Here is a 57,671-nt window from a genome sequence, read left to right as displayed (position 1 = left end):
CCGAGGAAGATGTTCTCGGCGATCGAGAGGTAGGGACTCAGCGCGAGCTCCTGGTGGATGATGACGATGCCGGCGGCCTCGCTGTCGCGGATGTCCTTGAACTCGACGGTCTTGCCGTCGAAGACGATCTCGCCGCGGTAATCGCCCGCGGGGTACACGCCGCTGAGCACCTTCATGAGGGTGGACTTGCCGGCGCCGTTCTCGCCGCAGATGGCGTGAACCGTCCCGCGCTCGACGGTCAGCGACACGTCGGCGAGCGCGATGACGCCGGGGAACTCCTTGGTGATCGAGCGCATCTCGAGGATGGTGCTCACGAGGTCCTCCTTGCAGAACCGGCTCGTGGCCGGTGGGGATGGTGGGGCGGGGCCGTCCGGTGCAGACCCGCGGGAGCCTCCGCCGCGACCCGGGGGCCGCGGCGGAGGCGAAGAGTGGCGGGGCCGAGGCCCCGCCGGGGATCAACCCAGGTCGGCCTCGGTGTAGTAGCCGCTGTCGACGAGGACCTCTTTGTAGTTGTCCTTCGTCACGATCGTCGACTCGAGCAGGTACGAGGGGACGACCTTCTCGCCGTTGTCGTACGTCTCGGTGTCGTTGACCTCGGGCTGCTCGCCCTTGCGGATGTCGTCGACCATGGTCACGGCCTGCTTGGCCAGCTCGCGCGTGTCCTTGAAGATCGTCGAGTACTGCTCACCGGCGATGATCGACTTGATCGAACCGACCTCGGCGTCCTGGCCGGTGATGACCGGCAGGTCGGTGGCGGAGTAGCCGCCGGAGGTCAGGGCCGAGATGATGCCGATCGACAGACCGTCGTAGGGCGAGAGAACACCGTTCAGCTTCGTTCCGCCGATGACGGTGAGGATGTTCTCCATGCGCTTCTGCGCCGTCTCCGGCAGCCAGCGGAGGATGGCAGCCTGGCCGAACTCGGTCTGGCCGGAGGGGACGACGAGCGTGCCCTTGTCCATGTAGGGCTTGAGGGTGTCGATCGCGCCCTGCCAGAAGAAGGTGGCGTTGTTGTCGTCGGGGCTTCCGGCGAACAGCTCGATGTTGAACGGGCCGGCGGCGCCGGTGTCCTTGCCCGAGGCGTCCAGGACGCCCAGACCGGTGAGGAGCGAGGTGGCCTGCTGGACGCCCACCTTGTAGTTGTCGAACGTCGTGTAATAGTCGACGTTCTCGGTGCCGTTGATGAGGCGGTCGTACGCGATGACGGGGATGTTCGCGTCCTTGGCCTGCTGGAGCACGTCGGTCAGCGTGGTGCCGTCGATCGAGGCGATGATCAGGGCCTTCGCGCCCGTGGTGATCATGTTCTCGATCTGCGAGACCTGCGTGGGGATGTCGTCGTTGGCGTACTGCAGGTCGACCTGGTAGCCGAGGTCTTCGAGCTGCGACTTGACGTTGTTTCCGTCGGCGATCCAGCGCTCCGACTGCTGCGTCGGCATGGCGACGCCGATGATGCCACCCGCCTCCTGGGACTCGCCTGCGGCGGCGCCACCGGTACGGTCACCGGCGCAACCGGCCAGACCGATGCCGAGCGCGAGGACGCCCGCTCCCGCGATCGCCTTGAGCATGCTGTGCTTCTTCACTCTGGTTCCCTCCATTGGGTTCATGTCACGGTCTCTCCACGTGGAGTCCACCGCGGTCAGTGCGGACGACGGCACGCTGCACGCACGAATCGGCGGGGCGAAACGAGAGACGGGCGAAGGCGAGTTCCCTGCGCGATCGAAACATCTTCGTCTCGACGGATCCGCTCCGCAGCGAGTCCCGTCGACCGTGTGACGCAGTCATGTGACCGTTCACATTGTGTGAGTGATGGTACCCCTCGGGCGGACCCGCATGTCAAGTGTTCGTGCGCACACCGTCCAGCCGTTGCTGAAATGTGACGAACTCAGCGGCTCGGCGGCGCCGTCGAGGAGCGCACGATGAGGCGCAGGTGATCGGGCTGGGGAGCGACATCGTCGCCCGCCTTCTCCCCCACGGCCCGGAGCAGATCCCACACGGCGCGACGGCCGATGCCGAGGAAGTCCTGACGAACCGTCGTGAGGGGCGGCCAGAGATGAGCGGCCTCGGGGACGTCGTCGAAACCGACGACCGCGATGTCGTCGGGAACCGATCGACCGATGTCGCGGACGGCATGCATGAAACCGAGCGCCATGTGATCGTTCCCGGCGAACACCGCCGTCGCATCCTCCATGCGCAGGAGTTCTCGCCCGGCCTCGTAGCCGAACTGCGCCGTCCAGTCGCCCAGCACCGGGGGACGCGGCGAGAGGTCGTGGGCGTCCATCTCGGCGAGATAGCCGCGCATGCGATGATCGGCCTCGATCCAGTCCCGAGGACCGGCGATGTGCAGGATGCGGGTGTGTCCGAGCTCGATCAGGTGTCGCACCGCCGCCCGGGCACCGGCGATCTGATCGTTGAACGACGCGGTCGAGCCGGTCGAGGAGACGATCTGCACCGGCACGGGGAGCTGTAGTTCGTCGAGGATGGGCACGACCCTCGTCTGCGGTGCCACCGCGATGAGCCCCTCGACGGACTGCTGCATGAGGTGATCGATCGAGGAACGGACGTCGTCGGGAGCGCTCGTGACGAGACTCGTGACGGTGAGCCGGTAGCCCGCGGCGCGTGCCGCCGACTCGACCGCCTGGATCATCGTCGCAACGCCGAACGTCGTGGCGCGCGGGCCGAGCACCCCGATGAGGCGCGAGCGGCTCGTCGCGAGCGCACGGGCGGCCTGATTCGGCACGAACTTCAGCTCGGCGATCGCGGAGCGCACCCGCGCCGCCGTCTCCGGGCGCAGCTGCGGACTGTTGTTGATCACGCGAGAGACGGTCTGGTACGACACCCCCGCGAGACGTGCGACGTCGCGGATGCTGGGGGCCCGGCCCGTGGCATCCGGAAGGTCGGTCTCGCTCATGGTTCGCCTCTTTGCGTCGACGGTCTCTGCGTGACCGGTCACACGAGAATACCCGCCGGTCTGCTCGGCGTGTGACGCGCCTCTCGCGCTCAGGACGCCAGCAGTGCGCGATAGAACCGGATGCCGCGGAGCCACGACTCCACGCGGATGCGTTCGTCGGGGGCGTGCAGGGCGTCGCGCTCCGACCGGGTGAGGTGGAACGGCGCGAAGCGATACACGTTCGACGAGATGCCGGTGTAGAAGCGACTGTCGCTCGCGCCCAGTTGGAGGTACGGAAGAGGGATCACGTCCTCACCCCACGTCGCGACCACGGCGGACGACAGCCGCTGCCACGCCTGCCCGCGCCACGGGGACACCGGCGACGGCTCGCTGCCGTGGCGCAGCTCGATCTCGACCATCGGGTCAGCCACGGCACGGCGGAGATGGATCGCCGCATCGGCGAGGGTGTCCCCCGTCAGGAGCCGGACGTTCACGCTCGCGCGCGCGGTGGTGGCCAGGACGTTCTCGCCCGGGGCCCCCTCCAGTCGGGTGACGACCGCGGTGGTGCGCACGAGCGCGTTCGTCTCGGGCCCCAGCCGGGCGAAGGCCGCGGTGACGAGCGGCGCGGACGCCGAGGTCCGGCGGAAGAGGGTGCGCAGCGGTTCCGCGGTGTGCGCTGCGGCGGTGCCGAGCATCGCCCGCACCGGCGAGGACAACCGGCGCGGGAACGGGCGGCGACGCAGGCGGTCGATCGCCCGCGCCAGGCGTGCCGTCGCGGGCAGAGGCGGCGGAGTCGAGGCGTGACCGCCGGCCTCCCGCGTGATGAGCTCGAAGGTCGCGACACCGCGCTCAGCGACACCGATCATCGCGGTCGGCGCGGCGACACCGGGTACGGCACCCTCGACGACGGCCCCACCCTCGTCGACGACGAGAGCGGGACGCACACCGCGCGCCTCCAGCAGAGCGGCGATGGCTTGCGCACCGGTTCCACGCGTCTCCTCGTCGTGACCGAACGCGAGCCAGACATCCGTTCGCGGGACGACGCCGTCCGCGAGCGCTTCCTCGACCGCCTCGAGGATCGCGACGAGAGCGCCCTTGTCGTCTATGGCGCCCCGGGCATATATCGCTTCCTCGGGGCCGTCTCCCTCCGTCACCGCGTCGAATGGAGGATGCCGCCACTCCTGCCCGTCCACCGGGACGACGTCCTGATGGGCGAGGAGCACCAGCGGGGGCGCGGTGGTCTCCCCCGCCCAGCGATAGAGGAGCGAGTGCCCGGCGACGACCTCGCGATCGAGGCGTTCGTGCGTGAGGGGATACAGACGCGCCAGTGCCGCGTGGAAGGCGTCGAAGGCGGCGGTGTCGACATCGGCGGGGTCGACGCGAGACACGGTGGGGATACGCAACAACTCACGGAATCGCTCGACGGCGGTCATGGTGCGAGCCTATGCCCGCGGCATCCGGGACTCCCGCGCACGACGCGGCCGCCCGACGCGCCCGCCCGACGCGCCCGACATCCGACGCCGCCGATACGGTGGACGTATGACTGGACTGCACTGGGGCATCCTCGCCACGGGCGGCATCGCCCACGCCTTCACCTCCGACCTCCGCACCGCGGGGCTCGATGTCGCCGCGGTGGGCTCCCGCCGTCTGGAGAGCGCGCGCGAGTTCGCGGCGAAGTACGACATCCCGCACGCGCACGGCTCGTACGACGAGCTCGTGGCCGACCCGACGGTCGACATCGTCTACATCGCCACTCCGCACCCGGGCCACGTCGACAATGCGCTGCTCGCCCTCGACCACGGCAAGCATGTGCTCGTCGAAAAGCCCTTCACGCTCAATGAGACCGAGGCCGCGATCATCCGCGATCGCGCGGCCGAGAAGGGGCTGCTCGCCATGGAGGCGATGTGGACCCGGTATCTCCCGCACATGGTGCGCATCCGCGAGATCATCGCGGAGGGGACGCTGGGCGACATCCGCGTGGTGTCGGCCGACCACACGCAGAAGATCTCGACAGACCCGACGCACCGCCTGAACGCGCTCGAACTCGGCGGGGGCGCGCTGCTCGACCTGGGCATCTACCCGGTGTCGTTCGCGATCGACGTGCTCGGACTCCCCGAGCAGGTGTCGGCCGTCGCGCGGATCTCGGACGCCGGCAGCGACGCCGAGGTCGCCACGATGTTCGTGCACCCCGGCGGCGCTCTGTCGACCACCGTCTCGTCGTCGCGCGGGGCGGGGGCGAACACCGCGCAGATCGTCGGCACCGAGGCCCGCATCGAGATCGACCGCGTCTGGTACACGCCGACGTCGTTCCGCGTGGTCACCCCCGACGGCGACGTCCTCGAGGAGTTCACGACCGAGATCGACGGGCGGGGAATGCAGTTCCAGGCCCAGGCGGCCGAGCGATTCGTCACCGCCGGCGTCACGTCGAGCGACGTGCTCCCCATCGACGAGACGGTCGCCATCATGGGTGTCCTCGACGAGGTGCGCCGACAGATCGGCGTGGTCTACCCCTCCGAGGGCTGACCCGGGACGGGTCGCCGGGCGGACGGGCCGTCGGGCGGGCTGCCGCGCGGGCGAATTGCCGCTGGGTGTGCGAGCGGGGGTCTCTTGTCGCCGCGGGCGGCCGCGCCGTCCCGCGGACTTCGCGCCCGACACGGTGGCATCCTGGGCCGCCGAACGGCGTGTCGCCCCCGAACTCCGCACGCCGGTCCGCCCCCGGCACGGCTCGACCGCGCGCTCGGCCGACCCGACGGGAGTACCCCTGGGCGTGCCGACAGGTCAGACTGGTTGTCATGCCCGATCCACAGAACGCCCGCGTCGCCGTCTACCTCGACTTCGACAACATCGTGATGTCGTGGTACGACCGCGTGCACGGGCGCAACGCCTACTCGCGCGATCGCCAGAAGATCGCCGACAACCCCACCGACCCCGAGATCGCCGAACGTCTGACGAAGGCGACGATCGACGTCGGCGCGGTCATCGACTACGCCGCGTCGTTCGGCACTCTCGTGCTCACGCGTGCCTACGCGGACTGGTCGTCGCCCGTGAACGCGGAGTACCGATCCCAGCTCGTCGCCCGAGCGGTCGACCTCGTGCAGCTGTTCCCGGCGGCCGCGTACGCGAAGAACGGTGCCGACATCCGTCTCGCCGTGGATGCCGTCGAGGACATGTTCCGCCTCCCCGACCTGTCGCACGTCGTCATCGTCGCCGGCGACAGCGACTACGTCCCCCTCGCGCAGCGATGCAAACGCCTCGGCCGGTACGTCGTCGGCGTCGGGGTCGCGGGATCGACCGCGAAATCGCTCGCCGCCGCGTGCGATCGGTTCGACAACTACGACGCCCTTCCCGGCATCCCGAAGCTCACCGAGACGAAGAAGGATGCCGCGCCCTCGCGCCCCCGAGCACGCAAGCGCTCGCAGGACCCGGCGGTCAACCTGCTCGAGCGCGCGATCCAGCTCGAGGGGGAACGGGCCGACGGAGAATGGCTGCACGCCTCCGCGGTGAAGGACCTGATGAAGCGGCTCGATCCCTCGTTCAGTGAGAAGGCCCTCGGCTTCCGCAGCTTCTCGGACTTCCTCAAGGCGCAGACCGACCACGTCGAGGTCGACGAGGAGTCGAACGTCGTGCAGGTGCGGGCGGCCGCGCGGGGCTGAGCGCGGGCAGGGGTCTGAGCGCGGGCACGGGTCTGCGCAGGCACGCGGCGTGCAGCGCGCACAGAGCGTGGGCAGCGCGCGTGCAGCGTGGGAGCAGAGCGCGGTCGACACGCGGCGCGCTGCGCAGCACGCACGTGGCGAACGGAGCGCGAGGCCGAGTGCGCGCGGCGGACGGAGCGCGTCACGGGCGCCGGCACGCGGCACCGGCACGCGGCACCGGCGCGAGTCCGCCCACACGATCAGGCGGTGGCGGCGTCGACGGTGCTCAGCGTCGCTCGGCGCCCGGCGCGACATGCGCGAGCACGTCGGGCCAGACCGACGTCAACGTGATGTCGCCGTTGACGGAGGCGATGTCGTCGTCGGCGACGACCTGCAGCCGAGCCGAGCGCATCCGCTCGACGTACCACTCGGCGTCAGCCGCGTCGGCAGGCCCTTCTCCGCCGACGATCACGAGAGCCTCGGCATCGAGGTGATCGAGCAGCGGGGTGCGCAGGTCGCGGCTGAGCGGATCGGACGGGCTCGCGACCCCGACGATCGCCAACCGGTCGACGACGGGCCCCATCGCCGCGGCCAGGTAGATGGCGATCGGACCCGCTTCCCTTTCGCCCACCAGCCCCACCGTCGCCCCGGGTGCCTCTCGCTCGAGCAACTCGCGCAGCGCGTCGACAGTGAGCCCGGCCGGTGTCTGACCGCCGAAGACGGGTGGATCTTCGAGTTCGGGCGCGTCGAGGCCCACAGCCACGATCCGCACGTCGAAGGCCGCCGTCACGCGCGTATCGGGGTCGGTGGTGGCCACGTCGCCGGTGCGCAGGACGAAGACGGCGCGGGGAGCGCCGGGCGTACCGAAGCTGCGGTATCCGAGCTCGCCATCGAGCCAAGGAGCCAGACTCATCGTGTCGTCCTTCCGTCGGGAACGTTCGAGGGGGTGGGTGCCGATCGCGCGATCACGACGTCGTCGCCTGCGTCGACTGCGCGTCGCCGGGGGCCTCGCCGACGTTCGGGAGCATCGCCCGCAACGTCGTGATCGTGTCGGCCTCGCGGGCCGGTTTGTCGGAGCGGTACGCCTTCACCCGGGCAAACCGCAGAGCGACACCACCGGGGTAGCGCACCGACCTCTGCACCCCGTCGATGGCGATCTCGACGACCGTGTCGGGGACGACGCGGATGCCACCGGGCACCTCCCCCGTCGCCCGTTCGGCGAAATGCGCGGTCTGCCAGCGGAGCACCTCGTCCGTCAGGCCCTTGAAGGTCTTGCCGACCATGACGAAGCCGCCCGGTTCGCCGAAGGCCCCGTCCGGGTCGCGCGCACCGAGGTGGAGGTTCGAGTACCACTCCGCGCGGCGACCGGACCCGCGCTCGACGCCGAGCACGACGAGGTCGAAAGTGTGCACGGGTTTGACCTTCAGCCAGCTCTTCCCGCGCCGCCCCGCGGAGTAGGCCGCATCGAGTCCCTTCACCATGACACCTTCGTGTCCGGCCTGCAGAGCGGCTCGGGCGAAGGCATCGGCCGCCTCGGCGTCGTCGGTGAGCAGGGCCGGGATGCGGTACTCCCCCGCCACGCGCTCCAGTTCGCTCAGGCGCGCCTCGAGCGGCTCGTCGATCAGATCGCGACCGTCGACGTGCAGGATGTCGAAGAACCACGGACGCAACGCGATCTCCCGGGCCGTCTCGGCACCGAACCGGGCCATCGTGTCTTGGAACGGCCTCGGCGCGCCGTCGTCGTCGAGCGAGAGCGTCTCGCCGTCGAGGATCACGTCGTCCACCGGGAGCGACAGCGCCACCTCGACGATCTCGGGAACCCGGTGCGTCACGTCCGCCAGGGTCCGGGTGAAGACGCGCACCTCGTCACCGTGCCGGTGCACCTGTACGCGGGCACCGTCGAGCTTGTACTCCACCGATGCGCGACCCGCGGCATCCAGAGCCTCGGCGACCGTCGCCGCGGTCGAGGCGAGCATGGGCTGCACGCCTCGCCCGACCACGAGGCCGACGGCGGCCAGGTCGTCGCCGGTGCCGGTCAGGGCGATGCGCGCCGTCGCCCCCAGATCGCCCGACAGCATGGCCGCCCGGCGTACCAGGGCGCCGTCGCGGTCGCCGGCCCGGGCGATGGCATCCAGGAGGACGCCCTCGAGCGCGCCCGTTCGCAGTTCCCCCGTCATGATCCGCACGAGCAGGTGCCATTCGCTCGCGGTGGCGCGGCCGGCGAGATCGTCGAGCAGCGCGGTGCGTACGGCCGCCGACCCCGCTCCCCCCACATCGACCAGCCGCGAGAACACCTCGTCGATCTGCCCCACGGTCAGCGTCGGTGTCTCCGCGTGAGCGCCGCCCCGCGTCGACAGGGTGCGCCAGCCGACGCCGAGGCGTCCCTGTCGGGGAGCTGCCGTCAACAGCCCCACGGCCGGTTCGATCTCGTCGGGCGCGAGGTCGTGCAACACCGCCGCGAGGGCATCGACCTTCGCCAGGCGCGAGCGCGTGTTAGTCACCGTCGCGAGGGCCGTCTCGATGTCGCCGAAGAGCATGTCGGCATCCTGGCATCCCCCTCCGACATCGCTCCGCCGCTTGCGTCGACAGCGCTCGCGTGCCACTTCGCGTGTGCCGTCTGTCGGCCCCGGTGTCGACCGCGGCCGCGTGGACCACACGCCGGCTCCGCCCGCAACCCCCGCACCGATGTCGGAGGTTCGGGGTGAGCTGGGAGCCTCCCCCAGAAATGAGGCACCGTGAACGCACCCGCCACCCTCGAACGATCCGCCCGCACCGCCCGGGAGGTGTTCGGCTGGGACGATCTGCTGCCGGGCCAAGCCGAGGCGATCGACGCGGTCGTCGGCGGGCGCGACACCCTCGTCGTCTTCCCCACGGGCGCGGGCAAGTCGGCGGTGTACCAGATCGCGGGGTGCGAGCTGGGCGGCACCACCGTGGTGATCTCCCCCCTCCTGGCCCTGCAGCGTGACCAGATCGACTCGATCGACGCCGCCCCCGACGCCCCCGCCGCCGTAGCGCTGAACTCCCGCACGAGCACCGCCGCGCGAAAGGCCGCGTGGGCGGCGATCGAGGGCGATGAGGCCGTCTACGCCTTCCTCGCGCCGGAGCAGCTGGCCAACCCCGAGGTCTTCGACCGGCTCGCGAAGGCAGACGTCCGCCTCCTCGTGATCGACGAGGCCCACTGCGTCTCCGCCTGGGGGCACGATTTCCGCCCCGACTACGCGCGCATCGGCGACGCCGTCGAGGCTCTCGGCCACCCACCGGTCCTGGCGCTGACGGCGACGGCATCCGCTCCCGTCCGCGACGACATCATCGCGAGCCTGGGGATGCGCGACCCCCATCTCGAAGTGCGCGGCATGGACCGGCCCGAGATCCACATGTCCGTCCGCCGGCACGAGCACGACAGCGACAAGCGCCGCGCGGTCCTGGCGGATGTCCAGGATGCCGACGGCCCCGCACTTCTGTACGTGGCCACCCGCAAAGAGACCGACGCGTACGCCGAGGAGTTGCGCGAACGCGGTCTGCGAGCGGCCGCGTATCACGGTGCGATGGCGCAGAAACGGCGCGATGAGGTGCACACGGCCTGGAGCGCCGGGGAACTCGACGTGGTCGTGGCGACCTCGGCGTTCGGCATGGGCGTCGACAAGAGCGATGTGCGCCTGGTCGTGCACGCCGACGTGACCGAGTCGCTCGACGCGTACGCGCAGGAGATCGGACGCGCCGCGCGCGACGGTCAGCCGGCGCGGGCGATCCTGCACTACCGGGCCGAAGACTTCTCGCTGCGGTCGTTCTTCGCCGGCGGACACACGAAGCGCGCCGACATCGCCGGCGTCTGGGACACGTTGCGGCGGGCGAAGAAGCCCCTGCGGGCGAAAGACATCGCCGAGAAGAGCGGTCGTCCCGCCCGCGCCATCGGTCGCGTGCTCAACCAGCTCGTCGCGAGCGACCTGGCCGTATCGGGCGCCGACGGCGTTGCGGTGCTGAAGAGGGTGTCGGCGGGCGACGCCGTGACCGCCGTTCGCGAGCGCGACGAGGCGGAGGAGCGCATCCGCTCCTCGCGTATCGAGATCATGCGCGGCTACGCCGAGACGACGCGTTGTCGGCGCCGCGCCCTTCTCGAGTACTTCGGGGTGGAAGCGGCGGAATGCTGCGACGCCTGCGACCGCTGCGACGCGGGAGCTCGGGCGGTCGCCCCCTCCGACGCGGCCGCCGCCGCCGACTCGGGCGGCCTCCGCATCGACTCCACCGTCGAACACGGCGAGTTCGGGACGGGCACGGTGATGGGGATCGAAGACGACCGGATCACCGTGTTCTTCCCTGAGCACGGGTACAAAGTGCTGGCTCGCGCGGCGTTGGGGAGCGGCATCATGGAGCTCGGCGAGGCCGCGTAAGCGCCGGTCAGTCGCGCCTGGCCCGGCCGGCGCCGATCACGCGGTTCGCGACGTCACCCGCTCGACCCGAGGGAGCAATCACTTCCCCCGGGCTCGCGCTCGTCAGTCGCGACGTGTCGCCCACCATGCCCCCACGACGAGGGGAAGTTGGAGGAACAGGCGCACGAAGCGGGCACGGTCGGTGTTCAACCCGGGTGCCGCCCGGCCGGTGCGCCACTGGTGCACGTTGCCCGGGAACACGGCGACGAAGAACGCCGCGATCGCCGCTCCGATGCGACCCCGTTCGCGCGGCAGGGCAACCAGCGCCGTGCCGAGGATCACCTCGACCGCACCGGAGGCCACCACGATGGCATCCTTGTCCGTGCGCAGCAGGCGCGTCGCCCACGGGGGCACCACGATGCGATATCCACGACGCCCCCAGGTCAGGTGACTGACCCCGGCACCGACCAAGAGCAGGGCGAGGATGCCGCGCGCGACGGAACGGATGGAGAGACCTCGACGGCGTGGCATCCGGTCAGTCTGCCACCCGTGTGCGCGTGCCGGGCCGATCGCTCAGCGAAGGTTGCGCAGATCGCTCAGCGAGCGCTCCGCGTAGGCGATCTCGTCGAACACGGCGGCGGCACCCTCGCCCATCGGCGCTTGGGCGAGGAAGCCGACCGAGATGGTCGACGGGTCGGCATCCACACGGAACACGCGCACGAAATGCCACGACAGTGCATCGAGGGAGTAGTGGAAGGCGAACGCCGGCCCGGTACGCGCGACGCGGAGATGCACGGCTTCGCCGGGGAAGAGCGGGCCGTTCGCGTCGTCCGAGAACTCGTTCGTCACCACGCTCACGACCATCGCGTCGCCCTGCGGGGAGTACTCGTTGCAGAGCTTGGCCCACCGGTCCTCGCGCGACCACAGCGCGAGGGCGCCGGCATCGAAGGTGGAGCGTGTACCGCTCATGCGAACACGCGCCGCGAGGACGAAGTCGCCGTGCGGTGCGGGGAAGGCGAGGGCGGTCGCGGCGTGCTGCGCGGGACCGCCGGTCGCGTCGTTGGTCCAGTCGACGCCGCCGGCCGCGCGCAGGGTGAGGGCGCGCGCCTCCTCGTCGTACTCGGCGTCGCCGTCGACGCCCGTCCAATGCAGGGCCGGCAGCCCGGGGAGCGAGATGGTCACGAACGCACCCTATCCACCGGAGCCGTGCCCGAACGGCGTCCGTCACCGGCCGCCGCCCGCCACAGCCATTCGACAGGTCCGGTCGTGAAGCGACGCAGCCAGAGGTGCGCCGAGGCGGCGACGACGGCCGTGATGACGACGAACGCCCCGACCGTCACGGGGATACGCCACGGCTGCAGAGACTGCGCGATGCCGAGACCCCAACCGAAGAAGATCGCACCGCCGAGCAGGTTCTGCAGCAGGTATGCACTGAGGGCCACCCGTCCGATCTCCGTCGCGCGCTGCGCCCACCAGCCGGTCGTCCCCCTGCGCAGGCACATCTCGACGACGATGCTGAGGATGCCGAGGGCCACCACGGGCGCCGCGACGTACCGCTCGAGAAGAAGCCCCGCGGGCGAGCCGGTCAGCCCGAGGAGGAGATCGATCGGCGCCGCGCACGCGCCGACGATCATCAACCGGCGCCGAAGACGCACACCCTCGGCACCGAACACACCGGCCCGCCACAAGGCCGCCCCACCCAGGAACATGGCCAGCGAGAGGAAGCCGATGAGCACGGGCTCAGCGCGGAAGACCGCGACGTTGTCGAGGCGGAACACGGCAAGTCCCCAGAACGACGCCGTCGCGTAGGGGCTGGGCTCGTGCGGCAGGGCCGCGTTCGCGTTCGCACCCGGGATGAGGGTGAGAGCGACCACGATGGACGTGATGAGGAGGTGATGGATGCCGCCGAACACGAGGATCAGGCGGCGTTGCACCCGCGGGCGGGTGAGGAGCAGGAACGACACCACCGCCGCGGTGACGGCGTAGCCCATGAGGACGTCGAACTCCGCGATGAGGATGTAGTTGACGGCCCCGTCGACGAACAGCAGGGCCGCGCGCCACACGTAGCGCCCCGGCCAGCGGCGATGATGGCGAACGGCGGACCGGTGCTGGAGCGCGAGTCCGACACCGAAGGTCAGTGACAGCAGAGCGAGGAACTTCCCCTGAGCCAGGGCCATGAGCGCAAGCTGGGCGGCGGCAGCGGCCTTCGACTCGCCGGGCAGCACCGGGGCGCTGAGCATCCCGAGGAGCCCCCAGGGGTGGGAGAACACCCAGATGTTCGTGGCGAGGGTACCCACGATGGCGAGGCCCCGCACGACGTCGAGGGCGGACAAACGACTTGCAATACGTTCGTATTGTTCACGGCTTCACCGTAGCCTACGACGGTGGACACGCACGCCCCCTCCCCGTCGCCCAGCTCGTCGCACCGCAGCCGTGAAGCCATCACCGAGGCGGTCCTGCGCGTGCTCTCGACCGGCGGCACCGACGATCTCAGCGTGCGCAAGGTCGCCGCTGAAGCGGGGGTCTCGGTCGGCGCGGTACAGCATCACTTCCCCACGCGCGCCGCGCTCATCATCGGAGCGATGGATGCCGTCACCGCCCACTTCCGCGATCGCATCGGCGCCGCGCTGGACAGCGCGGATTCGCAGGTCGCGCGACTCGAGACCTTCTGCGAGGAGCTCGCCGCCCTCGGTGACGCGGGTCGACGCGACGCGGTCGTCTGGACCGCGTTCGCCGCACGCGCGGGAACGGACGGGGAGATCCGCGCGATCCACGAACGGGAGTGGACGCGCACCGAGGAAGCGCTGCGTGGACTCCTGACCGCCGCGTACCCCTCGGCGCGCGTCACCCCCGACGACGCCGCGTTGCTTCTCGCCGCGCTCGACGGCATCGCCGTCGCCCGCGGAGCCGAGGGCGACGCACGCATGCCGGCCGCGCGCGGACGCGCGCTCATCGCGGCTCTCCTGGCCACATTCGCCGCCCGGACGTAGCCGCACCCGGCGCGCGTCTCGGACGCAGCGGCATCCGGCTTCCTAGACTCGCGGCATGGCCACCTCGGATTACATCGCCGCACTTCGTTCGCGGATCGGCACCGACCTGCTGCTTCTCCCCGGGGTGACGGCGGTGATCCGCGACGCGGATCGCTTCCTCCTCGCGCGGCACCGCCACTCGGGGCTGTGGAGCCTCATCGGCGGGGCCGTCGAGCCCGGGGAAGAGCCCTCGGAAGCCCTGCACCGTGAAGTGCGGGAAGAGACCGGGGCCGACGTGCGCATCCGCGGGATCGTCGGCGTCTACGGCGGCGCACCGATGATGGTGACCTACCCCAACGGCGATCGGGTCGGCTACGTCACCACGGCGTACGACTGCGAACTCCTCAGCGACGCCGCCGCCGACCAGGAGGAGCTGCTCGAAGTGGGCTGGTTCTCGCGCGGCGAGATCGCCACACTCCCCCGCCGCGACTGGATCGACCGGGTGCTCGCCGACGTCCCCGGGCGCGCGCGGTTCACGGCCGTCCGACCCGGAACGGTGGCGGATGCCGAGGCCATCGCCCGCGTCCACGCGCAGTCGTGGCGCGAGACATACGGGAAGTTCGTCGACGACCCCGACACGAACCCCTGGTTCGCGGCCGAACGACGCATCGACATGTGGACGGCGACCCTGCGCGACGGTGCCGCACCCGTGATGGTCGCGGTCGTCGATGGCGAGATCATCGGATTCGCGGCCACGGAGCGGACACCCGGCCTCGAGGCGGTGCGGCCCGAGGAGCTGACGACGCTGTACGTCGTCGCCTCCTCGCACGGCACGGGTGCGGGACAAGCGCTCCTCGACGCGGTGCTGGCGGATCGACCGGCGTCACTGTGGGTGGCGGCGGACAACCCTCGTGCGGAGGCGTTCTACCGGCGCAACGGGTTCCGCTCCGACGGCACCGAATCGGCGTTCGGCCCGATCCCGCGGACCGTGCGGATGGTGCGGTGACGGACGTACCGCGCGTTCACGGGGTCTCCGGTTCCTGGGCCGAATCAGCACCCCGGAGCCGAATCGGCCGCGTGCGGGCAGGAAAGCGCCGGACGCACCGGCCCGCGAGTGCCGACTCAGGTCGGAGAAGGCGCCGTGCGCCGAACGAAGTCGATGTAGGCCTCCGCCGTGTCCTCGGGAACGATCGCGCGGAGCACCACCTCGTCGGCGGCAGCCGTGTAGGCCTCGAGCGCGCCCCCCAGTTCGGTGACGTCACGAATGGTCGTGTCGATGGCATCCACCCCCATCCGCTCGAAGTTCGCGGCGTAGTTGGGGAACGAGGCGTAGCGGGCCGTCTCGGCCTCGAGGCGCTCCCGCGCAGCGGGGACGATCGCGGTACGGACGTACACGGCGACGTGCGCGGTGGCGGCGATCTGGTGGAACGCCTCGGCTTGCGCGTGCGCTTCGGTGGGCGGAACCCAGTTCAACAGCACGCCGTCTGCGCGTTCGGCGCCGATCCGACGCATCTTCGGACCCAGCGCACCCACGAGGACGCGAGGCACGCCCGCGTCGTGGAGCACGTCGATCGCGTCACGGACGCGTGCAAGCGCTCCCTCTTTCGCGATGCCCGAGCCGATGCCCAGTGTCAGTCGATCCAGCGGAAGGGCGAGGGACGCCACCTCGGCGGCGATCGTGCCGGCCGGTCGACGGTCGACGGGCACCACGCCGGTCGCGAGGTGCAGCCGATGGGTCACGCGCGCCGCCGCGGCCAGGGCGGCGAGCGCGTCACCGTCGGGGGTGTCGTTGATCCACAGTGTGTGAAAGCCCGCGCTCTCGACCTCGGGCGCGATCAACGCGATCGCCTCCGGTCCGAGCGAGCCCGCAAGACCGAGCGAGACGACGCCGCGGGTCACGAGACGCCCCCGGCGTTCGGCAGGGCCACGGCGACCTGTCCCGCGGCCGAGAAGAAGGCGGCCAGATCGACGTCGTCGGTCGGCAGCAGCACGACGTCGTCGACTCCCGCGGCCTGGAAGCGCGCCACGCCCTCGGCGACCTCCGAGACCGAGCCGGCCAGCACCCGATCCGCGGCGTCCGCGCGGTCCTTCAGCACCGCGGTCGCGCGCTCACGCGCGTCGGGACCGAAAGCCGTGAGCACGTACGCCACGACGTCGGCGCGGCCGGGGCGACCGGCATCCGCCCGTCCCTGCTGGACGACGCGAACGGCCTCGGCGATCTCGTCGACCGTGTGGCGACTGTCGAGGATCACCCCGTCGGCGACGGCGCCGGCGAGCGCGAGCGTCTTCGGCCCCTCGGCCGCGGCGTAGACCAGCGGAGCGGCGGCGGGCGGCCAGTCGAGAGTGACCTCGCGCAGGCGGGCATAGCGTCCCTCGGCGCTGACGGTGTCACCGGCGAGCAGAGACCGCAGGGCGGGGAGCTGCTCCTGCATGAGGGTCAGGGGCGAGGCCGCCTTGGCGCCGACCTGACGCATCCAGTCCTGCACCCCATGGCCGAAGCCGGGCAGCAACCGGCCGGGGAACATCCGCTCGATCGTGGCGACCTCCATCGCCGAAGCGGCGACGTTGCGCAGCGGGAGGGGCGCGATGCCGACGCCGATGCGCAGGTGGTCGGTGACCGCGAGGGCGGCGGCGGCCGCGGCCCAGGCCGAGGAGCGGAAGCAGTCTTCCCACAGCCACAGCTCTTCGATGCCGGCGTCTTCCGCGGCACGCGCGGCGTCGCGCAGCTGCTCGGGCGGGTGGGGGTAGGGGCTGAAGATCGTGCCGATACGACTCATGTCTCTACTCTGCCGCGAACCGCCGACATCGGGGCTCCGGTGGCGGCATTCTTCGGTCCCTCCACCGGCTCCGGCGGACCGTCCCGCGGAGCCCCGCCCCGACACGCCGCCCCGACACCAGCTCAGCCGGCGTGCCGCCCTCGGCATCCGCACGACGGCCCACCCCAGACCCCCGGCGGACCGTCCCGCGGAGCCCCGCCCCGACACGCCGCCCCGACACCAACCCACCCGGCGTGCCGCCCTCGGCATCCGCACGACGGCCCGGTCCGCCCGCGCCGACCCGCACAGCAGAAGGCCCCCGGAACCGTGAAGGGTTCCGGGGGCCTGGGGTGCTCACGCCGCGAGGACGCTCACGCCGGCGCGAACGGCGAAGCCCGCGCCGTCGGCATCCACCGTCACCGTGCCTCCGTCGCCGAGCTCGCCCGAGACGAACAGGTCGGCGATCCGGTCGTCGACCTCCCGCTGGATGACCCGCCGCAGTGGCCGTGCACCGTACTCGGGCTCGTAGCCGACCTCGACGAGGCGGTCCACCGCGGCGTCCGTGACCTCGAGCGTCACGCCGCGAGACGACAACCGCCGCGAGGTCGCGCCCAGCAGCAGCCGCACGATCTCGCGCAGTTGCGCCTTCTCGAGCTTCTGGAACAGCACGATGTCGTCGATGCGGTTGAGGAACTCGGGTCGCATCGCCTCGCGGAGCTTGCCCATGACCCGATCGCGCAGGTCGGCGGCCGCGAACTCGCGTCCCGTCGTGCTGAAACCGATCGCACCGGAGCGGGATGCCAGGATCTCGGCGCCCAGGTTCGAGGTCATCACGATGACGGTGTTGCGGAAATCGACCGTGCGCCCCTGGCCGTCGGTCAGACGGCCGTCGTCGAGCACCTGCAGGAGCAGGGTGAACACGTCGGGGTGGGCCTTCTCGATCTCGTCGAACAGCACCACCGAGTACGGGTTTCGACGCACGCGCTCGGTCAGCTGACCGGCCTCGTCGTAGCCCACGTATCCGGGAGGGGCACCGACCAGACGCGAGACGGTGTGCCGTTCGCCGAACTCGCTCATGTCGAAGCGGATCACGGCGCCGTCGTCGTCGAACAGGGATCCGGCGAGAGCCTTGGCCAGCTCCGTCTTTCCGACACCGGTCGGGCCGAGGAAGAGGAACGAGCCCACGGGGCGCTGCTCGTCTCCCATGCCGGTCCGGTTGCGACGGACGGCCTTCGCCACGGCTGTCACCGCGTCGTCCTGCCCGATGACCCGGGCGTGCAGCTCGTCCTCCAGCTGCGAGAGGCGTCCGCGTTCAGTGGCGGTGAGGCGCGCCACCGGGATCCCGGTGGCACGGCTGATCACCGCGGCGATCTCGGGCTCGTCGACCACGGCCTCCGCGCGCGGCGCGCTGGTCGCGTGATCGAGGCGCGTCTGGACGGCGGCGATCTCGTCGCGCAGGCGCGACGCCTCCTCGTAGTGCTCCGCCGAGACGGCCGCGTTCTTCTCGGCCTCCAGGACGGCGAGCTGCTCGACCAACGCCGTCGTGTCGACCGAGACGCCCAGCCGCAGCCGCAGACGCGCGCCGGCCTGGTCGATGAGGTCGATCGCCTTGTCGGGGAGCACGCGGTCCGGCAGGTAGCGGTCGCTGAGCTCCACGGCGGCGCGCAGCGCGTCGTCGGTGTAGCTGACGGCGTGGTGCTCCTCGTACGCCGAGCGCAGCCCGCGGAGGATCTCCACGGCATCCGGGATCGACGGCTCGCCGACGCGCACGGGCTGCAGGCGTCGTTCGAGCGCCGGGTCCTTCTCGATCGTGCGGTACTCGCGCAGGGTGGTGGCACCGATCAGGTGCACGTCGCCGCGTGCGAGGCGCGGCTTCAGGATGTTGCCGGCATCCATCGATCCGTCGCCACTTCCGCCCGCACCGACGAGGGTGTGCACCTCGTCGACGAAGACGACGAGCTTCTCGGATGCCGCGATCTCGTCCATCGTCTGGGTCAGACGCTCCTCGAAGTCGCCGCGGTAGCGGGCGCCGGCGAGCATCGCGGCCAGATCGATCGACACCACGCGGGTGTCGCGCAGTTGCTCGGGGACCTCGTTCGCGACGATCGCGCGGGCCAGCCCCTCGACGACCGCGGTCTTGCCCACGCCGGCTTCGCCGATGAGCACGGGGTTGTTCTTCGTGCGCCGGCTGAGGATCTCGATGGTCTGCTCGATCTCGTCGGCGCGACCGATCACGGGGTCGAGTTCGCCGGCCGCGGCCCGCGCCGTGAGGTCGGTGCCGAAACGGTCGAGGTTCGGGGTGACGGATGCCGCCTCGGTCGGTGCCGCATCCTCACCCCCGCCGACGACCGTCTCGCGCACACCCTGGGTCAGGGCCTCTGCGGTGACCCCGGCCTGGGCGAGGATCTGCCCGGCGGGAGCGTCCTGCGCGAGGACCAGGGCGAAGAAGAGGTGGTCGGGGTCGACGTAGGTCGATCCCGCAGCGCGGGCCACCTGGAAGGCATGGAAGAGCGCGCGCTGGACGGATCCCGCGACGACGGCCCCGTCGACGTCGGCCGCATCGCTCGCGGCCGGCAATCGACTCTCGGCGGCGCGCGCGATCGCGACGGGGTCGGCACCGAGTCGGGTGACCGCCTCGCGCGCGGGCGATTGCCCGACGAGCACGTGCAGAACGTGGAGCGCGTCGAGTTCGCGTTGACCGCGACCCAGCGCGTAGCGGCCGGCGGCCTGCAGCGCTTCCTGCGTGCGGGCGCTCAGGAACCGGCTGAGATCGATGGATCGTTCGGCGCGAGCGCGCTCTCCCGCGAGGTAGCGGGCGAGGAACTCGTCGAACGACTGAGCGCCGTTGTCCCCGGCGCCGGGGGTGACATCTTCGGACACGTGGTCTCCTGTGATACATGAGTCAGGTTCACTCAAGTTTGAGACTTGAGTGACTGTGTATCAACTTCAACGGCCAGCCTCAGAGGATATTCCCGGCGATCTCCCGAGGTGCCGCACAGCCCCGAGCCGGGCGCCCCTGCCCCGCATCACGAGGCCCAGGTGAACCACGCGGCGCTGCGTCCGTCGACCTCGACAACACCACCGCCCACCGAGTGGCGGGCCGACATCGCATCATCCCCATCGCTCCACCAGATACCGGTCGTCCCGGCGAGGGAGTCGCTCGCCTCGCCCTGCCACCCCGCGGCCGCGAAGGCTTCGTCGGCGCGACGGATCGCCCCGTCGGGGTCGTCGAAGAACAGGGCGGACTCGCGCGACGCTCCCTGGCCGTCGTCCTCCGAGACGAAGCACGTCGGCGTCACCGCCGGGTCGACTCCCTCGGGGAACGTGAAGCTCGCCGGATCGGCCGCGGGCACGTCCCCGAAACCGTTGTCGGCGAGATACGCGAGCATCCCGTCGGTGCAGCCGAAGCGGGCGCCGACTGCCGGCACCTCGCCCGGATCGGCCGCGGGCGCCTCGCTCGCGGCATCCGGGGTCGAGGCGCTCTGTGCCGGCGCACAGCCCGTCAGGATGGCGGCGACGAGCGCCAGCGGGAAGAGGATGCGGGGACTGAGCGCGGACATGGCGTCAGCGTCGCACCGCCCCACCCGGCCGTCGATAGGGGATCCGGCGGACTCGCACCTCCGGGATCGGGCGCGCCGGGTCCGCGGGCCGGCTCACGCGCCCCGGCTCGCCCCGCGATACATGCGCACCGGTTCACGCGCGCAAAGCGGGATCCGGCGCATCCCAGAGCTCGACCGTCTGCACCAGCCAGAAAACGAGGAACAGGGCGAGCACCACCGACTCACCGACGAAGAGAACCGGCACCCCGCCGATCTCTCGCGCACCGCCCTCGCCCGTCACGAGGGCGGCGACCAACGCCAGGAGCGACCCGAGGATGCCGATCGCGACGATCCCGTAGAGGACGCGGAACCGCCGGCCAGAGCGCTGCGGCCGCCAAGCCGCCACCGCGGCGACGAGTCCGATCACCGTGAAGAAGCCGATCGCCCCCACGTTGTGCGCCGCGCGGAGGAAAGCCTCGAGGTCGATGACGGCCCAGCCGACGAGGGCGGCCACGGTGAGAGCGACGGCGGCGAGCGTCACGACCGTGCCCACCCCGGCCGCTCCCTGGGTGCGCGCGAGCACCGCCGCGGCGATGAGCACGAGAACGGCGACGGATGCCACGGCGGCACCGTTCACGATGACTCCAGGGACCGCCACGGCGGGCACGCACACCGTCTCATCGGGACACGAGGCATCGGAGATCGGGGTCGGCACGAAGGCGATGACCAGCGCGAACACCGCCGCGACGTCGAGCAATCCCTGTTCGATGCTGTGTCCCGACAAGACGAGCAGGGCGAGGGCGACCGCGCACAGACCGCCGACGAACAGATCGCCCGCCGGGGTGTAGAAGGCGGCGCTGAGCGACGAGAGCACTCCCCCGGTCGCCACCTGCAACGCGATCGCGACCGCGAGGGCCAGCGTCGCCCCGACGATCGACAGCCGCACGTAGCGGTACGTTCGCTGCGTCGAGGTCGTGCGGATGCGCATGCCCACATCCTGGCATCGGCCGCCGACACGCGCCCGCCCACGATGGGTCGTCTGCGAGACTCGGCCTATGCGCGATTTTCTCGACGGGGCCGCGATGCTCGCTCGCGGGCTGGGTCAGTGGAGGAGAACCCCAGGCGCGATGGCGCTCGGCCTCATCCCCGGAGCGGTCGTCGGCCTGGTGTTCGGGGCCGTGCTCGTGGGGTGGGGCTTCTGGCTGCCCACCCTCGTCGATGACTGGACCCCGTTCGCCGACACCTGGCAGCCCTTCTGGGGCGGCGCCCTGCGCCTGGCGCTGGGGGTCGCGTCGTTCGGAGCCGTGCTCTTCCTCGTCGCCGTCTCCTTCACCGCGGTCACCCTCACGGTCGGCGAACCGATCTACGACCGCATCTGGCGCGCGACCGAGCGGTCCGCCCTCGGCGCGGTGCCCGACACCGAATACGGCTTCTGGCGCGGGGTGGGCGACAGCGTGCGGCTGGTCCTGCGCGGCATCCTGGTCGCGATCCTGGCGTGGCTACTCGGGCTCATCCCCCTCGTCGGCGGGGTGCTCGGCGGTCTGATCGGCCTGCTCCTCACGGGCTGGCTGCTCGCCGACGAGCTCACTTCGCGATCACTGTCGGCTCGCGGACTCGATCGCACCGCCCGCCGCGCCCTCCTGCGCGAGAACCGGGCGAGGGCCCTGGGCTTCGGCGTCGCGACGCAGCTCTGCTTCCTCGTTCCGCTCGGCGCGGTCGCGGTGATGCCCGCCGCCGTCGCGGGCAGCACGCTGTGGTCGCACGCCGCCCTCGGCGAGACGCCCCGCCGGCCCGCCGACACGCGACCGGTCGACCCGGCACGGTAGCCTGGACCGACCGAAGGGATCCTCATGTTCATCGTCTCGCTCATCCTGTTCGTCGGGGGCATGCTGCTCACCGGCCTCTCGTTCTCGCTCGCGGCCCCCGCGCTCTTCTTCGCCCTCGGCATCATCCTGGTCTCGGCATCGCTCGCGCTGCCCTTCCACTTCGGCACCCGGTAAGCGCGGACGCTCGGCCATGACGACCTATACCGTGGCCGATTACCTCCTCGATCGGCTCGCCGAAGCGGGGGTCCGGCACTTCTTCGGTGTTCCCGGCGACTTCACGCTCGCGTTCCTCGACCATGTCGAGCGTCACCCGCTCATCGAGTGGGTCGGTTGCGCCAATGAGCTCGGCGCCGGCTACGCCGCCGACGGCTACGCGCGTCTGCACGGCATCGGCGCCCTCAGTACGACCTTCGGTGTCGGCGAGCTCTCCGCGATCAGCGCGGTCGCCGGGAGCTATGCCGAGCACGTCCCCGTGCTGCACGTCGTCGGTTCCCCGACGACCGCGGTGCAGGCGGCCGGGCGCGCGAGCCACCACTCCCTCGGCGACGGCGACTTCGGGCATTTCGCCCGCATGACCGCCGAAGTCACCGCCGCTCAAGAGATCCTGACGGCGACGGATGCCACGGCCCAGATCGACCGGCTGCTCACCGAGGTGCGCCATCGGCGTCTGCCGGGGTACCTCCTCATCCCCGCCGACATCGGCGAGACGCCCGTCGATCCGCCGTCGGAGCCGCTCCCCTCGCCCGACACGGTCACCGACCCTGCGGTGCTCACGCGGTTCCGCGACGCGGTCGCGGCTCGCCTCGCCGTCGCCGACTCGGCCGCGGTGCTCGCCGACATCCTCGTCGCGCGCCTCGACGCCGAGGACCACCTCCGCCGGGTCCTCGACTGCGGCGTGCCGCACGCGTCGCTCCTCTGGGGCCGCCGCGTCGTCGACGAGTCGGCGTCGGGGTACCTGGGGTCCTACCTCGGTGCGACGAGCGCCCCGGCCGTCCGCGCCGGTATCGAAGACGCAGACGTCCTCGTGATGGCCGGTGTGCAGTTCACCGACCTGACGAGCGGGTTCTTCTCACAGCGCATCGACCCGGCGCGCACGATCGAGGTCCGCGGCGAGCACGCGCGCATCGGCGACGACGACTTCCGGCCCCTCGCGATGCGCGACGCGCTGGACGCCGTGGCGGAGGAGCTCGCGGCGCTCCCTGGCCGCTTCGCCGTCACGACGGAAGTGCCCGCCGTCTCGACCCACGTCCCCGCCGACCCCGGTGCGGCCCTGTCGCAAGAGGCCCTCTGGCGCGAGGTGGCCGCGTTCCTTCGCGACGGCGACACCGTGCTCGCCGACCAGGGCACGTCGTTCTACGGCATGGCGGGCGAACGGCTGCCGCACGGCGTCGTCTTCGGCGGACAACCGCTGTGGGCGGCGATCGGCTTCACGCTGCCCGCGATCCTCGGTGCCGCCCTCGCGAGACCCGAACGACGCCCTGTGCTGCTCATCGGCGACGGTGCCGCGCAGCTCACGAGCGCCGAGCTGGGCACGATCGTGCGGCACGGCATCCCCGCCATCATCGTGGTCGTCGACAACGCCGGGTACACGGTCGAACGCGTCATCCACGGTCTGCACGAGGAATACAACGACATCGCCATCTGGGACTGGACGACGCTCCTGGCCGCCGTGGACCCGGCGGCCACGAGCGTGGGCGTGCGCGTCGACACGGTCGGTGGTCTGACCGAGGCGCTGGGAGCCGCCCGCGCGTCCGACGGCCTGACGCTGATCCAGGCGGTCGTCCCCCAGGACGACGTGCCGCCCGTGCTCGCCGACCTCGCGGCCGCGGCCGCCGCCGCGAACCGCCGGTCCTGATCACGGGTGTCCGACCCGAGGCTCCCACCCGGTCTCGGTGCGAGGCACCGCCGGGTACCGTAGCCGAGTGCCGTTCTCGTTCGATGCCCTCCGCCGCTGGCCCGACCTCGAGGCACCCGGTCTTCTCGCCGCCGATGCAGCCGACCGGCTGATCGTCGACGAGTCCGCCGAGGCGCGAGCGGGCCTAGACGACGGGCAGCTCGTGGTGATCGGTGACGCCTACGGCGCCCTCACTCTGGCCGCCGCCGAGGCGGGGGCGCGTGGCATCCGGGTCCATCAGGACGAGCTCACCGGCGAACAGGCCCTCGCCGCGAACGCCGACACGACCGGTCTCACCGGCACGTTCTCGTCGCTCGGGAGGGATGCCGCTCTGCTTTCGGGCGCACGCGTCGTGCTCCTGCGTCTGCCACGGTCGCTGCGCGAGCTGCACGATCTGGCCGGACTGATCGCCCGGCACGCCCACCCCGACGTCGTGGTCTTCGCCGGCGGCCGGCTCAAGCACATGACGCCGACGATGAACGAGGTCTTGCGTGCGCGCTTCGACCGGGTCGACGTCTCGCACGCGCGGCAGAAGTCACGCGTCCTGACCGCCCGAGGCCCGCACGACGGCGCCGAGCCCGACCCCGAACGCACGCGTGTCGACGACCTCGAGATCCGCGCGTTCGGCGGAGCGTTCGCCGGAGCCTCGCTCGACATCGGTACGCGCCTGCTGCTCGCCCACCTCCCGGAACCGGCGGATGGCGATGCGATCGACCTGGCATGTGGAACGGGGATCGTCGCAGCGACCCTGGCGATGCGGCATCCGTCGCTCCGCGTGCTCGCGTGCGATCAGTCCGCAATCGCCGTGGACTCCGCGCGCGCCACGGCGGAGGCCAACGGCCTCGACGACAGGATCACCGTCGTGCGCGACGACATGATGCGCTCGCGGGCCGACGACAGTGCGGCGTTCATCGCGCTGAACCCGCCGTTCCACTCGGGTGCGGCGGTCACCGAGGGCATCGCGCCGCGGATGTTCGCCGAGGCCGCGCGGGTCCTCCGCCCGGGCGGGGAACTGTGGACGGTGTGGAACTCCGCGCTGCAGTACCGCCCCGCGCTCGAGCGTCTGGTCGGGCCGACGCGTCAGATCGCGCGCGACCGGAAGTTCACGGTGACCGTGTCGACGAAGCGGTGAGTGCGTCGAGCGCGACAGCGACGTAGATTCGGCTCATCCGCGCGAGGAGGCGCCATGCGACGTTTCGTCATCGGGGCGCTCTCCGTCGCCTCGTCCCTGGCGTTCCTCGCCGCGACCGTGACGCCCGAGACGGCTGCGCCCGCGACCGCGGCGCCCGCGACCGCGGCTCCCGAGACCGCTGCGCCCGCGATAGCCACGCGCGAGGCGGCCGCCGTGAGCCCGCACAGCGATCCGCGCGGCGCCACGGTCACGACTCCCCTCTTCGCCGACTGCTCGCGGGTGAGCGTCAGCGGTCGCGAGTACGCGCGACGTCACGGCATCGACGTGTGCGGAGCGAGCACCACTCCCCCCGACGCCGCGCTGCGCACCGAGGCCGTCGGCGGAGAGGAGTGCGGTGCGCTCACTCTGACGGCCACGAGCTGGGGTGGGGGCGTCGTCGCTCTCGCGTGGCAGACCTCGTCCCTGACCGGACCGATCGCGCGTGTCGATCTGGCCCTGTCGGTCTCGGGCACGGCGGGCGCGACCGTCCACCGCTTCGCGGGGCAAACCGGGGCGACGCCGGCGCGCGAGGGCATGGTGGGGTACGTCGGCCAGGGTCTCGCGGTCTTCTCGATGTCGGGAACCGTCGAGACGGCGACGGGCATCTGCTCGCTCTCGTCGGCGCCCGCGCGCATCGGCGTGCGCTGACGGCGCGTTCGTCAGCCCTTGCCGCCCGGAGGACCGACCACGAGCAGGACGACGAACACCAGCGCGACCACGACGACGAGCACCAGCGCGAGCGCCCACGGTCGGCGGAGGAAGAAGCGCAGCGCACGGTCGATCGGGCGACGATCGCGTGGATCGCCGGTGTCATCGAGACGCCAGGCCCCGCGGAGGCGTCCGGAGCGCTGCAGCCAGATCTCCGTGGGCACCGTGGCATAAGGGATCACCGCGCTGACGATCGCGACCGCCGCGGGTGCGAGACCCCACCGCTGGTTCAGCGCGACGAGGACGGCGGTCGCGCCGTAGGCGAGGAACACGAAACCGTGGATACCGCCGCCGATCGTCACCGCGATCGGGAGGTCGGCCGTGGCCCGCAGGATGAGCCCGCCGATCAAGAGGGTCCACGAGACCGCCTCGGCGATCGCGAGCGTGCGGAACAGGGTCAGCGGCGTGCGGAACACGTCTCTCCTCGGGCGGGTCGGGGCTTCCCACCCTACGGAACGCGAAGAGCGGCATCCGTCCGACTCCTCGACGTCGAACCACGCTCACTCGACGGGCTGGTCGTCCTCGTCGAGCGAGGGATCGGACCGCTCCGCTTCGGCGGCCGTGGTCGTGTCGGGCTCGGGCCCGGGCTCGATCGGGGGCTTCTCTCGCTCGGCATCCATCTCTCCACCCCACCAGAAGCAGCGGTCCGGATGCCAGGGCCTTGACGTTCCGCGGCCGATCGCGCGGCAGCCGGGGCGGGGCGGGCGGCCGCCCGGGGCCGGGCGGCGGGACGGGCCGGACGGTGGGGTGGTGCGGGCGGCCGGGTGGGGCGGGCCGCCCGGTGGGGTGGGGCGGGCGAAACTCCTGAGAACTCGGGGGCCACGGCCGGGCGGCGGCGTCTCGAGGCACCACGGCCCCGATTTCTCAGGAGTTTCGCCCGGGACGGCGCTGGCCGGCCAGGCATGCCCGGCCGCGCGCAGCGCGACCGTTTCCGGCGGGGGGGCGAGCGAACTCCTGAGAATTCATGCGGCGCGGGCCTGCGGCGGCCTCGACGCCCCCTCAGACGTCGATATCTCAGGAGTTTCGCCCGCGCCGCCACGGATGCTCGGCCGAGCGCCGGCGACGCGGCGCGTAGGCTGGGGAGGTGGCGGAATCCCGGGGGCGTGTGTGGACCGGGGTCATCCGGGTGGGACCGCGTCAGGGCGATCACCGCGTCGCCCTCCGCGCGGTGCTCAGCGTCGGTGTCCCCCTGCTGGTCCTCCTCCTCGTCGGGCGACTCGATCTGAGCGTCTATGCGAGCTTCGGGGCGTTCGCCGCGCTGTACGGCCGGACCGATCTGCCACGCACCCGCGTACGGATGCAGGCGACCGCCGGCGCGATCCTCGTCGCGTCGATGCTCGTCGGCACCGCGCTGTCGTTCTTCGCGACACCGGCGATCGTGAGCGTCGCCGCCGTCGCGCTCGTGGCGGCGGCAGTCACCCTCTTCGCGTACCGCAGGAGATGGCATCCGCCCGGCGCGCTGTTCGCGGTCTTCGCGGCCGGCGCGACGGCGAGCTTCCCCGCCACCGGAACGACTTTCGGCCTCGTCATCGTCGTGGGTGGCGCGAGCGTCGTCTGGAGCCTGGTCGTGACCACCGCCCTCGTCCTCCTGCGGCGCGGCTCCTGGCGACGCCCGGCCCGCACGCGGCCTCCGATCGGCGCGGTCGCGTGGGAGATGACGGCGACTGTCGGTGCCGCGGCGCTGCTCGCCGGGATCGCCGGCGCCCTGCTCATCGGCACCCACTGGTACTGGGCCATGGTCGGCGCCGTCGCCGCCGTCGGCGGAGCGCACGTGACCGCTCGACTGATTCGCGGCGTGCAACGCCTGGTCGGCACCCTCCTCGGTGTGCTGATCGCGGCCGGGTTGCTCGCCCTCAGCCTGCCGCCGTGGCTGGTCATCCTCATCGCCATCGCGCTGCAGGCAGGTGCCGAGCTGTTCGTCGGGCGCAACTACGGCATCGCGATGATCTTCATCACCCCGCTCGCGCTGCTCATGGTCTCGCTCGCCTCGCCCGCCGGCCCCGACCTGCTCTTGCGCGACCGCGTCCTCGAGACGGTCATCGGCGTCGCGGTCGGCACGGTGGTCGCGATCGTGTCGGCGGGGCTGCGACGCCGATCTGAGAGAGACTGACCCGGCCATGGAGACCGAGGAACCCCGCCGCCGACTGGGACACGACGCCGCCGAGCGGATCAGCGCGGGCTGCTACGGCGCCCTGGTCTCGGCGTCCACGCTCATCGGCCTCGGCAACGCCGACCTCGCGGACGTCATCGCCGTGGTCGCCCTGACCAACCTCGTGTATTTCGCGACCCACGTCTTCGCGTACACGCTCGGCGATGTGTCGTCGAAGCGCGCCTGGCCCGTCATCCGCCACCACCTCGCGGTGAGCGCGCCGATGGTGTCGGTGACCTTCCTCCCGCTCCTCGTCGTGGTGGGACTCGTCGCGACGGGCGTCGACCTGCAGACGGCGCTGCTCTGGGGCGTCGGCGTCGCGATGGCCTACCTCGTCATCGTGGCGACCGCGGGCGCGCGCCTGCGCGGCTCCTCGCCGATCGCGGTGGTCCTGACCGCGATCGGTGCCGCGGTCATCGCCGGGCTGTTGATCGTGGCGAAGCTGCTCCTGCACTGACCGCGCCGCCGCGACCGGCCCTCAGACCGGCGTCGTGGTGTGATCGCCGTGGCGGTGCACGATGCGCCACGCGCCGTCTTCCCGGCGCCAGACGTGCGTCACCCGCACGACGAACGCACGGGGTTCGGCACCGTCGACCGACAGCACCCCGCTCTCGCGGCCCGCGGTCATCGCCCAGTCGCCCGCGACCAGCACACGGTCGTACTCGGGGACGAGCGTCCCTCCCCGGAAGCGCCGGGCGACGACCTCGAGGGTCGACGCCACGTCGGCCGCCGTGGTCGCGTGCGTTCCGAATCCGCCCATCAAGGTGGCGTCGTCGGTCCGGGTCCACAGGGCCGTGAACGGTCCCGGGTCGCCGTGGCCCATGGCGTTCAGAGCCTGGGCGACATCGCGGAGTGCCGCGTCGAACGAGGACGGATCGTCGCGGGGTCCGGTGGTCATGGCACCATCGTGGCGCACTCGGTCGACCGTGTCGCGCTCGATGTCGGCGAGCCGTGACAGGCTGGGTGATCGTGAGCCCCCACCCTCCTGCCCCTCACCTGACCGTCGTCGGCGCGATCAACGTCGATCTCACCGCCCGCGTCGAACGTGCCCCGGCCGCCGGGGAGACCGTCGCCGACGGGATCCTGCAGCGCGGGCCCGGCGGGAAGGGTGCCAATCAGGCGGTCGCCGCCGCTCGGCTCGGAGCGCAGGTGCGCCTCGTCGGTGCCGTGGGCGATGACCTGGATGGTCGTGGCATCCGGGACCAGCTCGCCTCGGTGGGTGTCGACGCCTCGGGCGTGCAGACCGCGGATGCCGCGACCGGCACCGCTCTGATCGTCGTCGACGCCACGGGCGAGAACTCCATCGTCGTGTGCGCCGGCGCGAACGCCGCGATCGACCCGCAGGCGCTGGGGATCGACCCCGGTTCGGCGGTGCTCCTGCAGCTGGAAGTGTCGGATGCCGTGGTCTCCGCCGCCGCGGAGGTCGCGGGCTTCCTCGTGGTGAACGCTGCTCCCGCGCGCCCTCTCCCCCGCGGCGTGCGCGAGCGCTGCGACCTCGTCATCGTGAACAAGACCGAGTACGCCCAGCTGCCCGAGGTGCACGATGCACCCCTGCTCTGCGTGACGCTCGGCGCCGAGGGGGCGCGGCTCTTCCGCCGCGGCCGGCTCGTCGCCGCCGCCCCCGGGGTCGCCACGACCGTGCGCAACACCGTCGGCGCGGGAGATGCGTTCTGCGCCGCGCTCGTGTGCGGACTCCTCCGTGGCGACGACGAGGCCGAGGCCCTCGCTCGCGCGTGCGCGGTCGGGGCAGCGGCCGTCGCCGACGAGGCCTCGCAACCGGCGCTCGCGCCGCTCGACACGTATGGAGCACGATCATGACCCGCCGCCCGATCCTCGTCGACTGCGACACCGGCATCGACGACGCCCTGGCCCTCGCCTACCTCCTGGCCGAGCCGACCGTCGAGATCGTCGGGGTCACCACCGTCTCGGGAAACACGGATGCCGCCCGCGCGGCGGCCAACACCCTCTCGCTGTTCGAGCTCGCCGGGGTCGACGACATCCCCGTCGCGATCGGCGCGCACGACTTCCGCGATCACCCGTACGCGGGCGGAGCACCACACGTCCATGGCGCGGACGGGGTCGGAGAGAGTGCGCTGGCAGCGGCCGCTCGTGCACACGACGCCCGCGCGGCGGTCGAGCTCATCGACCACCTGGCCCAGCGGCATCCGGGTCTCACCGTGCTCGCCCTCGGACCGTTGACCAACCTCGCCGCGTACGCCGAGACGCCGGGCGTCGCCGCGTTCGACCGGCTCGTCATCATGGGCGGTGCGTTCGCGCACTCCGGCAACGTCACGGCGTGGGCCGAGGCGAACATCCACAACGACCCGAAGGCGGCCGCCGTGGTGTTCGCGCAGGACTGGGACGTCACCGCCGTGCCCCTCGATGTGACGATGACGCAGACCCTGGATGCCACCGACCTCGTGCGCCTCGAGGCGATCCCGGGTGCGCTCCCGCAGGCGCTGGCCGCGATGCTCCCGCTGTACCTCGATTTCTACGAGGGCCGCGTCTTCCCCGACCGCCGCTGCGCCCTGCACGACCCGCTCGCCGCGATGGTCGCCGCGGGGGCCCTCCGCGGTGTCAGCGTCGTGCGTGGCCGGATCGACGTGCGTCTGGAGCGCGGCGAGCGCGGGCGGACCGTCTCGTCGCATGCGTCGGACGCCCAGCGCTGGGTGCGCGGCATGGAGGGGTCGGCGGCCGAGGTCCTGCTCGACACGCTCGAGCGGCGGGAGTGGCCCCCGCGGGGCCGCTAACGGCGAAGAAGCCCGCCTGCGCCGAAGGCCGCCGTCGCGAACCGTTCGCCGATGAGGCGATGCGTCGCCGTGTCGGGGTGCAGACCGTCCGGCAGGGGGTGCGCTCCCGCGTCGGTTGAGCCGTACAGCGAGAGCCCGTCGAGGAGGTGCAGTGCGGGGTCGTCTGCCCGATCGGCGACCACGGTGGCGAGCAGGTCGCGGATCACCTCGAGGGTCAGCGAGCCGCGGACCACATCGTCGGGTGACCCCGTGGCGACGAAACGGGCGTTGCCGGCGCGCAGGCTCTCGGGGTCGAACGCGCCCGGGCCGGGCGTCGTCTCGTGGATCGGGCTGAGGATCGGCGACACCACGAGCAGCGGAGTGTCGGGGTGTCCCTCGCGAATCGTGTCGAGGAAGCCGTGCACGGCGGGGACGAAAGCGCGGACGCGCATCGCGTCGGCGTTGACGACGTTGATGCCCAGCTTCACGCTGATGACGTCGGCATCCTGATCGCGGATGACCCGTGCCAGGAACGGATCCACCATCGCGCTTCCCCCGAACCCGAGGTTGCGCAGCTGCACGCCGGCAGCGCGCGCGGCCACGACCGGCCAGATCTCGGTGGGCGCGGCGGCGTTGGAGCCGTGGCTGATCGAGCTGCCGTGATGCACCCACACGGGCCGCGGGTCCTCGACGGCGGCGAGCGGCGCATCGGAGTGCAGGGAGATGAGGTCGATCTGCTCGTTGTGCGGCAACCAGATCTCGACGATCTTGTCGACGTGCGGGAGGTCGGTCACGGTGACGACATCGACGTCTCCGTTCCTCGGGGTCGCCGCGCCCGTGGACAGGTCGAGCTCGAGCGCGTCGCCGTGCTGGAGTGGTCGGCGCAGCGCAAGAGAGCCGTCGACGAGCACGTCGACGATCCCCCGCGCACGGTCCAGACCGCGATACGACACCCGCGTGGCGTGCAGGCGCAGCGTCACCGTGGTCGCCTCCGTCCGCACGCGAACATGGATGCCGGACGGCTGCCGCTCCACCAGGGCGAGCTGCGCGTCGGCTTCGCGCTCCCGGTACGGCCGGGGCAGACGGTGCAGGCGGACGCCGCGCTCGGTCTGCTCGAGCTCCGCGCCACCGCGGACCAGGTCGGGAGTGAACGGGGTGTCGATCATGAGGGATCCTTCCGGTCCTCGACGTGCCAGTGCCGGAGCAGGCCGTCGAGACGGTCGATGAGCACGGTCCACGAGGAGTCGACGGACGGTGCCCGGTGGGCGAAACCCCCGACGTGTTCGAGGTGGAGGAACCCGTTGAGGAACGACCCGACGAGACGGGTCGCGTGGACGTGATCGCTTTCAGCGATGCCGTAGCCGCGGAGCACCGCCGCGAGCGTGCGGCCCGAACGCGCGGCCTCGTCGCTTCGGACGACGGCGTCGCCCGCACGCCGCTGGAGGCTCTCCCACCGCCCCGGATGCGCGCGGGCGTAGTCGCGGTGCGCGTCGCACAGTGCTCGGAGGGCGTCGTGCCCTGCGCGCCCGGCGATCGCGTCGCCCGCGCGGTCGCCCAGCTCGCCGAGGGCGAGGATCGTGATGCCGTCGCGGAGGCCGGCGAGGTCGCGGACGTGGCTGTACAGGCTCGGAGTCCGAACGTCCACCGCGCGTGCCACGGCCGAGAGGGTCACCTCGGAGAAACCGTCGGCATCCGCGAGGTCGGCGGCCGTGCGGATGATCGCGAGCGGAGTGAGAGGGGAACGTTCCACGACGTCATCCTATAGATATTAGGTAGAAACCTATATATCGAAGCTTCGCGCGTGGGCTTCGCCCTGCGCGTGCTCGACGAGCCGTTCGCTCGGTAGCGAGGCGCCCGCTCACGCCGACACCGCACACGGCAGATGTCCGGTGCTGCTCACTCGGCGGGGGCGACGACCGTCCGACGCGCCGTGCGTTCGTCGTGGTCGCGGAGGCCGCCCCCGCCGCTCGCCCACCCGGCGAGGTGAGCGACCAGCGCGCGAACGGCGGGGCTCGCGTACGCCTCCACGTCGTGACCGAGAGCGGAGTAGGCAGCCCTCGCCCCTTCCCGCTCGTACGTCCACACCACCGCGTGCGGCTCGCCGTCATGGCCCTGGCGGTACAGCACGCCCGCCTCCGGCGAGACCCGCAGCCACGAGTACGCCTCGTCGACGGTGTCGATGACGGCGGGAAGACCCGGACGCTCGACACCCTCCGCCCGCGTCAGCCGCATCGATCCACGGGCCGGATGCATCGTGCGGCCGCGGACCCAGCGCCCGCCCAGTCGTTTTTCCCAGAAGTCGCCCGCGGGCAGAAGCGTGGCCGCCACATGCAGGGCGAGCACACCGCCACGGTGCCCGGCGATCACCGTCTGCAGCTGCGCATCGCGCGGGTGCGCCTGCGGGCCGCCACCGGCATTGACGACCAGCAGATCGGAAGAGGCGAGATGCTGCGCGAGGGCGTCGACGCGCGTGACCGTCCGCACCGTGAACCCCCGCTCGCGCAGCACATCGGCGACGACCGCGCTCGTCTCGAGGAACGGATGCCAGGGGTCGACGTACTCCTCTCCCCCGGAGAAGAGCACGACATCGCTCACGCGGGCGCCGCCGTGGAGCCGCGCAGGATGAGCCTCGGCTCGACGTGGAGCTGCAGCGGCGGCTCGGCGCTGGGCTCGGAGATCAGGTCGATGAGCATCCGAGCCGCCAGTGCCCCCACTCGGCGGCGATCCGGAGCGATCGCGGCGATCGGCGGGTCCGCATGAGCGGAGACATCGTCGTCGTACGCGACGATCGACAGCTGCTGCGGCACGGTGATGCCCCGAGCCCTCGCGTTCTGCAGGAGCCCGAAGAGCGAGTTCTCATCGCCGTGGCAGAACAGAGCCGTGGCACCGGTGCTCTGCACGGCATTCATGACGACATCCGCACCGCCCCGCTCCCAGCGAGGGCCGGCACCCAGCTCCTCAGGTCCGAGGATGCCGCTCCCCTCTGCGATCCCGAGCCGTTCGAGCGCATCGCGCCAGCCGAGACGGACGAACTCCGAGCTCTGCGAGCTGCCACGACTGACCATGAGGATGCGGCGATGGCCGAGGGACGTGAGGTGGCGCACGGCGGACAGGGCGCCGCGCTCGTGCGCGGTGCGCACCGACGACACCATTCCCAGTCCCCCACCCGGAAGCTCCCGTTCGACGAAGACCACAGGAACGCTCAGCTGCTCGAGCTTCTCGAGGAACCCGGGAGGAGCCTGCCGCTCCGACACCGTCGGGACCCACAGCAGTCCCGAGACACCGCTCGCCACGAGCTCGTCGATGAGGCGGTACTCCTCGTCGAGGTCGTACTCGGAGATCGCGAGCCGCATGTCTCCGCCCGACGAGAGGACGTCGTTGACACCCTCGACGACGTAGCGGTAGTAGTACGACGTCGGCACGACCACACCGATGGTGCCCGTGAACGTGAGATCGGGACCCGCTTCCGGTCCGGAGCGGAGCACCGCACCACCGCGGACCTTGTCGAGCACCTGTTCGGCGACCAGCGAGTCCAGATCGCGGCGCACAGTGACGTGCGAGACACCCAGATCACTGACGAGCGAGGTGATGCTGACCGCTCCGTCCTGTTGCGCGCGACTCAGAATCCGCGCACGTCGTTCCGCAGCGAGCATCGGGGCCTCCTTTGCCTGTCCGTCGGTCTCATCCTACTCAACTGGCGTATTTTGTTCCAGTCTGAAAAATGCGCCCCTTGCATTTTCTTTATCTTTCTTTTCCTTGCCATATCTTTCGATCCATGACCATACTGACGGGTCGCTGGCGACGACGCCGCGATGACTCGAAGGAGACGTCATGATTCGACGACGAACGACCCTCTGGATCGGCGGTGCGACCGCCGTCGCCCTCGCCGCGGGAGGGGTGATCACCGCGACACCGGCGCTCGCGGCGACCGTGAAACAGGTGGCAGTGAGTCAGGCCGGCTACAGCGCCTCGGGTCTCAAGGTGGGGTCCGTCGTCGTGGACGGCGACCTCGCCCCCGCGGCGTCCTGTCGCATCCTCCTGGGGACGACGGTCGTGGTGCCCGCGTGCACGCTCACGGACGCCGGAAGAGTGTGGGGCGACCACGTGTACACGGTGGACTTCTCCGGTCTCGCGACCCTCGGCGAGGACTACGTGCTCGAGGTCGATGGAACCGCCTCGCCCCCTTTCGCGATCCGCGACAACGTCTGGGCGGGCTACCTCGACGAGATGACGGCGTTCTACCGCCTGCAGCGCTCGGGCGTCGCCACCGCCGACGTCTACCCGGACGGCTACAGCAGCATCGCGCCGTCGGCCAAGATCTTCCACGGCCCGGGCCACCTCGACGACGCCGCATCCGAGGACGGCACCGTCCACTACGACCTCACGGGTGGGTGGTACGACGCCGGCGACTACGGCATCTACGGCGGCAACCAGTGGGTCGGGGGCAACATCGCCATCAGCTACCTCCGCTACGGCGACACCCCGGCGGTGGCCTTCGACAACGACGCCAACGGCGTGCCCGATCTCGTCGACGAGGCACGGTTCGGCAGCGAATACCTCCTGCGGATGTGGGATGCCTTCGGCGGCGCGTTCTGGGACGTCAAAGGCAGCGGGGGCTTCCAGCATCCCGACAAGCACACGGACGGCATCGTCGGCACGAAGGACGACCGACGGATCTCCGGCTACGGGGTCGGCGGCTCCGCGAAGGCCGCCGGCACCCTCGCCGCGACGGCCCGCGCGGTGGACAAAGCCCTCGCCGACGGCGCGATCCCGTCCGCCGACGTCGCCGAGTGGCAGGCGTTCTCGGCGCAGGCCCGCGCGGGAGCGGAAGGCTTCTACGCCTACGCCGACACGCATCGGACGGATCCCCTCGGCGGGTACTCGACGACTCGCGGAGGAATCGACAACTCCCTGCTGTTCGCCGAGGTCGAGCTGCACCTGCTGACCGGCGACACCTCGTATCGGGATGCCGCCGAGAGCACCATCGCGGCCACGGACTTCACCATCCTGTCGAACACGAACTACTGGGACCTCGCGCCCCTCTCGATGGCGGAGCTCTACCCCGTGGCGACACCGACGGCCCAGGGGCAGATCCACGCGTACCTCGAGAAGCAACTGGACTACTTCCTGTCCAGCACCGACGACACGCCCTACGGCGTCGTCAACCAGTTCAAGAACTTCGGGGTCAACGAACCGCACGTCTCCTACGTGGCCGACGCCCTGCGCTACTACGAGCTGTTCGGCGACGAGCGTGCCCTCCGCGCCGTCCAGCGCGGACTGTATTGGGTGTTCGGAAACAACCCCTGGGGCACGAGCTGGGTGTCCGGCGTGGGCGAGAAGAGCGTGAAATTCCTGCACACCCGCCTCGACGAGGAGGCCCAGAATCAAGCGGGCACGGGAGTCGTCGTGCCGGGTGCGCTGGTCAGCGGCCCGAACGCCCGAGACCCGCTCGACGTCCGCAGCGCCAGCCCGTGGTACGTCGACCGCCCGGTGTGGCAGGACAGCGGGCAGCAGTGGCGGTACAACGAGTACAGCGTCAGCATCGAGGCGGGACTCTTCTCGGCGCTGTTCGGCCTCACCGCCGTCGGGGATGCGCCCTGGTCCGCGGGGGCCGCGCCGGCTGCGCTGAACGTCACCTCTCCCCAAATCGGCGACGAGGTCACGGGAGACGTCACCGTCTTCGCCGAGAGCGATCTCGGCGCTCCCGCACTCGGACCGAACTGGTCGCCCATGACCGTGGCGGGCGGGGTCGCGACGGGCGTCGTCAACGTCGACAGCGCCGCCCCGTTCACGAACGCGCGGGTGGACGTCCGCGGCACGCAGACCGACGGGTCGCAGGTGTACTCGTCGACGCACTACACCGTGGCCCCTCCCTTGCCGACGCCGCAGAGTCCGTTGCTGTACGACGGGTTCGGCAAGGACGGCCTGTTCGGCGTCCAGGGCTACACGTGGGCGAACTGGTACAACAACCACGCCGGCGTGGGCTCGGTGACCAACACGACGATCGACGGGCGAACGGTCGGGAGGTTCTTCCAGAACCCCGCAACAGCGGCATCCCAGGCGAAGTTCCAGCCGTGGCACCACGCCGCGGACGCCAGCGGCTACCGCTATCTGAGCGTCACGATGCGCTCGCCCTCGCCCAATCTGCGCTTGCGCATCGAGGTCTCCGACGCGGACTCGAACCACCGCGTCACGGGGAACGCGCCCATCGCGGTGTCGAACACGTGGAACACGTACTCGTTCGACCTCGCGGCATTCCCCGGCCTCGATCGCTCGCAGGCGAAGATCGTCTTCTGGCTGCAGCAGACTGCGGACACCGACGGCGAGTTGTTCGTCGACGACGTGAGCTTCACCAACCAGGCGACGGGCACGGCCCCGACCCTCACGGCGATCTCGCACACCGTCGGACCGCTCACCACCGATGACGACGTGACCGTGCAGGCGACGTACACGGATGCCGAGGGACAGGCGCCGCACAAGGTCCAGCTCGTGCTGGACGGGGTGGTGCACGACATGGCGCCGGTGGATCCGTCCGACACGGTCGTGACCGACGGCGCCGTCTACGCCGTCACCGGGAAGTGGGTGAAAGGAGTGCACAGCTACTCCGTCCGCACCACCGACACCACGTCGGCCGTGGTGACCTCCGCGACGACGACGGAGGTCGTCGTCGAGTGACGACGAAGCAGGGGTGAGCTCCGGCCCACCCCTGCTTCGTCGTGCGTCAGGCCGAGAGCCCGAGCAGGGATCGATCGACCCTGTTCGCCGGCGCGTCGCCCCGGACGAGGGTCTGCAGGCCGTCCAGGGCGGAGTCGGTGAGCCGCAGGGTCTCGGCGTGCATCGCCCCGGCGATGTGCGGCGTCAGCACCACCCCCGGTGCCCCGAAGAGCGGAGAGTCAGGCGGGAGCGGCTCAGGGTCCGTCACATCCAGGACCGCGCGCAGCAGTCCGCTCCGGCAGCGCTCGAGCAGGGCCTCGGTGTCGATGAGCGATCCGCGGGCAGTGTTGATCAGCACCGCGTCCGGGCGCATGGAGGCGATCCGGCGCGCGTCCAGCAGGTGCCGGGTGGACGGGAGCTCCGGGGCGTGTATCGACACGATGTCGCTCCGTGCCATCAGGGCGTCGAGTTCCACCAGAGTCCCGCCCGCCGCCTGCACCTCCTCCGCCGCGGCGTATGGGTCGGCCACGAGGACCTCGAAGCCGAAAGGGGCGAGGAGCGCCGCGACGCGTCGTCCGACGCGCGAGAAGCCGACGATGCCGACGACGCCGCCGAAGGTCGCCGACGGGGGGATCCCGTCGCGCCAGTCCCCGGCGACGTCGCGCGTCGAGGCGTATCCCGCGATGTAGGCGGGCACGCGCTTGGCCTCCAGCAGGATCATCGCGATCGTGAACTCCGCGACGGGGATCGCGTTGGCTTCCGCCGCGCTCGTCACGACGATGCCCCGGTCCCAGACGTCCTCCGAGATGAGGTTTTTCACCGAACCACCGGTGTGCAGGATGCCGCGGAGGCGCGGAGCCGCGCGGAGGACTTCCGGCCCGAGGCGGGGAGCCCCCCACCCGGTGACCAGATACTCCACCTGCGCGAGCCGTTCGAGCGCACGGCGGTCGAAGACGTCGACGCGTACCGGGTCGCCGAGGGTCACGAGCGATCGCAGACGCGCCCACCGGGCCTCGTCGAACAGGTCGTCGTAGGTGCGGGGGGCCATGACGAGGAGCGCGTGCGGGCGCTCTCCCGGGGTGTCGCCGTCGACGGAGTCAGCCATGAGCATGAGGCAATCACACCTCTCACAAGTGCACAAGTCTTAAACCTTCGTGTTTATGAGTTGAAAATATTTCTTGCGAACTGAACACGGCTGTGCTCATACTGGGCCCACGTGCACGACGAGGTGGCGCACACCTGTTCCTCGTCGGGCATGCGCGCGGCGGTCACCCGGCCGCCCCGAACGGAGGAATCATGCAACAGCGCACACGCCGCGTCATCGCAGCCGCCGTCGTCGTGCCCGCCCTGGCGGTCATGGCCGGTTGCAGCGGAGGCAATGGAGCCAGCGACGCCGACAGCGGAGACGGAAAAGTCACGATCACCGTCATGGGCAAGCCCGCGGCCACCAACACGGCCGCCGTCCAGCTCTTCGAACGCCAGGTGTCGGAGTTCGAAGCGGCGAACCCGAACATCACCATCGAGGCATCCGATGTCCCGTGGGATGCCAAGACCTTCGCCACCCGCCTCGCCGGCGGCAGCGCCCCGACACTTCTTCGGGTTCCGCTGACCGAACCGCCCGCCCTCATCGAACGCGGCCAGGTCGCCGACATCGCCTCGGTCGCCTCGAAGCTGGACAGCTTCTCGGACCTCAATCCGCGCGTCATGCAGTTCCTCGAGCAGGGCGACGCCGTCTACGGCATCCCCGAGAAGAGCTATGCCTTCGGCCTCGTCTACAACCGCGACCTCTTCCAGCAGGCAGGTCTCGACCCCGACGCTCCCCCGCAGACGTGGGACGAGGTCCGGACCGCGGCGAAGAAGATCTCCGACGCCACGGGCAAGACCGGCTTCGGGGAGATCTCGACGAACAACAGCGGCGGGTGGCACCTCACCGGCTACGACTACACCTACGGCGGGAAGATGATCGACCAGGCCGCCGACGGCACCTGGACCGCGGCGTTCAACGACGACGCCTCCCGCGAGGTGCTGCAGATGTGGAAGGACATGCGCTGGAAGGACGACTCGCTCGGCGACAACGTCCTCGGCAAGCAGGAGGACCTCGTGGCGGAGTTCACCGCCGGGAACGTCGGCATGTGGGTGACTGCCCCGCCGGACGTGTACCCCAACTACATCGCGGCGGGGGGCAAGCCCGAGGCGTTCGGTGCGGGCCCCATGCCCCAGGGCGGCGCGAACGCGACGCTGGCGGGCGCCACGGTCCTCATGGTGAACGCCACCGCGACCGAAGCCGAGAAGGAGGCCGCGGTTAAGTGGATCGACTGGCGCGCTCTCCGGCCCAACTACGACCTCGAGGTCGCCGCCGAGACCGCGAAGGCCTCGGCCGCCGACGGCCTGCCGGTCGGCGTCCCCGTCGCTCCGATCTTCAGCGCCGAAGCCTACGCCGCGTACCGCGACGCCATCGCCGACTACGTCAACGTGCCGGTGGAGAACTTCGCCCCGTACACCGCGTCGCTCGACGAGCTCGAGTACGTCCCCGAGCCGGCTGTCGCCTCACAGGAGATCTACGCGGCCCTCGATCCGGTCGTCCAGTCGGTGTTGACGGATGAGAACGCCGACATCGATGCGCTGCTCGACGACGCGGAGCAGCGGGTCAACCAGATCCTGGCCCAGCACAAGTCATGACCGTCACCACCGACCGCCCGCGCGGCACGACGCCCGTTCGTGCCGCGCAGGCGGCTCGCCCCGGCCCGCCGCGTCGGCGCTCGCTGACGCGGCGGCGGTCGGCGATCGCGGGCCTGGTCTTCCTGCTCCCCACGTTCATCGTCTTCGGCTACTTCGCGTGGTGGCCCATCGTCCAGAGCGCGGCCCTCGCCTTCCAGCAGACCGACCTGGTCACCGCGCCCGAGTGGGTCGGGTGGGACAACTTCGAGGTGCTCTTCTCGGATCCGCTCCTGCCCCGCGCCGCGGTGAACACCCTGTGGTTCACCGTCCTCTCCCTGGCGATCGGCCTCCCCGTTCCGCTGGTGTGCGCGGTGCTCATCTCCGAGCTGCGCCGCGGCGGCACCCTCGCGCGAGTGCTCGCCTACCTGCCCGTCGTGATCCCCCCGGTGGTCTCGGTCCTGCTCTGGAAGGTCTTCTTCAATCCGGGCGAGTCGGGGGTCGTCAACAGCCTCCTCGGCCTCGTCGGCGTCGATCCCCAGCCCTGGCTGCAATCCCCCGCCACCGCGATGCCGAGCCTCGTGATCGTGGCGACCTGGTCGGGCGCAGGCACCGCGATCCTCATCTACCTCGCCGCTCTGACGGGAGTGAGCACCGAGCTCTACGAGGCCGCCGAACTGGACGGGGCGTCGGTGTGGCAGCGCATCGTTCACATCACGCTTCCGCAGATGCGCGGAGTGATCCTCGTGCTCCTCCTGCTGCAGATCATCGGGGCCATCCAGGTCTTCACCGAGCCGTACGTGATGACCGACGGAGGACCGGCCAACGCCACCGTGACGATCCTCCTGATGATCTACCGCTACGCCTTCCTCTTCGGCAACTACGGCGTCGCCACGGCGCTCAGCCTGCTTCTCGCGGTCGTCCTCATCATCGTCTCCGCGGTCTACCTGCGGCTCACCCGTTCCTGGAGCACCCGATGACCGCGACGACCGACACCCGCCCCCAGCGAACCGCCGCGCAGCCGCGCGAACGCGGCATCCTGTCCAGCTTCGACTGGCGCCGACCGCGCATCTTCGTCGGGTGGCGCGCGATGCACATCGTCTTGCTCATCGGTCTCGTGGCCCTCGGGGCGGTCCCGCTGCTATGGATGCTGCGCGCGGCCATCTCGTCTACGACGGATCTCCTGCAGCATCCCCTCAGCCTCGTCCCCAGCCCCGCGAAGTGGGAGAACATCCCCGACGCGTGGAACCTTCTGTCGATCGGTCAGTATCTCGGCAACACCGTGGTGCTCGTGGGCGGATCGTGGATCGTCCAGCTCGTCGTGTCCGCCACTGCCGGGTTCGCTCTCGCCGTGATCCGCCCGTGGTACGGACGCGCCGTCTACGGGGCGATCCTGCTGACGCTCTTCGTCCCCGGAACGGTCACGCTGATCGCGCTGTACCTCACGGTGCTCGACCTGCCCCTGCTGCACGTGAGCCTCACCGACACCCCGTGGGCGGTGTGGCTGCCCGCGGGAGCGAACGCCTTCACGATCCTGCTCGTGAAACAGTTCTTCGAAGACATCCCGCGCGATCTGTTCGAAGCCGCACAGCTGGACGGCGCGGGGTGGTTCACGATCTTCTGGCGGATCGTGCTGCCGATGTCGCGGCCGATCCTCGCCGTGGTCTCGCTGCTGTCGATCATGACGGCGTGGAAAGAGTTCCTCTGGCCACTGATCGTGCTGACCGATCCCGAGACGCAGCCCCTCGCCGTCGCCCTCCCGCGTCTCGCGCAGGCGACCGACCCGGCGTATCTCATCGCGGGCCTGCTCATCGCGAGCATCCCCCCCATCCTCATCTTCCTGATCTTCCAGCGTTCCATCGTCACGGGGATCGGCTTCACCGGGCTGAAAGGCTGACCGTGACCTCGGACTACCGCACCTCCCGTCTGACCCCGGAAGCACGCACCGCCGACCTGCTGCCGCGTCTCTCTCTCGAAGAGAAGGTCGGCTTGATGTTCCACACCGTCATCGAATCCGGAGAGAACGGCACGCTCGTCGAGACCGCCGGCGCACTCAGCGCCTCGCCCACGAGCACGGTCGTCCTCGACAAGCGGATGAACCACTTCAACGTGCACGGACTGGGAACGCCGCGCGAAGCCGCGCGCTGGGCCAACGCGTTGCAGGCTCTGGCAGCGCAGACAGAGCACGGCATCCCGGTCACCATCAGCACCGATCCGCGGCACGCGTTCACCGAGAACGCCGGCGCATCCTTCGCCGCCCGCGGCTTCTCGCAGTGGCCGGAACCGCTCGGCCTGGCTGCGCTCGACGACGCCGACATCCTCGAGCACGCGCGGATCGCCCGCGCGGAGTATCTCGCCGTCGGCATCCGGATGGCCCTGCACCCGCAGGTCGACCTCGCGAGCGACGCCCGCTGGGGACGGCAGTTCCAGACCTTCGGAGCGGATGCCGAGCGCACCACGCGTGCGATGCTCACGTACCTGCGCGGGTTCCAGGGCGACGAGCTCGGCCCGACGTCCGTGGCCTGCGTGACCAAGCATTTCCCCGGAGCGGGGCCCCAGCAGGGCGGGGAGGACGCGCATTTCCCGTACGGCCGAGAACAGGTCTACCCCGGTGGACGCTTCGCCGAGCATCTCGCGCCGTTCGCCGCCGCGATCGCCGCCGGGACCGCCGGGCTGATGCCGTACTACGGGATGCCAGTCGGACTCGAGCTCGACGGGGAGCCGGTCGAAGAGGTCGGTTTCGCGTTCAACCGCCGCATCGTGACGCGACTTCTGCGCGAGTCCCTCGGCTACGACGGGATCGTGGTGACCGACTGGGAGCTGATCCACGACAACGTGGCGCAGGGGCAGGTCCTCCCGGCCAAGGCGTGGGGGGTCGAGCATCTGTCTCCCTCCGAACGTATCCTCAAGGTCCTCGACGCCGGGTGCGACCAGTTCGGCGGCGAGGAATGCACCGACCTGCTGCTCGACCTCGTCCGCACGGGCCACGTCGCCGAGGAGCGCATCGACCGATCCGCGTTCCGCCTGCTCGCGCTCAAGTTCCGGCTCGGCCTGTTCGACGACCCCTTCGTCGACGAGGACGCCGCGGCCGAGATCGGCGGGTGCGCCGCGCACCGCGAAGCGGGGTTCCGCGCCCAGGCGGCCTCCGTGACCGTCCTCGCGGACGACGGGCTCCTGCCGCTCGTAGCCGCGTCAGACCGGCGCGTCTACGTCGAGGGCATGTCCGCCGAGGCCGCCCGCCCCTGGGGGACCGTCGTCGCACGTCCCGAAGACGCCGACGTCGCGGTCGTGCGCCTGCCCGCGCCCTACGACCCGCGCGACGACCTCCTCTTCGAGTCCCTCTTCCATCAGGGGTCGCTGAACTACCGTCCGGGTCTGCTCGCACGCCTCGGCTCCCTCGCGAAGACGACCCGCCTCATCGTCGACGCGAACCTGGAACGACCGGCCATCCTGACGCCGCTCGTCGAGACCGCCGACACCGTCGTCGGCACGTGCGGGGTGAGTGACGAGGCGCTGGTCGCCGCGCTCTCCGGCCGCATCGCCCCGCGTGGCCGCCTTCCCTTCGAGATCCCCCGGTCGATGGCCGCCGTCGAGAGCTCCCCGGAGGACGTGCCCAACGGCACGGCGGATCCGCTCTTCCCGGCCGGCCACCGACTCGCGGTGTCCGTCCGATGAGTCTTCCCGTCGCCGACCGTCTCGACCGTTTCGTCCGCGAGACCCTGCGCCCCCTCAGGGTGGAGGCGTCCGCCGCGGTCGACATCGCCGCGTGGCCCGTTTCGGGCGAACCCGTGCCGTTCTCCGAGGCCCGGGGGCGCGAGTTCCGTCGCTTCCGGGTCGGCGCTCCGTGGGGAACGCCGTGGAGCACGCTCTGGCTGCACGTCACCGGCATCGTCCCCCGCGACTGGGATGCCTCGGAGCATCACCGCACCGAGCTGCTCGTCGACCTCGGCTTTAACGACCAGTCGCCGGGCTTCCAGGCCGAGGCGCTCGCCTTCCGCCCGGACGGCTCGATCGTCAAAGCCGTGTCGCCCCGCAACGCCTGGGTTCCCGTGGAGGGTGAGGTGGACCTGTATCTCGAGCTCGCCGCGAATCCCACGATCCCACCCGAGTCCCACTGGCGTCCGACGCACCTCGGTGACGGCCCGCTGCCCGAGGCCCCTCCGCTCTACATGCTGCGTCGGCTCGAGATCGGCCGCATCGACGTGAGGGTCGAGCATCTGCTGCTCGACATCGAGGTGCTCGCAGGTCTCGCGCAGCAGCTCCCGCCCGGTTCGCCCCGTGCCGCCCGCATCGGCTCGAGCCTGTCGACCATGCTCGACGCCATCGACCCCGACGACGTCCGCGGCTCGGTCGACAGGGCCCGCGCGATCCTCGCGCCGGTCCTCGCCTCTCCCGCCCAGGCCAGCGCGCACACCGTCCTGGCCACCGGGCACGCGCACATCGATTCGGCCTGGCTCTGGCCGATCCGCGAAACGATCCGCAAGTGCGCGCGCACATTCTCGAACGTGCTCGACCTGCTGGAGCGGCATCCGGATCTTCGCTTCGCCTGCTCCTCCGCCCAGCAGCTGGCGTGGATGGAGGAGCACTATCCCGCGGTCTTCGCCCGCATCGAGGAGCAGGTACACGCCGGGCGGTTCGTCCCGGTGGGCGGACAGTGGGTGGAACCCGACACGAACCTGCCCGGCTCCGAAGCGACGGCGCGACAGCTCGTGGTGGGCAAGAGGTGGTTCCTGGAGAAGTTCGGCGTCGACACCTCGGAGGTCTGGCTTCCTGACACCTTCGGGTACTCGGCATCCCTTCCCCAGCTCATCCGTCTGGCCGGCGCCGATTGGTTCATGACGCAGAAGATCTCGTGGAACCAGACGAACCGGATGCCGCACCACACCTTCTGGTGGGAGGGCATCGACGGGACGCGGGTCTTCACCCACTTCCCGCCCATCGAGACGTACAACGCCGAGCTCTCCCCCGCCGAACTGGCTCACGCCGAGCGCACCTACACCGATCACGCGACCGGCACCGTGTCACTGGCACCGTTCGGTTGGGGCGACGGGGGCGGCGGTCCGACCCGCGAGATGGTGGAGCGGGCCTACCGCCAGGCCGACCTGGAGGGGTCGCCCCGGGTCGCCCTCGGCGCGCCGCGCGACTTCTACGACCGCGCCCGCGACGAGAACCCCGCACTCCCGGTGTGGACGGGCGAGATGTACCTGGAGCTTCACCGCGGCACGCTCACCAGCCAGATCAAGACCAAGCAGGGCAACCGCCGGACCGAGCGGCTCCTGCACGAGACCGAGCTGTGGGCCGCGACGGCCGCCCTCTCCCGCGGTGCTCCCTACCCGGACGAGCTGCTGCGCCGCGCATGGCGACAGACCCTTCTCCTGCAGTTCCACGACATCCTGCCGGGGAGCTCGATCGGGTGGGTGCACCGTGAAGCCGAAGAGGCTTACGCCGCCCTCGCCGTCGAGCTCGAGGAGGCGATCCGGGCGAGCCTCGCCGCCCTGACCGGTCCCGGCCGCCGCGCGCTCACGGCGAACTCCGCCCCGCTGGCCCTCGGCGGTGTCGCCGCCGGTGCCGTCGCCCCCTCTCCCCCGCCGCAGGCCCCCACGCGCCTCACCCCGACCGCCGAGGGCGGCTGGGTGCTGTCGAACGCCGTCGTGCGCGCTGTCGTGGACGCCGACGGCCTGCTCGTCGCGCTGTCCGGCCCCTCGGGGCGCAACGCCCTGCCCGACGGCGCTCGCGCCGCTCTCCTGCGCCTGCACCCCGACTACCCCGACAAATGGGACGCGTGGGACGTCGACGCCCACGACCGCGCTCGCGGGATCGACCTCGATCGCGCGGAGACCATCGTGGCGTTCGTGGGCGACGACGGAGCCGGAGTGGTCTCGGCCACGCGCTCCCTCGGAGCGAGCACCCTCACCCAGACCCTGCGCCTCGCCCCCGATGCGGCGGGGATCGACGTCGAGGTCCGCGTCGACTGGCGTGAGACGCATCGCCTCCTCCGGATGATCGTGCCGCTGGAGATCCACGCCGACGAGACCCGCGCCGAGATCCAGTTCGGACACGTCACGCGCCCCACACACACCAACACCTCCTGGGACGAAGCGCGGTTCGAGGTCGTGGCGCAGCGGTGGATCCACGTCGCGGAATCGACCTACGGCGTCGCGATCGCCAACGACTCCACCTACGGGCATTCCGTGGAGAGGAGCCTCTCCGACAGCGGTGCCGTCGTGACGACGGTGGGCCTGTCGATCCTCCGCGCCCCGACCTTCCCCGATCCGCACGCCGACCGGGGGCGGCACGAGATGCGCTTCCGCATCCGTCCGGAGGCGACCCTGACGGATGCCGCGGAGGAAGGGCACCGGCTCGATCGCGCTGAGCGCGCGGTCCTCGGCGGAGAGGAGGTCCGTCCCCTGGTCGCCTGCTCGACCGACGGCATCCGCGTCACCACGGTCAAGCTCGCCGAGGACGGCTCCGGGGATCTCATCGTGCGCCTGCACGAGGCGACGGGCGGCCGGCAGAACGGACGACTGATGTTCGGCGTCCCTTTCGCGACGATCGACGAGGTCGACCTGCTCGAACGCCCCCTCGATGCCGCACTCCACCGCTCCGACACCGACGCCGTGGACCTCACCCTCCGCGCCTTCCAGATCCTGACGTTGCGCTGCCGACCGGCGCGCACCACCGGCCCCGGCCCCCGACGGCCGACAGAGAGGTAGACATGACCCTTGCGACCGACACCGCCGTCCGCACCCGCGAGATCGGCGTCATCCTGAACGGCGCCACGGGACGCATGGGATATCGCCAGCACCTCGTGCGCTCGATCCTCGCGATTCGCGACGCCGGAGGCATCGACCTCCCCGACGGCTCCCGCGTGACCGTGAAGCCGCTGCTCGTCGGCCGCAACCGCGCGACCCTCGCCGAGCTCGCGGCCCGGCACGACATCGAGGACTTCACCACCGACCTGGATGCCGCTCTCGCGGACCCGCGCTGGGAGATCTACGCCGACTTCCTCGTGACGAAAGCGCGGGCCGCGGCGCTGCGAAGGGCGATCGCCGCGGGCAAGACCATCTACACCGAGAAGCCCACCGCGGAGAGCCTGGAGGAAGCCCTCGAGCTCGCCCGTCTCGCCGCGGAAGCCGGGGTGAAGACCGGTGTCGTGCACGACAAGCTCTACCTGCCGGGTCTGCAGAAGCTGAAGCGCCTGATCGACTCCGGGTTCTTCGGACGCATCCTCTCCGTCCGCGGCGAGTTCGGCTACTGGGTCTTCGAGGGCGACTGGCAGCGCGCCCAGCGCCCGAGCTGGAACTACCGCGCCGAAGACGGCGGCGGCATCATCGTCGACATGTTCCCGCACTGGAACTACGTGCTGGAGAACCTGTTCGGGCCTGTGCGGAGCGTGTACGCGGAAGCCGCCACGCACATCCACGACCGCTGGGACGAGTCGGGGACGCACTACACGGCCACCGCCGAGGACGCGGCCTACGGCATCTTCGAGCTCGAGGGCGGGGTCATCGCGCAGATCAACTCCTCCTGGACCGTCCGCGTCCATCGCGACGAACTGGTCGAGTTCCACGTCGACGGAACCCACGGCTCCGCCGTCGTCGGTCTGTTCGGTGCCGAGATCCAACCGCGCAGCGCCACGCCCAAGCCGGTGTGGAACCCCGACCTCGAGGACGCGCACGACTACGCCGCCGACTGGCACCGCCTGCCCGACAACGACGTCTTCCTCAACGGCTTCCGGCAGCAGTGGCAGGACTTCCTCGTCTCCTACGTCCAGGAGACGCCCTACGCGTTCGACCTCCTCGCCGGCGCGCGCGGAGTGCAGCTGGCCGAGGCGGGCCTTCGCTCGAGCCGCGAGGGGCGGAAGATCGCGCTGGAGACCCTGACGGCGGTGCCCGGTGGTGTCGCCCGATGACCGGGCTTCGCCTGCTCGGTCCGGATGGCCGAATCACCGGGACCGAGCTGCGCGCCGCGCCGTCCTGGCCCAGGCCCACCTCACCCCTACGCAGCCGGGTCGTGTACGCGGCCGCGCACGTCGTCCCCCTGGCGTGGGCAGACAACACCCCCGGCGCGCCCGCCCGCATCGACTGGGACGCGACGCTGGACTTCCGTCGCTTCCTCTTCTCGTGGGGCCTCGGTGTCGCGGATGCGATGGACACCGCGCAGCGCAACATGGGGCTGGACACCCGCGCGACCCGCGAGCTGATCGCTCGGTCCGCGGAGGTCGCCCGTGAGGAAGGCGGCTCGCTGGTCGTGGGGGTGAACACCGATCACCTCGAGGCCACGAGCGCGTCCCTCTCGCAGATCGTCGACGCCTACGTCTGGCAGCTCGAGTTCGCGGAGGAACAAGGAGCGGATGCCGTGCTCATGGCATCCCGTCATCTCGCGCGCACCGCCACCTCGGCGGACGACTACCGCCGGGTGTACCGCGAGGTGGTGAGCCGCGCGTCGCGCCCGGTCGTGCTGCACTGGCTCGGGGAGGCGTTCGATCAAGAGCTGGCGGGATACTTCGGCTCGACGCGCGGGGAGGACGCGGCGACCACGCTGCTCGACATCATCGAGGAGAACGTGGACCGCGTCGCCGGGGTCAAGATGAGCCTGCTCGACGCCGACGCGGAGCGGTGGGTGCGGGCGCGGTTGCCGGAGGGCGTCCGCATGTTCACCGGCGACGACTTCCACTACGTCGATCTGCTCGACGACGCCGAGCCCCCGTCTGCGAGCACACGTACCCATTCCGATGCCCTCCTCGGAGCGTTCGCCGCCATCGCGCCCGCCGCCTCTACGGCGATCCGAGCCCTCGACGCCGGCGACCACCCGACGTACCGCGCCGTGCTGGCTCCCACCACACCGCTGAGCCGGCACCTGTTCGCGCCCCCGACGCACTTCTACAAGACGGGAGTCGCGTTCCTCTCGTGGCTCAACGGACACCAGCCGGCGTTCCAGATGGTCGGCGGCCTGCACTCCGCGCGGAGCCTCCCCCACCTGTCGCGGATCGTCGAGTTGGCGAACACGGCGAACGTCCTCGAGGACCCCCAGCGGGCGGCATCCCGCTGGCACGCCCTTCTGCGCGTGAACGGAGCGGACGAGTGAAGCCCCACCCGCGCCTGTCGATCAACCAGGCGACCATCAAGCACGCCGACCTCCGCACCGCGCTGGAGTTGACGGTCGCCGCGGGTTACGAGGCGATCGGCCTGTGGCGCGAGCCCGTGGCCGAGGTCGGCCTCGCCACCGCGTGCGCGATGCTGCGGGATACGGGACTGCGGTTCACCACGTCGTGTCGCGCGGGCTTCTTCACCGGAGCGGGGTCGCTCGACGACAACCGCCGCGCGATCGACGAGACCGCGGAGTTGGCCGCGGCGGGAGCGCCCGGTTCGACTCCGACGCTCGTCATCGTGGCCGGTGGACTCCCCCCGGGATCTCGCGACCTCGCGGGGACCCGTGAGCGTGTGAGCGACGCGATCGGCGAGCTGGTCCCGCGCGCCCGGGGTGCCGGCGTCACCCTCGCGATCGAGCCGCTTCACCCCCTGTACGCGACCGACCGGTGCGTCGTGTCGACGCTCTCCCAGGCCCTCGATCTCGCGGAGCCCTTCGCGTCGAACGAGGTGGGCGTCACGGTCGACACGTTCCACGTGTTCTGGGATCCGGGGGCGCTCGCAGCGATCGAGCGGGCGGGACGCGAGGGGCGCATCGCGACGTACCAGGTGTGCGACTGGAAGACCCCCCTCGCCGCCGACGTGCTCCTCAGCCGCCACTACCCCGGCGACGGCGTGATCGACTTCGCCGCTCTCACGCGTGCCGTCCAGGCGACGGGGTACGACCGTGACATCGAGGTCGAGATCTTCCACGCCGACATCTGGGAGCGCGACCCGAAGGTCGTGCTGGCCGAGACCGCACGCGCGTTCCAGGACGTCGTCGCCCCGCATCTGCGGCGCGTTCCGGTTCCGGCCGGCCGCCGCGCGACCAGCGCGTGAGGGTCGTCCGCGCCCCCGACAGCCTCACAGGTTCCGCACCCGCGGAGGGGGTGGTCCGCGCGCTCGCCGAGGGAGTGCGATACGCCAACCCCTCGATCGAGGCGGCAGCGCGCCCGATGGCGGGCGGCGGCGAGGGCACCGAACGCGGAGCGGGCGGTCGCTCCGCACGGTGACCCGTCGGCCGCCCCGCCGGGTGACCCGAGCGGCGGCCCAAGCGGCACCCGCCGAGCGATCCGAGCGACAGACCCGCCCGCCGCCGATGGCGCGCGGGCGGGTCATCACCCTCCTAGCCGCCCGTTGTGGGCACCAGCTTCAGATAGTCGAGCATCAGCTTCATCCCCGAAGCGCTGGCGTTCTTGCCCGTCGCCGTCAGCCGCACGAGATAGCTGCCCGGCTTCGTGAACGTGTACGAGCCGAACGTCTGATCGCGTTGCGCGACGTTGGTGTTCCAGAAGAAGTCCTGCGGGCTCGCGACGTTCGTTCCGTCGACCGCGAGCTGGTAGATGCCGTTGTTGCTCGCTTTGAAGGCCCGTGCGACCACGTCGTAGGTGCCCGCCTGCGGAACGTCGAGGCTGTACTCGATGTAGTCGCCCACGACGGAGTTGTGGACCTGGACCCTCTTCCCGCCGCTCGCGTTGGCGTCGTTGGCAGCCGAGAACGACTTCGTGAGCGCATTGACCGGGAGCGTCTCGGCTTCGTACGTGTTCGGAATCGCGATCGGTGCCGGGTTGGCCTGCTGGGTGCCGTCGAGCGACAACGCGACGTGGAAGTCCTTGCCGCCCGCCTTGTCGACGTTCACTTTGAGCTCGACCGTCGGCGTGTACTGCAGCACGGTCACCTCCGGGTCGTTCGAGATCAAGCCGGTGGCCGGCGTGTCGAGCGAGAGGTAGATCTGGCCGACGTTCTTCTGCGTCGGGTCGGCGACCGAGACGTCGAGGGTGCCCGCGCTCTTGCTCACCATGACCGACGCCTTCCGGTCGGAGGTGACGCCTCCGGCGGTCGTGACCTCGTCCTTCCAGAAGGTGATGCCCGTGACGTTCAGACCGTTCTCGCGCACGGCCTGAGCAGAGGTGGAGTTCTCGAGGATGCTGATGTCGGGGTCGGAGGCGTAGCTGTCGACCTGCGCGCTCGTCTTGTTCGGGAGGAGCACGTAGGAGTACGCGCCATCGGTGGGGTTGCTGCCGTGATCGAGGGAGAGCGACAGGTAGTTCCGCGTGATGGGCGTCGAGTTCCCCCACTGCGACGACGAGTTGAGCTGCTTCCAGTTCCCGGTGCGCTGCTCGCGGAGGCCGTTCACCGTCGCACCCCCGGGGAAGTAGTACCCGATGTCCGAGCCGGCGACGCTGCCCGCCAGGTGCACACGGTCGACCCCCGTCAGGGTGTCCGACCATCCGAGCGTCGCGGGCTCGGTCGCCCCGTCCACGGTCAGGGCATTGTCGCCCGCCGCGTTCAGCTTGCGGTTCTCCACGATCGTCTCGGTGTCGATCCCGTCGGTGCTGGTGACTCCTGCCCCGAGGGCCACGATCTCGTCATCGAACATGAACCACGACTTCTTGGCCTCCAGGTTCCGGTCGATCGTGTGCAGGTCCATCCCGGTGACGCCGTACTGACCCAGGATGCTCGCGCCGCCGACCCCTGATCTGTCCGTGCGGGTGTTCGCCTTCTGCGGCGTGTTCTTCAGGACCGTCGTCCCGGGCAGCCGGTAGTTGTCGACGGTGGGCCAGAAATCGTCGTTGTACTGGCCGAGGTCGTTGTTGTACAGGTACGTCATCCCGTCGCCGGTGTGCCATCCCTTCGCATTCTCGGCATTGATCGACTCGAACGCGGCGATGCGGCTCGACGCCATGCTGATGCCGAAGCGGTATCCCGGTCGCGCATGCACGGTGCGGTCCATGCCGGTGAACTGCCGATTGAAGACGAGCTCGTCCCGCGGCGCGACGGAGGAGTCGTTCTGGATCGCCTTCGCGCCCACGATGAGATCCACCGAGACCTGGCTGAGGAAGGTCTTGTCCGCATCCACCGCCAGCCAGGCCTTGATCATGCTCTTGAACGCGGCGGCGTCCGGGGAGGGCGACACCTGCGAGAGACGGATGATGGATGCCATGACCGGTACCGCGGCATCGTCGTCCTGCACGCCGTAGCGGCTGATCTCCCGTCCGCGGACCATGTCCATCAGGTTCCCCTGGGAGAGGAACGGCTCGAAGGCGTTGTAGATCCACTCGCTCACGTTCGATCGCTGCGGGTCCGTGATGTCCCACGTGGATCCGTTGAGCAGGTACAGCAGGTCGGCGATGCCGGAGAGCAGCGAGGTGCCGTAGCCGCCGTTGTACGCGTAGAAGTTGTGCTGGACGAACGACCCGTCCCGCGTGAACCCGTCGCCGGAGGCGACGTAGGGGAAGAGCGCGCTGAGACCGTCGCGGCCCGCCGCGACGCGCGTGGCGTCCTGGGCGATGATCCCCGAGATCGCGATGACCTGGCTCTCCCACAGACGGTTCGCCCCGGTCATGGTCACGGAGGGCTGGTAGAAACTGACCGCGGCCATGTAGTCGGAGATCTGCGTGCTGGTGAGGTCATCGTAGACGAGGGCGACGATGTCGTTCAGCGCGAGCGGTGCACCGATCTGCCAGTGCCACCAGTTCTGGTACGACGGGCCCTGGGCGTAGTAGGCGTTCGTGTTCATCCAGTCCAAGCCGTCGATGAGGTCGGCTTCGAGCTGCGCATTCCCCTCCAACGTCGAGCCGTGTGTCGCGTACGCGAGCGCCATCGACCGGAGGTGTTCGTAGGTGCGGGTCACGCCCGCGGAGTCGGTGCCCAACGGTGAGTCGTCCCACAGCCGGTTGCGGTCCGCGTTCTTCTTCATCGAGTCCCAGGACTGCTGACCGGATGCCGTGATCGCGGCGATCCGCGCCGAGATATCGGGGTCGGCGGAGGCGAAGGTCGCGCCGCCGGTCAGCATGGCCGCGTACTTCTCGCGCAGAGTGGCGAACTCCGCTGGGGTGTCTACGGAGGCGGTCGCACCGGCGACCGCCGTCGTCGTCGGGGCGCTCGCGCGCGCATCGGAGGGGAAGGCCACAAGCGCTCCTGTGATCATCGCGAGCGCGACGGTCGCCGTCGTCACTCGTCTCATCGAATGGGTGAACATCGTTGTCCTTTTCATCGCGAGTATTCGGTTGGGGGTCGTGCGTGTTTCAGTCATGTGGACAGGCTCGGAGAACCGTTGTCTCGAACCCGGCGGAGAGCCTGTCGGAGCCTCCGGGCGGAGTTTGCGCCGAGAGGCGAGCCGAACGCGGCGAATGGGCCCCGCGGTGTCCGGCTCGCCTGCGCCGGTCAGCCCTTCAAGCCCGTCTGGGCGAGGCCCTCGACGAACTGGCGCTGCGCGAAGATGAACACGATCAGCACCGGTACCGCCGTCATGGTCGCCGCCGCCAGCTGGACGTTCCACATCTGGCCGCCGTACGCGTCCGTGTAGCGGGTGAGCGCTTGGGGCAGGGTGAACAGGTCGGGACTCTGCAGGTAGACCGTCGGCTCCAGATACAGGTTCCACGTGTGCAGGAAGGTGAAGATCGCCACCGCTCCCAGCGACGCCTTGGCGAGCGGCATCGCGATCCGCCACCAGATCGCCGCCCGGTGCAGTCCGTCGAGTCGGGCGGCCTCCTCCAGTTCGACCGGCAGCGTCACGAAGAACTGCCGCATGATGAAGGTCGCCAGAACACTCGGTGCGCCGAAGGTCGACACCAACAGCAGCGGCCAATGTGTGTTGACCAACCCGAGCTGATTGAACATCTGGAACAACGGCACGATCGTCACCTCGGACGGCACGAGGAGTCCGACGAGAACGATGACGAACAGAAAGTTCACCCCGGGGAATCTGATCCGCGCGAAGGCATAGCCGGCCATCGCGGAGAACACCATCGTCGCCACCGTCACCACGACCGCGATGTACATGCTGTTCCAGTACTGCAGCAGGAACGGCTGTTCGGTGAGGGCGTCGATGTACGGCTGAATCGTCGGATTCTGGGGCCACAGGGTCGGCGGGAAGGCGAAGATCTCGCCGATCGGCTTGAACGACGAGGTGATCATCCACCAGGTCGGGAAGACGAACGGAATCGCCAAGAGCGACATCCCGATGGAGAAGAGGACCCGCAGGGCGGGTCGCCGCTCAGTTCTCATAGAAGACCCATCTCTTGCGGAGCTGCCACTGCACGATGGTCAGGAGCAGGACGATGACGAACAGGACGAGCGCGAGGGTCGAACCGTAGCCGAACCGGTGGAACTCGAACGCCTGCTGGAAGAGGTAGTACACGAGCACGGTCGTGGAGATCCCCGGCCCGCCCTGCGTCAGCACGGCGATCTGGGCGAACACCTGGAGCGACCCGACGATGGTGATGATGGTCGTCAGGAGGATCGTGGGAGAGATCAGCGGGAGCGTGATGCGTCCGAAGATCGCGGCCTTGCCGGCACCGTCGATGGATGCCGCCTCGGTCACCTCTCTGGGGACGCCCTGCAGCGCCGACAGGAAGAGGATCATGTTCAGGCCGACGTTCTTGAAGACCTGGACGACGATCACGCTGAGCATCGCCGTGGGCCCTTCGCGCAGCCAGTTCGGCCCGTCGACGCCGACCATGGCGAGCAGGCCGTTGATACCACCGTCGTCTTGGAGCAAAAACCCCCACACGATCGTCCACGCGACCAGCGAGACGACGACGGGTGAGAAGAACAGGGTCCTGAAGAACGTGATCCCGCGAACCTTGCGATTGAGCAGCACCGCGAGAAGGAGAGCGAGGCCGAGGTTTCCGATCACCAGACCGATGCTGAACACCGCCGTCGCTCCGAGGACCGGTGCGACCTTCGGGTCGGAGAAGAGCCGCTCGACATTCTCGGTGCCGACGAACCGGAACGTGTTCGCGAGCACGTTCCACTCGTGGAAGTTGTAATAGAGGATCAGCGCCAAGGGCAGGATCACGAAGGCCAGAATGCCGATGACCTGGGGAGCGACGAACAGGTAGCCGATCAGCGTGTCGCCGCGGGACAGGCGGCGCCGACGCCGCTTCTCCGCCGGGCGCCCGGCCCCGGCGCGCGGTGACGCGCCGGCGGCCAGGACGACGGGGGCCTCGTCGAGGACTCCGCTCATTGCTCGAGGAGGGGGCCGATGGTGTCGCAGACTCCGGTCAAGGTGCCGGCGATGTCGGCGTCGGCGACCCACAGGCCGTCGAGTCCCGAGCGCACCTCCTGCTGGATCTCGGCGGCGCCGGTGTGAGAAGGCCGCACGGTGCCGGAGGTGATCGCCGGGACGACGACGTCAGCGAGCTGGGCTTCGGACAGCACGGGGTTGGCCGCGCTGAGCGTCGACGCCGTCAGCTGCGACGTGCGCGCCGGCGGGAAGTAGGTCGCGAGCTTGGCCGAGTTCTCCGGGTTGGTGAAGAAGGCGATGAAGTCGGCGGCCTGCTCCGGGTGTTTGCCCTGGGCCAGCGCCCCCAGCCCCGCTTGACCGATCACCGAGTACTCGCCGTCCGGTCCGGAGGGAAGGGGAAGCAGCTCCCACGAGGTGATCCCGGATTCCTTGAGGAGAGACGCGCGAGAGATCTGAGTCACCGTGAACGCCGCGTCTCCGGCGAAGAAGTCGGCGGTCGAGCCCGGCCCCGGCATCGCCTTCTTCGCGAAAGCCGCATCGTGCAGGAACGTGAAGGCGTCGACCATCTCGGGCGCATCGAAGGTGCAGGTCTTGCCGTCCGCGGACCACGGCGCCGCTCCCCACCCGTTCCACACCGTGGACAGGTAGTCCCACTGCGTGTACTCGAAGTCACGGACGACGAAGCCGGCCTTCCCCGTCGCGGCGTTCACCTTCGAGCCGACGTCCGACAGGGTGTTCCAGTTCCACTGACCGGATGCCTGGAGCTCCGCGGCCGTGGGCTGTCCCGCCGCGGCGAGGAGATCGTCGTTCGCGAACACGACGAACGGCGACGTCGAGAACGGATAGGCGGCGAGGTCGCCGTCCTCGGTGCGCCAGAGCTGGGTCGCGGGTTCGGACAGGTCGTCGAGCTCGTAGCCCTCGGTCGAGGACAGCGTGTCGTTCAGAGGGACCAGTGCTCCGGAGGAGACGAAGTCAGGAGCGGCGTTCTCGAGCAGCCACGCCATGTCCGGCGGGTTTCCGCCGGCCAACTGTGTGGTCAGCGTCGTCGTGTAGCTGTCGAAGTCGAGCGGGTCGAACGTGATGCTCGACACCTCGGGGTGATCGGCGATGTAGGCGTCCGCGATCTCGTCGAAGAGCGCGAGCTGTGCCTCGTTGGAGGTCCAGACGGTCATGCGGAGTGCGACCGGCTCATCGGCGCTGGGGCCGGAACCGCTGCAGCCGCTGAGGGCGAGTGAGGCCGCGGCGACCACGGCCGCAGCGCTCAGCATCTTTGCTGATTTCATGTGAATGCTCCTTAGTAGCCCGTGACGTCGGGCCAGTGCAGTTCGACGCCCTGCTGGGTCAGGCGGTTCTGGAAGGTGGAGAGGAGGTCGCTCTGCGCGCGAACTTCGCGCGGGGAGACCGAGCGCTCGAGGCAGAATGCGGCGAGCGTGCCCGCCACTTCGCCGACGTTCCACTCCACGGGGTGCAGGCGGAAAGCGCCATTGGTGATGTGCGTGGTGCCGAGGTTCTTGCCCGCGGGTAGCAGGTTGTCCACTCGCACGGGGATCATGGCCCCGAGCGGGATCTCGTAGGGAACGGAGGCGACGTCGAGATAGTTGTCGCCGCCTGTCGTGGGGTGCAGGTCGATGCGGTACATGCCGACACCGACCGTGTCCGGGTACTGCGCGGGCCCGGCGTGGCCGCGCAGTTCGATGGACAGGTCCTGTTCGACGACGGTGTACTCGGCCAGGATGCGCCTCGACTCCCGGATGTAGGGGGCCTGGGCGAAACCGTCCGACGTGCCCGTCACATCTCCCCGCAGACGCAGTCCGGGCCATCCTCGACCACCGTCCGGGCGCGGGGCCTCGGTCTGCAGCCAGTAGAACATCGCGAGCGACTGCCGTTTCGCGGCCTGTCGGTGAGCTTCCGCGTCCGGGCCGGTCAGTGTCCCGTCGAGGTAGTCGATCATCGGCCAGTTGACCAGGACGATGTCGCTGTCGAACGCTCCGGGCTCGAAGAGTCCCTTGGCGAGGATCCGCCGGAAGGTCCAGAGCTCCTCGTCGCCGCCCCCGGCCCGCTGATCGGCGAGCATCGCGAGAGGATCCCCGTCGATCGTGGGCGTGAAGGTGCGCGTGAAGATCTCCAGGGTGCGCGGGTGCGGACCCGTGAGGGAGATCATGGGAGCTCCCCAGAACTCCGGCTGGCGCGCTCGCCAGTCGTCGTAGTCGTCCGGTTTGTCGATGGTGTGGTCGCCCTCGACGTGGTCGATGATGAAGCACCAGCTGAAGGCCTGCTGGTTCTCCGGCTGGGCTTCCTCCGGCGCGCTGGGCTCGCCGGTCTGCGCGCGGGATTCGAATCCGGTGACGTGTTCCACCTCGGCGAGAGGGAGGAGATCGCCGAGCTCGGTGGCATCCAGAACGTAGTCCGCCGTGATGCGGGTCCGCGTCCCGTCCTCCGCCGTCACCTCGACCGCGTCGATCCGGTCGCCCTGCCGGGACGCCGCCGTCGGCCGAACCCCCCGCAGGATGCGGAGACGCCCCGCGGACACGTGGGGGGCGAGCAGCCCCTCGATCACCGCGACGCCGGCCCGGGGCTCGGCGCAGATGCGGCTCACGAGACCGGCGCCCGGGTTGAGCGCGACCTCCTTCCGCGCGGCG

Annotated in this window: 50 protein-coding genes (2 of these 50 only partly in view); 24 read left to right on the top strand and 26 right to left on the bottom strand. The window is 70.5% G+C overall.

Annotated features, from left to right (window positions below; all coding sequences use genetic code 11):
* The 4 genes from gguA to PIR02_13700 all read right to left on the bottom strand — a co-directional run.
* Window positions 1-296, bottom strand: partial view of a sugar ABC transporter ATP-binding protein gene (gene gguA / locus PIR02_13715; GenBank protein ID WZH39010.1) — the start only. The gene continues 1,231 nt to the left of window position 1, outside the view; the window shows 296 of its 1,527 coding nt (coding positions 1-296); its start codon is at window positions 294-296; its stop codon lies off the left edge, out of view.
* 159 nt (window positions 297-455) lie between these two features.
* Complete coding sequence (gene chvE, locus PIR02_13710; GenBank protein WZH39009.1) at window positions 456-1,562, bottom strand: sugar ABC transporter substrate-binding protein; 1,107 nt, start codon at window positions 1,560-1,562, stop codon at window positions 456-458.
* 317 nt (window positions 1,563-1,879) lie between these two features.
* Window positions 1,880-2,905: a LacI family DNA-binding transcriptional regulator gene (locus PIR02_13705; protein ID WZH35819.1), complete on the bottom strand. Its 1,026-nt coding sequence runs from the start codon at window positions 2,903-2,905 to the stop codon at window positions 1,880-1,882.
* Window positions 2,906-2,994: 89 nt separating this feature from the next.
* Window positions 2,995-4,317, bottom strand: a complete 1,323-nt coding sequence (locus tag PIR02_13700) for a M20/M25/M40 family metallo-hydrolase (GenBank protein WZH35818.1) — start codon at window positions 4,315-4,317, stop codon at window positions 2,995-2,997.
* Window positions 4,318-4,423: 106 nt separating this feature from the next.
* On the opposite strand from PIR02_13700, the gene PIR02_13695 reads away from it, so the two are divergent.
* Together PIR02_13695 and PIR02_13690 are read left to right on the top strand one after the other, a co-directional pair.
* Window positions 4,424-5,407, top strand: a complete 984-nt coding sequence (locus PIR02_13695) for a Gfo/Idh/MocA family oxidoreductase (protein ID WZH35817.1) — start codon at window positions 4,424-4,426, stop codon at window positions 5,405-5,407.
* A gap of 269 nt (window positions 5,408-5,676) precedes the next feature.
* Window positions 5,677-6,537, top strand: a complete 861-nt coding sequence (locus PIR02_13690; GenBank protein ID WZH35816.1) for an NYN domain-containing protein — start codon at window positions 5,677-5,679, stop codon at window positions 6,535-6,537.
* A gap of 265 nt (window positions 6,538-6,802) precedes the next feature.
* On the opposite strand, the gene PIR02_13685 is transcribed toward PIR02_13690, so the two are convergent.
* Window positions 6,803-7,429 (bottom strand): hypothetical protein, encoded by a 627-nt coding sequence (locus PIR02_13685; GenBank protein ID WZH35815.1) that lies wholly within the window; start codon window positions 7,427-7,429, stop codon window positions 6,803-6,805.
* Window positions 7,430-7,481: 52 nt separating this feature from the next.
* Window positions 7,482-9,053, bottom strand: coding sequence for an ATP-dependent DNA ligase (locus tag PIR02_13680; protein ID WZH35814.1), 1,572 nt, complete (start codon window positions 9,051-9,053; stop codon window positions 7,482-7,484).
* 198 nt (window positions 9,054-9,251) lie between these two features.
* On the opposite strand from PIR02_13680, the gene PIR02_13675 reads away from it, so the two are divergent.
* Complete coding sequence (locus PIR02_13675) at window positions 9,252-10,904, top strand: RecQ family ATP-dependent DNA helicase (protein WZH35813.1); 1,653 nt, start codon at window positions 9,252-9,254, stop codon at window positions 10,902-10,904.
* 102 nt (window positions 10,905-11,006) lie between these two features.
* Here the strand turns inward: PIR02_13675 and PIR02_13670 are convergent, their stop codons facing one another.
* From PIR02_13670 to PIR02_13660, 3 genes are read right to left on the bottom strand one after another with little or no spacing between them, the layout of a single operon-like run.
* Window positions 11,007-11,414, bottom strand: coding sequence for a hypothetical protein (locus tag PIR02_13670; protein ID WZH35812.1), 408 nt, complete (start codon window positions 11,412-11,414; stop codon window positions 11,007-11,009).
* Between the two features lie 42 nt (window positions 11,415-11,456).
* Entirely contained in the window at window positions 11,457-12,065 is a 609-nt protein-coding gene (locus PIR02_13665) for a DUF1349 domain-containing protein (GenBank protein ID WZH35811.1), read from the bottom strand.
* Entirely contained in the window at window positions 12,062-13,216 is a 1,155-nt protein-coding gene (locus tag PIR02_13660) for a DUF418 domain-containing protein (protein ID WZH35810.1), read from the bottom strand. The genes PIR02_13665 and PIR02_13660 overlap by 4 nt, the downstream gene beginning before the upstream one ends.
* 51 nt (window positions 13,217-13,267) lie before the next feature.
* Between PIR02_13660 and PIR02_13655 the strand changes: the two genes are divergently transcribed.
* Both PIR02_13655 and PIR02_13650 read left to right on the top strand, forming a co-directional pair.
* Entirely contained in the window at window positions 13,268-13,873 is a 606-nt protein-coding gene (locus PIR02_13655) for a TetR family transcriptional regulator C-terminal domain-containing protein (GenBank protein ID WZH35809.1), read from the top strand.
* Between the two features lie 55 nt (window positions 13,874-13,928).
* Window positions 13,929-14,858 carry a GNAT family N-acetyltransferase gene (locus tag PIR02_13650; protein WZH35808.1) on the top strand — a complete coding sequence of 310 codons (930 nt, stop codon included), beginning with the start codon at window positions 13,929-13,931 and terminating at the stop codon, window positions 14,856-14,858.
* Between the two features lie 116 nt (window positions 14,859-14,974).
* Here the strand turns inward: PIR02_13650 and PIR02_13645 are convergent, their stop codons facing one another.
* From PIR02_13645 to PIR02_13625, 5 genes are all read right to left on the bottom strand, one after another.
* On the bottom strand, window positions 14,975-15,751 hold the full coding sequence (locus PIR02_13645) for an LLM class flavin-dependent oxidoreductase (protein ID WZH35807.1): 777 nt from the start codon (window positions 15,749-15,751) through the stop codon (window positions 14,975-14,977).
* Window positions 15,748-16,629 carry an LLM class flavin-dependent oxidoreductase gene (locus tag PIR02_13640; protein ID WZH35806.1) on the bottom strand — a complete coding sequence of 294 codons (882 nt, stop codon included), beginning with the start codon at window positions 16,627-16,629 and terminating at the stop codon, window positions 15,748-15,750. The genes PIR02_13645 and PIR02_13640 overlap by 4 nt, the downstream gene beginning before the upstream one ends.
* 333 nt (window positions 16,630-16,962) lie before the next feature.
* On the bottom strand, window positions 16,963-19,488 hold the full coding sequence (locus tag PIR02_13635) for an ATP-dependent Clp protease ATP-binding subunit (protein ID WZH35805.1): 2,526 nt from the start codon (window positions 19,486-19,488) through the stop codon (window positions 16,963-16,965).
* A gap of 146 nt (window positions 19,489-19,634) precedes the next feature.
* The gene (locus tag PIR02_13630) at window positions 19,635-20,168 is read right to left on the bottom strand and encodes a hypothetical protein (GenBank protein WZH35804.1); all 534 of its coding nucleotides are present in this window, start codon (window positions 20,166-20,168) and stop codon (window positions 19,635-19,637) included.
* 133 nt (window positions 20,169-20,301) lie between these two features.
* On the bottom strand, window positions 20,302-21,135 hold the full coding sequence (locus PIR02_13625) for a hypothetical protein (protein WZH35803.1): 834 nt from the start codon (window positions 21,133-21,135) through the stop codon (window positions 20,302-20,304).
* A gap of 67 nt (window positions 21,136-21,202) precedes the next feature.
* On the opposite strand from PIR02_13625, the gene PIR02_13620 reads away from it, so the two are divergent.
* The 5 genes from PIR02_13620 to PIR02_13600 all read left to right on the top strand — a co-directional run bounded on the left by PIR02_13620 (window position 21,203) and on the right by PIR02_13600 (window position 25,686).
* A complete protein-coding gene (locus PIR02_13620) occupies window positions 21,203-21,973 on the top strand; it encodes an EI24 domain-containing protein (GenBank protein WZH35802.1) in 771 nt (256 codons plus the stop codon).
* A 24-nt stretch (window positions 21,974-21,997) separates the two neighbouring features.
* Entirely contained in the window at window positions 21,998-22,147 is a 150-nt protein-coding gene (locus tag PIR02_13615; GenBank protein ID WZH35801.1) for a hypothetical protein, read from the top strand.
* A gap of 16 nt (window positions 22,148-22,163) precedes the next feature.
* Window positions 22,164-23,828: a thiamine pyrophosphate-binding protein gene (locus PIR02_13610; GenBank protein WZH35800.1), complete on the top strand. Its 1,665-nt coding sequence runs from the start codon at window positions 22,164-22,166 to the stop codon at window positions 23,826-23,828.
* A 67-nt stretch (window positions 23,829-23,895) separates the two neighbouring features.
* Window positions 23,896-24,999 (top strand): methyltransferase, encoded by a 1,104-nt coding sequence (locus tag PIR02_13605; protein WZH35799.1) that lies wholly within the window; start codon window positions 23,896-23,898, stop codon window positions 24,997-24,999.
* 54 nt (window positions 25,000-25,053) lie between these two features.
* Window positions 25,054-25,686: a hypothetical protein gene (locus tag PIR02_13600; GenBank protein ID WZH35798.1), complete on the top strand. Its 633-nt coding sequence runs from the start codon at window positions 25,054-25,056 to the stop codon at window positions 25,684-25,686.
* A gap of 11 nt (window positions 25,687-25,697) precedes the next feature.
* Here PIR02_13600 and PIR02_13595 read toward each other — a convergent pair whose 3' ends face one another.
* Window positions 25,698-26,162, bottom strand: a complete 465-nt coding sequence (locus PIR02_13595) for a DUF3817 domain-containing protein (GenBank protein ID WZH35797.1) — start codon at window positions 26,160-26,162, stop codon at window positions 25,698-25,700.
* 668 nt (window positions 26,163-26,830) lie between these two features.
* On the opposite strand from PIR02_13595, the gene PIR02_13590 reads away from it, so the two are divergent.
* Both PIR02_13590 and PIR02_13585 read left to right on the top strand, forming a co-directional pair.
* Window positions 26,831-27,856 (top strand): FUSC family protein, encoded by a 1,026-nt coding sequence (locus PIR02_13590; GenBank protein ID WZH35796.1) that lies wholly within the window; start codon window positions 26,831-26,833, stop codon window positions 27,854-27,856.
* Window positions 27,857-27,863: 7 nt separating this feature from the next.
* Window positions 27,864-28,352, top strand: a complete 489-nt coding sequence (locus tag PIR02_13585) for a hypothetical protein (protein WZH35795.1) — start codon at window positions 27,864-27,866, stop codon at window positions 28,350-28,352.
* Between the two features lie 21 nt (window positions 28,353-28,373).
* On the opposite strand, the gene PIR02_13580 is transcribed toward PIR02_13585, so the two are convergent.
* Window positions 28,374-28,793, bottom strand: a complete 420-nt coding sequence (locus PIR02_13580) for a nuclear transport factor 2 family protein (protein WZH35794.1) — start codon at window positions 28,791-28,793, stop codon at window positions 28,374-28,376.
* Window positions 28,794-28,858: 65 nt separating this feature from the next.
* On the opposite strand from PIR02_13580, the gene PIR02_13575 reads away from it, so the two are divergent.
* A complete protein-coding gene (locus PIR02_13575) occupies window positions 28,859-29,713 on the top strand; it encodes a ribokinase (GenBank protein ID WZH35793.1) in 855 nt (284 codons plus the stop codon).
* On the top strand, window positions 29,710-30,645 hold the full coding sequence (locus PIR02_13570) for a nucleoside hydrolase (protein WZH35792.1): 936 nt from the start codon (window positions 29,710-29,712) through the stop codon (window positions 30,643-30,645). Before PIR02_13575 ends, PIR02_13570 begins: the two co-directional genes overlap by 4 nt.
* On the opposite strand, the gene PIR02_13565 is transcribed toward PIR02_13570, so the two are convergent.
* The 4 genes from PIR02_13565 to PIR02_13550 all read right to left on the bottom strand — a co-directional run bounded on the left by PIR02_13565 (window position 30,642) and on the right by PIR02_13550 (window position 34,277).
* A complete protein-coding gene (locus PIR02_13565; GenBank protein ID WZH35791.1) occupies window positions 30,642-31,790 on the bottom strand; it encodes an SGNH/GDSL hydrolase family protein in 1,149 nt (382 codons plus the stop codon). The two genes, PIR02_13570 and PIR02_13565, sit on opposite strands and share 4 nt — an antisense overlap.
* Complete coding sequence (locus tag PIR02_13560) at window positions 31,787-32,374, bottom strand: TetR-like C-terminal domain-containing protein (protein WZH35790.1); 588 nt, start codon at window positions 32,372-32,374, stop codon at window positions 31,787-31,789. Before PIR02_13560 ends, PIR02_13565 begins: the two co-directional genes overlap by 4 nt.
* Before the next feature lie 146 nt (window positions 32,375-32,520).
* The gene (locus PIR02_13555; protein WZH35789.1) at window positions 32,521-33,219 is read right to left on the bottom strand and encodes a ThuA domain-containing protein; all 699 of its coding nucleotides are present in this window, start codon (window positions 33,217-33,219) and stop codon (window positions 32,521-32,523) included.
* Window positions 33,216-34,277, bottom strand: a complete 1,062-nt coding sequence (locus PIR02_13550) for a substrate-binding domain-containing protein (GenBank protein ID WZH35788.1) — start codon at window positions 34,275-34,277, stop codon at window positions 33,216-33,218. Before PIR02_13550 ends, PIR02_13555 begins: the two co-directional genes overlap by 4 nt.
* A gap of 178 nt (window positions 34,278-34,455) precedes the next feature.
* Between PIR02_13550 and PIR02_13545 the strand changes: the two genes are divergently transcribed.
* Window positions 34,456-37,299, top strand: coding sequence for a glycoside hydrolase family 9 protein (locus PIR02_13545; GenBank protein ID WZH35787.1), 2,844 nt, complete (start codon window positions 34,456-34,458; stop codon window positions 37,297-37,299).
* Between the two features lie 46 nt (window positions 37,300-37,345).
* Here PIR02_13545 and PIR02_13540 read toward each other — a convergent pair whose 3' ends face one another.
* On the bottom strand, window positions 37,346-38,383 hold the full coding sequence (locus PIR02_13540) for a hydroxyacid dehydrogenase (GenBank protein WZH35786.1): 1,038 nt from the start codon (window positions 38,381-38,383) through the stop codon (window positions 37,346-37,348).
* Between the two features lie 191 nt (window positions 38,384-38,574).
* Here PIR02_13540 and PIR02_13535 point away from each other — a divergent pair, with 191 nt between their 5' ends.
* From PIR02_13535 to PIR02_13495, 9 genes are read left to right on the top strand one after another with little or no spacing between them, the layout of a single operon-like run.
* Window positions 38,575-39,957 (top strand): sugar ABC transporter substrate-binding protein, encoded by a 1,383-nt coding sequence (locus tag PIR02_13535; GenBank protein WZH35785.1) that lies wholly within the window; start codon window positions 38,575-38,577, stop codon window positions 39,955-39,957.
* The gene (locus tag PIR02_13530; GenBank protein ID WZH35784.1) at window positions 39,954-40,913 is read left to right on the top strand and encodes a sugar ABC transporter permease; all 960 of its coding nucleotides are present in this window, start codon (window positions 39,954-39,956) and stop codon (window positions 40,911-40,913) included. Before PIR02_13535 ends, PIR02_13530 begins: the two co-directional genes overlap by 4 nt.
* Window positions 40,910-41,830 (top strand): carbohydrate ABC transporter permease, encoded by a 921-nt coding sequence (locus PIR02_13525; protein WZH35783.1) that lies wholly within the window; start codon window positions 40,910-40,912, stop codon window positions 41,828-41,830. The genes PIR02_13530 and PIR02_13525 overlap by 4 nt, the downstream gene beginning before the upstream one ends.
* Before the next feature lie 2 nt (window positions 41,831-41,832).
* Window positions 41,833-43,608, top strand: coding sequence for a glycoside hydrolase family 3 N-terminal domain-containing protein (locus tag PIR02_13520; protein WZH35782.1), 1,776 nt, complete (start codon window positions 41,833-41,835; stop codon window positions 43,606-43,608).
* Complete coding sequence (locus PIR02_13515; GenBank protein WZH35781.1) at window positions 43,605-46,646, top strand: glycoside hydrolase family 38 C-terminal domain-containing protein; 3,042 nt, start codon at window positions 43,605-43,607, stop codon at window positions 46,644-46,646. Before PIR02_13520 ends, PIR02_13515 begins: the two co-directional genes overlap by 4 nt.
* 2 nt (window positions 46,647-46,648) lie before the next feature.
* On the top strand, window positions 46,649-47,845 hold the full coding sequence (locus PIR02_13510) for a Gfo/Idh/MocA family oxidoreductase (GenBank protein WZH35780.1): 1,197 nt from the start codon (window positions 46,649-46,651) through the stop codon (window positions 47,843-47,845).
* Complete coding sequence (locus PIR02_13505) at window positions 47,842-49,020, top strand: DUF993 family protein (GenBank protein WZH35779.1); 1,179 nt, start codon at window positions 47,842-47,844, stop codon at window positions 49,018-49,020. The genes PIR02_13510 and PIR02_13505 overlap by 4 nt, the downstream gene beginning before the upstream one ends.
* Window positions 49,017-49,901, top strand: coding sequence for a sugar phosphate isomerase/epimerase (locus PIR02_13500; protein WZH35778.1), 885 nt, complete (start codon window positions 49,017-49,019; stop codon window positions 49,899-49,901). The genes PIR02_13505 and PIR02_13500 overlap by 4 nt, the downstream gene beginning before the upstream one ends.
* The gene (locus PIR02_13495) at window positions 49,898-50,074 is read left to right on the top strand and encodes a glycerate kinase (protein ID WZH35777.1); all 177 of its coding nucleotides are present in this window, start codon (window positions 49,898-49,900) and stop codon (window positions 50,072-50,074) included. Before PIR02_13500 ends, PIR02_13495 begins: the two co-directional genes overlap by 4 nt.
* Window positions 50,075-50,187: 113 nt before the next feature.
* On the opposite strand, the gene PIR02_13490 is transcribed toward PIR02_13495, so the two are convergent.
* The 5 genes from PIR02_13490 to PIR02_13470 all read right to left on the bottom strand — a co-directional run.
* Window positions 50,188-53,019 carry a polysaccharide lyase family 8 super-sandwich domain-containing protein gene (locus tag PIR02_13490; protein WZH35776.1) on the bottom strand — a complete coding sequence of 944 codons (2,832 nt, stop codon included), beginning with the start codon at window positions 53,017-53,019 and terminating at the stop codon, window positions 50,188-50,190.
* 209 nt (window positions 53,020-53,228) lie between these two features.
* Window positions 53,229-54,071 carry a carbohydrate ABC transporter permease gene (locus tag PIR02_13485; GenBank protein WZH35775.1) on the bottom strand — a complete coding sequence of 281 codons (843 nt, stop codon included), beginning with the start codon at window positions 54,069-54,071 and terminating at the stop codon, window positions 53,229-53,231.
* On the bottom strand, window positions 54,061-55,032 hold the full coding sequence (locus PIR02_13480; protein WZH35774.1) for a sugar ABC transporter permease: 972 nt from the start codon (window positions 55,030-55,032) through the stop codon (window positions 54,061-54,063). Before PIR02_13480 ends, PIR02_13485 begins: the two co-directional genes overlap by 11 nt.
* Window positions 55,029-56,315 (bottom strand): sugar ABC transporter substrate-binding protein, encoded by a 1,287-nt coding sequence (locus PIR02_13475; protein ID WZH35773.1) that lies wholly within the window; start codon window positions 56,313-56,315, stop codon window positions 55,029-55,031. Before PIR02_13475 ends, PIR02_13480 begins: the two co-directional genes overlap by 4 nt.
* Window positions 56,316-56,326: 11 nt before the next feature.
* Window positions 56,327-57,671, bottom strand: the 3' portion of a protein-coding gene (locus PIR02_13470) for an FAD-dependent oxidoreductase (protein ID WZH35772.1). The gene runs 254 nt beyond the window's last position; only the last 1,345 of its 1,599 coding nucleotides appear in the window; the start codon falls outside the window, past its right edge — the gene reads right to left on this strand; the stop codon is at window positions 56,327-56,329.

It is taken from the genome of Microbacterium enclense (assembly GCA_038182865.1).
Taxonomy (GTDB): Bacteria; Actinomycetota; Actinomycetes; order Actinomycetales; family Microbacteriaceae; genus Microbacterium; species Microbacterium enclense_B.
The sequence above is the reverse complement of the archived record's forward strand: the minus strand, read 5'-3'. Positions and strand labels throughout refer to the sequence as shown.

Bases quoted from the DNA above. Each gene is read 5' to 3' on its own strand.
- PIR02_13690 (WZH35816.1), top strand. From the start codon at position 5,677: ATGCCCGATCCACAGAACGCCCGCGTCGCCGTCTACCTCGACTTCGAC.
- PIR02_13535 (WZH35785.1), top strand. From the start codon at position 38,575: ATGCAACAGCGCACACGCCGCGTCATCGCAGCCGCCGTCGTCGTGCCC.
- PIR02_13570 (WZH35792.1), top strand. From the start codon at position 29,710: ATGACCCGCCGCCCGATCCTCGTCGACTGCGACACCGGCATCGACGAC.
- PIR02_13625 (WZH35803.1), bottom strand. From the start codon at position 21,135: ATGCGCATCCGCACGACCTCGACGCAGCGAACGTACCGCTACGTGCGG.
- PIR02_13670 (WZH35812.1), bottom strand. From the start codon at position 11,414: ATGCCACGCCGTCGAGGTCTCTCCATCCGTTCCGTCGCGCGCGGCATC.
- chvE (WZH39009.1), bottom strand. From the start codon at position 1,562: ATGCTCAAGGCGATCGCGGGAGCGGGCGTCCTCGCGCTCGGCATCGGT.
- PIR02_13600 (WZH35798.1), top strand. From the start codon at position 25,054: ATGCGACGTTTCGTCATCGGGGCGCTCTCCGTCGCCTCGTCCCTGGCG.
- PIR02_13540 (WZH35786.1), bottom strand. From the start codon at position 38,383: ATGGCTGACTCCGTCGACGGCGACACCCCGGGAGAGCGCCCGCACGCG.
- PIR02_13620 (WZH35802.1), top strand. From the start codon at position 21,203: ATGCGCGATTTTCTCGACGGGGCCGCGATGCTCGCTCGCGGGCTGGGT.
- PIR02_13515 (WZH35781.1), top strand. From the start codon at position 43,605: ATGAGTCTTCCCGTCGCCGACCGTCTCGACCGTTTCGTCCGCGAGACC.
- PIR02_13650 (WZH35808.1), top strand. From the start codon at position 13,929: ATGGCCACCTCGGATTACATCGCCGCACTTCGTTCGCGGATCGGCACC.
- PIR02_13685 (WZH35815.1), bottom strand. From the start codon at position 7,429: ATGAGTCTGGCTCCTTGGCTCGATGGCGAGCTCGGATACCGCAGCTTC.
- PIR02_13580 (WZH35794.1), bottom strand. From the start codon at position 28,793: ATGACCACCGGACCCCGCGACGATCCGTCCTCGTTCGACGCGGCACTC.
- PIR02_13640 (WZH35806.1), bottom strand. From the start codon at position 16,629: ATGAGTCGTATCGGCACGATCTTCAGCCCCTACCCCCACCCGCCCGAG.
- PIR02_13510 (WZH35780.1), top strand. From the start codon at position 46,649: ATGACCCTTGCGACCGACACCGCCGTCCGCACCCGCGAGATCGGCGTC.
- PIR02_13680 (WZH35814.1), bottom strand. From the start codon at position 9,053: ATGCTCTTCGGCGACATCGAGACGGCCCTCGCGACGGTGACTAACACG.
- PIR02_13530 (WZH35784.1), top strand. From the start codon at position 39,954: ATGACCGTCACCACCGACCGCCCGCGCGGCACGACGCCCGTTCGTGCC.
- PIR02_13545 (WZH35787.1), top strand. From the start codon at position 34,456: ATGATTCGACGACGAACGACCCTCTGGATCGGCGGTGCGACCGCCGTC.
- PIR02_13630 (WZH35804.1), bottom strand. From the start codon at position 20,168: ATGTCCGCGCTCAGTCCCCGCATCCTCTTCCCGCTGGCGCTCGTCGCC.
- PIR02_13475 (WZH35773.1), bottom strand. From the start codon at position 56,315: ATGAAATCAGCAAAGATGCTGAGCGCTGCGGCCGTGGTCGCCGCGGCC.
- PIR02_13585 (WZH35795.1), top strand. From the start codon at position 27,864: ATGGAGACCGAGGAACCCCGCCGCCGACTGGGACACGACGCCGCCGAG.
- PIR02_13550 (WZH35788.1), bottom strand. From the start codon at position 34,277: ATGCTCGCTGCGGAACGACGTGCGCGGATTCTGAGTCGCGCGCAACAG.
- PIR02_13700 (WZH35818.1), bottom strand. From the start codon at position 4,317: ATGACCGCCGTCGAGCGATTCCGTGAGTTGTTGCGTATCCCCACCGTG.
- PIR02_13485 (WZH35775.1), bottom strand. From the start codon at position 54,071: ATGAGAACTGAGCGGCGACCCGCCCTGCGGGTCCTCTTCTCCATCGGG.
- PIR02_13525 (WZH35783.1), top strand. From the start codon at position 40,910: ATGACCGCGACGACCGACACCCGCCCCCAGCGAACCGCCGCGCAGCCG.
- PIR02_13610 (WZH35800.1), top strand. From the start codon at position 22,164: ATGACGACCTATACCGTGGCCGATTACCTCCTCGATCGGCTCGCCGAA.
- PIR02_13615 (WZH35801.1), top strand. From the start codon at position 21,998: ATGTTCATCGTCTCGCTCATCCTGTTCGTCGGGGGCATGCTGCTCACC.
- PIR02_13695 (WZH35817.1), top strand. From the start codon at position 4,424: ATGACTGGACTGCACTGGGGCATCCTCGCCACGGGCGGCATCGCCCAC.
- PIR02_13705 (WZH35819.1), bottom strand. From the start codon at position 2,905: ATGAGCGAGACCGACCTTCCGGATGCCACGGGCCGGGCCCCCAGCATC.
- PIR02_13505 (WZH35779.1), top strand. From the start codon at position 47,842: ATGACCGGGCTTCGCCTGCTCGGTCCGGATGGCCGAATCACCGGGACC.
- PIR02_13480 (WZH35774.1), bottom strand. From the start codon at position 55,032: ATGAGCGGAGTCCTCGACGAGGCCCCCGTCGTCCTGGCCGCCGGCGCG.
- PIR02_13565 (WZH35791.1), bottom strand. From the start codon at position 31,790: ATGATCGACACCCCGTTCACTCCCGACCTGGTCCGCGGTGGCGCGGAG.